This window comes from Anaerococcus sp. HMSC068A02, from assembly GCF_001811125.1.
Taxonomy (GTDB): Bacteria; Bacillota; Clostridia; order Tissierellales; family Peptoniphilaceae; genus Anaerococcus; species Anaerococcus vaginalis_C.
This window is the reverse complement of sequence record NZ_KV803771.1, coordinates 80,119-137,789: the sequence shown is the minus strand read 5'-3', so window position 1 is coordinate 137,789 and position 57,671 is coordinate 80,119. Positions and strand designations below refer to the sequence as shown.

At 28.1% G+C, this 57,671-nt stretch carries 54 protein-coding genes and 1 riboswitch (1 of these 55 running past the window's edge); of the genes, 11 read left to right on the top strand and 43 right to left on the bottom strand.

Annotation, left to right across the window (positions count from 1 at the left end; all coding sequences use genetic code 11):
* Both HMPREF2782_RS07820 and HMPREF2782_RS07815 read left to right on the top strand, forming a co-directional pair.
* Positions 1–707: the 3' portion of a MurR/RpiR family transcriptional regulator gene (locus HMPREF2782_RS07820; protein WP_019118702.1), read on the top strand. 112 nt of this gene lie to the left of the window's left edge; the window shows 707 of its 819 coding nt (coding positions 113–819); its start codon lies beyond the left edge, outside the window; it ends in the stop codon at positions 705–707.
* Positions 708–1,072: 365 nt separating this feature from the next.
* Complete coding sequence (locus HMPREF2782_RS07815; protein WP_070642061.1) at positions 1,073–1,906, top strand: KilA-N domain-containing protein; 834 nt, start codon at positions 1,073–1,075, stop codon at positions 1,904–1,906.
* 135 nt (positions 1,907–2,041) lie between these two features.
* Here HMPREF2782_RS07815 and HMPREF2782_RS07810 read toward each other — a convergent pair whose 3' ends face one another.
* The 26 genes from HMPREF2782_RS07810 to HMPREF2782_RS07685 form a co-directional block, all read right to left on the bottom strand.
* The gene (locus tag HMPREF2782_RS07810) at positions 2,042–2,272 is read right to left on the bottom strand and encodes a glutaredoxin family protein (RefSeq protein ID WP_004839446.1); all 231 of its coding nucleotides are present in this window, start codon (positions 2,270–2,272) and stop codon (positions 2,042–2,044) included.
* 74 nt (positions 2,273–2,346) lie between these two features.
* Positions 2,347–3,195: a 16S rRNA (adenine(1518)-N(6)/adenine(1519)-N(6))-dimethyltransferase RsmA gene (gene rsmA / locus HMPREF2782_RS07805; protein ID WP_070642058.1), complete on the bottom strand. Its 849-nt coding sequence runs from the start codon at positions 3,193–3,195 to the stop codon at positions 2,347–2,349.
* Entirely contained in the window at positions 3,192–3,722 is a 531-nt protein-coding gene (gene rnmV, locus HMPREF2782_RS07800) for a ribonuclease M5 (protein WP_070642055.1), read from the bottom strand. Before rnmV ends, rsmA begins: the two co-directional genes overlap by 4 nt.
* A 5-nt stretch (positions 3,723–3,727) precedes the next feature.
* On the bottom strand, positions 3,728–4,492 hold the full coding sequence (locus tag HMPREF2782_RS07795; RefSeq protein ID WP_070642052.1) for a TatD family hydrolase: 765 nt from the start codon (positions 4,490–4,492) through the stop codon (positions 3,728–3,730).
* Entirely contained in the window at positions 4,492–6,429 is a 1,938-nt protein-coding gene (metG, locus tag HMPREF2782_RS07790; RefSeq protein WP_070642048.1) for a methionine--tRNA ligase, read from the bottom strand. Before metG ends, HMPREF2782_RS07795 begins: the two co-directional genes overlap by 1 nt.
* A 320-nt stretch (positions 6,430–6,749) precedes the next feature.
* Positions 6,750–6,959 (bottom strand): TOBE domain-containing protein, encoded by a 210-nt coding sequence (locus tag HMPREF2782_RS07785; RefSeq protein ID WP_004839451.1) that lies wholly within the window; start codon positions 6,957–6,959, stop codon positions 6,750–6,752.
* Between the two features lie 138 nt (positions 6,960–7,097).
* Positions 7,098–8,363, bottom strand: a complete 1,266-nt coding sequence (gene tyrS / locus HMPREF2782_RS07780) for a tyrosine--tRNA ligase (RefSeq protein WP_070642047.1) — start codon at positions 8,361–8,363, stop codon at positions 7,098–7,100.
* Positions 8,364–8,596: 233 nt separating this feature from the next.
* Positions 8,597–9,013 (bottom strand): histidine kinase, encoded by a 417-nt coding sequence (locus HMPREF2782_RS07775; protein WP_070642045.1) that lies wholly within the window; start codon positions 9,011–9,013, stop codon positions 8,597–8,599.
* Positions 9,014–9,022: 9 nt separating this feature from the next.
* Positions 9,023–9,226, bottom strand: a complete 204-nt coding sequence (locus HMPREF2782_RS07770; protein WP_019118710.1) for a helix-turn-helix transcriptional regulator — start codon at positions 9,224–9,226, stop codon at positions 9,023–9,025.
* 333 nt (positions 9,227–9,559) lie between these two features.
* Entirely contained in the window at positions 9,560–10,714 is a 1,155-nt protein-coding gene (locus HMPREF2782_RS07765; protein ID WP_019118711.1) for an iron-containing alcohol dehydrogenase, read from the bottom strand.
* A 386-nt stretch (positions 10,715–11,100) separates the two neighbouring features.
* Positions 11,101–11,721, bottom strand: coding sequence for a CpsD/CapB family tyrosine-protein kinase (locus tag HMPREF2782_RS07760; RefSeq protein WP_083304907.1), 621 nt, complete (start codon positions 11,719–11,721; stop codon positions 11,101–11,103).
* Positions 11,722–12,405: a YveK family protein gene (locus HMPREF2782_RS07755; protein ID WP_070642041.1), complete on the bottom strand. Its 684-nt coding sequence runs from the start codon at positions 12,403–12,405 to the stop codon at positions 11,722–11,724.
* A 236-nt stretch (positions 12,406–12,641) separates the two neighbouring features.
* Entirely contained in the window at positions 12,642–14,135 is a 1,494-nt protein-coding gene (locus tag HMPREF2782_RS07750) for a lipopolysaccharide biosynthesis protein (protein ID WP_070642038.1), read from the bottom strand.
* The gene (locus tag HMPREF2782_RS07745; protein WP_070642035.1) at positions 14,125–14,943 is read right to left on the bottom strand and encodes a LicD family protein; all 819 of its coding nucleotides are present in this window, start codon (positions 14,941–14,943) and stop codon (positions 14,125–14,127) included. Before HMPREF2782_RS07745 ends, HMPREF2782_RS07750 begins: the two co-directional genes overlap by 11 nt.
* Positions 14,944–14,977: 34 nt before the next feature.
* A complete protein-coding gene (locus tag HMPREF2782_RS07740) occupies positions 14,978–16,399 on the bottom strand; it encodes an O-antigen polysaccharide polymerase Wzy family protein (RefSeq protein ID WP_070642032.1) in 1,422 nt (473 codons plus the stop codon).
* A 2-nt stretch (positions 16,400–16,401) separates the two neighbouring features.
* Positions 16,402–17,370: a glycosyltransferase family 2 protein gene (locus HMPREF2782_RS07735; RefSeq protein WP_070642030.1), complete on the bottom strand. Its 969-nt coding sequence runs from the start codon at positions 17,368–17,370 to the stop codon at positions 16,402–16,404.
* A 12-nt stretch (positions 17,371–17,382) separates the two neighbouring features.
* Positions 17,383–18,612, bottom strand: coding sequence for a glycosyltransferase (locus HMPREF2782_RS07730; protein ID WP_070642027.1), 1,230 nt, complete (start codon positions 18,610–18,612; stop codon positions 17,383–17,385).
* 19 nt (positions 18,613–18,631) lie between these two features.
* Positions 18,632–19,834: an ATP-grasp domain-containing protein gene (locus tag HMPREF2782_RS07725; RefSeq protein ID WP_070642025.1), complete on the bottom strand. Its 1,203-nt coding sequence runs from the start codon at positions 19,832–19,834 to the stop codon at positions 18,632–18,634.
* A 9-nt stretch (positions 19,835–19,843) separates the two neighbouring features.
* Complete coding sequence (locus HMPREF2782_RS07720) at positions 19,844–20,437, bottom strand: sugar transferase (RefSeq protein ID WP_186821668.1); 594 nt, start codon at positions 20,435–20,437, stop codon at positions 19,844–19,846.
* Between the two features lie 8 nt (positions 20,438–20,445).
* On the bottom strand, positions 20,446–21,645 hold the full coding sequence (locus HMPREF2782_RS07715; RefSeq protein ID WP_070642022.1) for an ATP-grasp domain-containing protein: 1,200 nt from the start codon (positions 21,643–21,645) through the stop codon (positions 20,446–20,448).
* 15 nt (positions 21,646–21,660) lie between these two features.
* A complete protein-coding gene (locus tag HMPREF2782_RS07710) occupies positions 21,661–22,875 on the bottom strand; it encodes a DegT/DnrJ/EryC1/StrS family aminotransferase (protein ID WP_186821667.1) in 1,215 nt (404 codons plus the stop codon).
* Positions 22,875–24,836, bottom strand: coding sequence for a polysaccharide biosynthesis protein (locus tag HMPREF2782_RS07705; protein WP_070642228.1), 1,962 nt, complete (start codon positions 24,834–24,836; stop codon positions 22,875–22,877). Before HMPREF2782_RS07705 ends, HMPREF2782_RS07710 begins: the two co-directional genes overlap by 1 nt.
* A 147-nt stretch (positions 24,837–24,983) precedes the next feature.
* On the bottom strand, positions 24,984–26,327 hold the full coding sequence (locus tag HMPREF2782_RS07700; RefSeq protein ID WP_083304914.1) for an LCP family protein: 1,344 nt from the start codon (positions 26,325–26,327) through the stop codon (positions 24,984–24,986).
* 533 nt (positions 26,328–26,860) lie between these two features.
* On the bottom strand, positions 26,861–28,372 hold the full coding sequence (locus HMPREF2782_RS07695) for a BCCT family transporter (protein WP_070642016.1): 1,512 nt from the start codon (positions 28,370–28,372) through the stop codon (positions 26,861–26,863).
* Positions 28,347–29,087, bottom strand: coding sequence for a sugar phosphate nucleotidyltransferase (locus tag HMPREF2782_RS07690; RefSeq protein WP_070642013.1), 741 nt, complete (start codon positions 29,085–29,087; stop codon positions 28,347–28,349). Before HMPREF2782_RS07690 ends, HMPREF2782_RS07695 begins: the two co-directional genes overlap by 26 nt.
* A gap of 19 nt (positions 29,088–29,106) precedes the next feature.
* Positions 29,107–30,855, bottom strand: a complete 1,749-nt coding sequence (locus HMPREF2782_RS07685) for an NTP transferase domain-containing protein (RefSeq protein WP_070642010.1) — start codon at positions 30,853–30,855, stop codon at positions 29,107–29,109.
* Positions 30,856–31,321: 466 nt separating this feature from the next.
* Here HMPREF2782_RS07685 and HMPREF2782_RS07680 point away from each other — a divergent pair, with 466 nt between their 5' ends.
* Positions 31,322–32,641, top strand: a complete 1,320-nt coding sequence (locus HMPREF2782_RS07680) for a C1 family peptidase (RefSeq protein WP_070642007.1) — start codon at positions 31,322–31,324, stop codon at positions 32,639–32,641.
* A 337-nt stretch (positions 32,642–32,978) separates the two neighbouring features.
* On the opposite strand, the gene HMPREF2782_RS07675 is transcribed toward HMPREF2782_RS07680, so the two are convergent.
* The 5 genes from HMPREF2782_RS07675 to HMPREF2782_RS07655 are packed head-to-tail and all read right to left on the bottom strand — an operon-like array spanning position 32,979 to position 36,477.
* The gene (locus HMPREF2782_RS07675; protein ID WP_070642004.1) at positions 32,979–33,380 is read right to left on the bottom strand and encodes a PTS sugar transporter subunit IIA; all 402 of its coding nucleotides are present in this window, start codon (positions 33,378–33,380) and stop codon (positions 32,979–32,981) included.
* 11 nt (positions 33,381–33,391) lie between these two features.
* Positions 33,392–34,210, bottom strand: a complete 819-nt coding sequence (locus HMPREF2782_RS07670; RefSeq protein WP_070642225.1) for a PTS system mannose/fructose/sorbose family transporter subunit IID — start codon at positions 34,208–34,210, stop codon at positions 33,392–33,394.
* Positions 34,203–34,973 carry a PTS mannose/fructose/sorbose/N-acetylgalactosamine transporter subunit IIC gene (locus tag HMPREF2782_RS07665; protein ID WP_070642001.1) on the bottom strand — a complete coding sequence of 257 codons (771 nt, stop codon included), beginning with the start codon at positions 34,971–34,973 and terminating at the stop codon, positions 34,203–34,205. Before HMPREF2782_RS07665 ends, HMPREF2782_RS07670 begins: the two co-directional genes overlap by 8 nt.
* Positions 34,974–34,983: 10 nt before the next feature.
* Complete coding sequence (locus HMPREF2782_RS07660) at positions 34,984–35,457, bottom strand: PTS sugar transporter subunit IIB (RefSeq protein ID WP_070641999.1); 474 nt, start codon at positions 35,455–35,457, stop codon at positions 34,984–34,986.
* Between the two features lie 9 nt (positions 35,458–35,466).
* The gene (locus HMPREF2782_RS07655) at positions 35,467–36,477 is read right to left on the bottom strand and encodes a Gfo/Idh/MocA family protein (protein WP_070641997.1); all 1,011 of its coding nucleotides are present in this window, start codon (positions 36,475–36,477) and stop codon (positions 35,467–35,469) included.
* A 158-nt stretch (positions 36,478–36,635) separates the two neighbouring features.
* Between HMPREF2782_RS07655 and HMPREF2782_RS07650 the strand changes: the two genes are divergently transcribed.
* Entirely contained in the window at positions 36,636–37,517 is an 882-nt protein-coding gene (locus HMPREF2782_RS07650; protein ID WP_019118744.1) for a MurR/RpiR family transcriptional regulator, read from the top strand.
* Positions 37,518–37,692: 175 nt separating this feature from the next.
* Here the strand turns inward: HMPREF2782_RS07650 and HMPREF2782_RS07645 are convergent, their stop codons facing one another.
* The 8 genes from HMPREF2782_RS07645 to HMPREF2782_RS07610 form a co-directional block, all read right to left on the bottom strand.
* Positions 37,693–39,087 (bottom strand): S41 family peptidase, encoded by a 1,395-nt coding sequence (locus HMPREF2782_RS07645; RefSeq protein WP_070641995.1) that lies wholly within the window; start codon positions 39,085–39,087, stop codon positions 37,693–37,695.
* The gene (locus HMPREF2782_RS07640) at positions 39,071–39,418 is read right to left on the bottom strand and encodes a hypothetical protein (RefSeq protein ID WP_004839487.1); all 348 of its coding nucleotides are present in this window, start codon (positions 39,416–39,418) and stop codon (positions 39,071–39,073) included. The genes HMPREF2782_RS07645 and HMPREF2782_RS07640 overlap by 17 nt, the downstream gene beginning before the upstream one ends.
* A gap of 17 nt (positions 39,419–39,435) precedes the next feature.
* The gene (gene tsaD, locus HMPREF2782_RS07635) at positions 39,436–40,446 is read right to left on the bottom strand and encodes a tRNA (adenosine(37)-N6)-threonylcarbamoyltransferase complex transferase subunit TsaD (protein WP_070641993.1); all 1,011 of its coding nucleotides are present in this window, start codon (positions 40,444–40,446) and stop codon (positions 39,436–39,438) included.
* Entirely contained in the window at positions 40,447–40,884 is a 438-nt protein-coding gene (rimI, locus tag HMPREF2782_RS07630; protein WP_019118748.1) for a ribosomal protein S18-alanine N-acetyltransferase, read from the bottom strand.
* Positions 40,877–41,545, bottom strand: coding sequence for a tRNA (adenosine(37)-N6)-threonylcarbamoyltransferase complex dimerization subunit type 1 TsaB (gene tsaB / locus HMPREF2782_RS07625; RefSeq protein ID WP_019118749.1), 669 nt, complete (start codon positions 41,543–41,545; stop codon positions 40,877–40,879). The genes rimI and tsaB overlap by 8 nt, the downstream gene beginning before the upstream one ends.
* A gap of 9 nt (positions 41,546–41,554) precedes the next feature.
* Complete coding sequence (tsaE, locus tag HMPREF2782_RS07620; RefSeq protein WP_070641992.1) at positions 41,555–41,980, bottom strand: tRNA (adenosine(37)-N6)-threonylcarbamoyltransferase complex ATPase subunit type 1 TsaE; 426 nt, start codon at positions 41,978–41,980, stop codon at positions 41,555–41,557.
* A 234-nt stretch (positions 41,981–42,214) separates the two neighbouring features.
* Positions 42,215–42,811: an ECF transporter S component gene (locus HMPREF2782_RS07615; protein WP_070641990.1), complete on the bottom strand. Its 597-nt coding sequence runs from the start codon at positions 42,809–42,811 to the stop codon at positions 42,215–42,217.
* A gap of 64 nt (positions 42,812–42,875) precedes the next feature.
* Positions 42,876–42,990: riboswitch (FMN riboswitch) on the bottom strand.
* A 235-nt stretch (positions 42,991–43,225) separates the two neighbouring features.
* The gene (locus HMPREF2782_RS07610) at positions 43,226–43,891 is read right to left on the bottom strand and encodes a winged helix-turn-helix domain-containing protein (RefSeq protein WP_004839493.1); all 666 of its coding nucleotides are present in this window, start codon (positions 43,889–43,891) and stop codon (positions 43,226–43,228) included.
* Positions 43,892–44,279: 388 nt separating this feature from the next.
* Here HMPREF2782_RS07610 and HMPREF2782_RS07605 point away from each other — a divergent pair, with 388 nt between their 5' ends.
* Positions 44,280–45,242, top strand: coding sequence for a hypothetical protein (locus HMPREF2782_RS07605; RefSeq protein WP_070641988.1), 963 nt, complete (start codon positions 44,280–44,282; stop codon positions 45,240–45,242).
* Positions 45,243–45,355: 113 nt separating this feature from the next.
* Here the strand turns inward: HMPREF2782_RS07605 and HMPREF2782_RS07600 are convergent, their stop codons facing one another.
* The 3 genes from HMPREF2782_RS07600 to pepF all read right to left on the bottom strand — a co-directional run bounded on the left by HMPREF2782_RS07600 (position 45,356) and on the right by pepF (position 49,286).
* Positions 45,356–46,033, bottom strand: coding sequence for a CPBP family intramembrane glutamic endopeptidase (locus HMPREF2782_RS07600; protein WP_070641986.1), 678 nt, complete (start codon positions 46,031–46,033; stop codon positions 45,356–45,358).
* A gap of 206 nt (positions 46,034–46,239) precedes the next feature.
* Complete coding sequence (locus HMPREF2782_RS07595) at positions 46,240–47,361, bottom strand: hypothetical protein (protein ID WP_070641984.1); 1,122 nt, start codon at positions 47,359–47,361, stop codon at positions 46,240–46,242.
* Between the two features lie 125 nt (positions 47,362–47,486).
* Positions 47,487–49,286, bottom strand: a complete 1,800-nt coding sequence (gene pepF, locus HMPREF2782_RS07590) for an oligoendopeptidase F (protein WP_070641983.1) — start codon at positions 49,284–49,286, stop codon at positions 47,487–47,489.
* A 69-nt stretch (positions 49,287–49,355) separates the two neighbouring features.
* On the opposite strand from pepF, the gene HMPREF2782_RS07585 reads away from it, so the two are divergent.
* Positions 49,356–50,594 (top strand): aminopeptidase, encoded by a 1,239-nt coding sequence (locus tag HMPREF2782_RS07585; RefSeq protein ID WP_070641982.1) that lies wholly within the window; start codon positions 49,356–49,358, stop codon positions 50,592–50,594.
* Positions 50,595–51,658: 1,064 nt separating this feature from the next.
* Complete coding sequence (locus HMPREF2782_RS07580; RefSeq protein ID WP_070641977.1) at positions 51,659–52,318, top strand: DUF6198 family protein; 660 nt, start codon at positions 51,659–51,661, stop codon at positions 52,316–52,318.
* Positions 52,319–52,533: 215 nt separating this feature from the next.
* Here HMPREF2782_RS07580 and HMPREF2782_RS07575 read toward each other — a convergent pair whose 3' ends face one another.
* Positions 52,534–53,457 carry an Abi family protein gene (locus HMPREF2782_RS07575; RefSeq protein ID WP_222563143.1) on the bottom strand — a complete coding sequence of 308 codons (924 nt, stop codon included), beginning with the start codon at positions 53,455–53,457 and terminating at the stop codon, positions 52,534–52,536.
* A gap of 218 nt (positions 53,458–53,675) precedes the next feature.
* Here HMPREF2782_RS07575 and HMPREF2782_RS07570 point away from each other — a divergent pair, with 218 nt between their 5' ends.
* The 4 genes from HMPREF2782_RS07570 to HMPREF2782_RS07555 all read left to right on the top strand — a co-directional run.
* The gene (locus HMPREF2782_RS07570) at positions 53,676–55,637 is read left to right on the top strand and encodes a sodium-translocating pyrophosphatase (protein ID WP_004839500.1); all 1,962 of its coding nucleotides are present in this window, start codon (positions 53,676–53,678) and stop codon (positions 55,635–55,637) included.
* Positions 55,638–56,063: 426 nt separating this feature from the next.
* The gene (locus HMPREF2782_RS07565; RefSeq protein ID WP_070641975.1) at positions 56,064–56,780 is read left to right on the top strand and encodes a TraX family protein; all 717 of its coding nucleotides are present in this window, start codon (positions 56,064–56,066) and stop codon (positions 56,778–56,780) included.
* A gap of 74 nt (positions 56,781–56,854) precedes the next feature.
* Complete coding sequence (locus HMPREF2782_RS07560) at positions 56,855–57,355, top strand: Panacea domain-containing protein (protein WP_070641973.1); 501 nt, start codon at positions 56,855–56,857, stop codon at positions 57,353–57,355.
* Positions 57,348–57,671 (top strand): type II toxin-antitoxin system PemK/MazF family toxin (locus HMPREF2782_RS07555; RefSeq protein WP_070641972.1); only part of this gene is annotated, 324 nt, incomplete at its 3' end. The genes HMPREF2782_RS07560 and HMPREF2782_RS07555, both read left to right, overlap by 8 nt.

Sequence of the window (57,671 nt, the reverse complement as noted above, 5' to 3'; positions counted from 1 at the left end):
CAATAAAAAATATCAAAAACAAACTCCACGTTTCCGAATCATCCATAACAAGATTTTCACAAAAATGTGGTTTCAAGGGATATAGAGAATTTATTTACAGGTATGAAGAAGGATTTTTAAAAGGAATTTCCAAATCTTCATTTAATGTAGAAGAAGTTTTAAACACCTACGGAAGAATTTTAAATATGTTTCCATCCCTTATCGACAACGAACAAATTGATAGAATAGCAGATTTGATTATAAAATCAAAATCAGTATTGTTTGTGGGAATAGGAAGTTCGGGACTTGTAGCAAGAGAAATGCAATCAAGACTTACAAGGCTTGGAATTTTAGTAATGGCAATAGATTATCAAGATGAAATGAGAATGAGGGCAGTTTTTCAAAAAGAAAATTCTCTGCTTATTGGCATAAGCCTTTCAGCCAACAAAGAATCCGTTCTTTTCGCCCTAAAACAAGCCAAAGAAAACGGCGCAAAAACAATTCTTGTAACATCAAATTCAAAAGATAATTTTTCATTTGTGGACGAAAAAGTAATTATTCCAACAATAGAAGATTTGAGAGGTGGAAATATAATCTCCCCACAATTTCCAGTTCTAGTCTTTATGGATTTTTGCTACAATAAAATCATAAAAAATAACCTAGAAGATGATTACAGAAAACTTCTCCACAAAAAAACAATAGATGCCTTAGAAGAAGACAAAAAGTGAGCTATAAGCTCACTTTTTTTTGTGGAATAAATTATTTTATTTACAAATAGAATGTTTGGATTAGTAAAAGATTTAGATAATGCTTGAATTTATTTAATGATTAGATAAATTTAATTTAAGAGATCTATCGACCAAGCTCGAGATGGGTGGCTGATTTTATTTACTTTTAAGCTAAAGTTTTTATTTGATTTTGTATTTATTTTTGATTAACATTTTTAGCATTGTATTTTTATTATTAAATTTTTTTATCTTCAAAGTAAATAATAGCTTTTAATAATCTAAAATTTAATATTTGATTTTATACTTAGAGCATTTATTATATAATAATTCTTGTAAAGAGTACACCAACATAAGGAGTTTAGTAAATGTCAAAATTAAAAAAAGAAGAAATCTCCGCTAAAGGATTTTCTATTCAAGTTTATACAAAAGATTTTAAAAATGATTATTTAAGTCTAACAGATATAGCAAAATATAAAAACACAGATGACCCAAGATTTGTTATTCAAAACTGGATGAGAAATAGGAACACTCTTGAATTTATAGGCTTATGGGAGGTTCTTAACAATCCGAAATTTAACCGTGTGCAATTCGACACCTTTAGAAACGAGTCAGGACTAAACAGATTTACAATGACACCAAGTAAATGGATAGAATCAACACAAGCTATTGGTATAGTTTCAAAAGCTGGTAGATATGGTGGTACTTATGCTCATTATGATATAGCAATGGAATTTGCATCTTGGCTTTCCCCAGAATTTAAACTATATATTATTCAAGATTATAAGAGATTAAAGGCAGATGAAAATTCAAATTTATCATTAACATGGAATCTACATAGAGAAATATCAAAAATAAATTATAAAATCCATACAGATGCTATAAAAGAATATTTGCTAGATGATTTGACGAATGAGCAATTATCTTTTAAATATGCAAATGAAGCTGATATGCTTAATGTGGCTCTCTTTAATAAAAGAGCAAAACAGTGGCGAGAAGAAAATCCTAATTTGAAAGGAAATATGAGGGACTATGCAAATCTAAACGAGCTTTTAGTACTTGCAAATATGGAAAGCTACAATGCAGTCCTAATAAGAAAAGGCGTTGGACAAAAAGAAAGAATGATGGAGCTTAGAAATCTAGCTAGAACTCAAATGATATCACTTGAAAATCTTAATTCAGAAATAAAAAAATTAAAATAAATCTAAGTAATTTCAAAGTAATTACATAAATAAAAAAACAACCCATCTCGAGCTTGTCGAGAGATCTCTTTTGTTAGATATTTCTGTATATTTAACTAATTTTGAGATTTCTCTTTGCTCTGATGGGTTTTTGTTTTATAATCCTAATTTTTCATCTACTACTTCTTTGTTAAAGCCTACAATGTCTTCTCCGTCTATATTTATTACCGGAACTCCTCTGTGGCCATTTTCTACTAGATAGTCGATTGCGCTTCTATCTTCGTCTACGTTTTTTTCTTCAAAATCTATATTATTTTCTTTTAAATAATTTTTTGCTGCCTTACAATGTGGGCAGGTGTTTGATGTGTAAATTGTTACTTTTTTCATATTTTCTCCAATCTTTTTTTATAAATCTATTTTTCTAACATCATTATTATACTCAAATGATAATCTCTTTCAATCTACCCTTTTATTTTTTCAAATTCATTGGCTATTTTTATAAAATCGTCAAGGGAAAGATTTTCTGCTCTGAGATTTTCTTTTAAGTCTAATTTTCCCAATATTTCTTTTAAATCTTCTTTTTCTATCACACTTGATAGGGAATTTAATATGGTTTTTCTTCTTTTATTAAAGCCTGCTCTTACTACATTAAATAGGGTATTTGTATTAACATTTTTATCATACAATCTCAAATTTAATTTTAAAACTTGGGAATCTATTTTTGGTTGGGGCATAAAAACTGATTTTGGTACCTTGAATTGACCTGTAATTTCTGCATAATATTTTATAAAAACTGAAAGTGATGAATAATCCTTGCTTTTTTCATCTGCTTTCATCCTATCTGCCACTTCTTTTTGGACCATAATTGTCATGTCCTTGCATGAAAGATTTTCTTCAAATAATTTTTCAATTATTGGAGTTGTTATATAATATGGCAAGTTTGAAACAACTTTAAAATCTTCTCCATCAAATTTTTCTTTGGCAATTTTTTCAAGGTCAGTTTTTAAAATATCTGCATTTATTATTTCTACATTTGAAAATTCGCCAAGATTGTCATTTAAAATTGGAATAAGAGTCTTATCTATTTCTATTACAACAAGTTTTTTGCAAGTTTTTGCAATCTCTTGGCTTATTGTTCCAATCCCCGGCCCAATTTCCAAAATATTTTCGCCATCTACTTCTGATAAGTCTATAATTTTATCAACAAAATTTTTGTCTACCAAAAAATTTTGTCCTAAAGATTTGCTAAATTTAAAACCGTAAAGGTCTTGGATTAATTTTATTGTTTTTGGTGAATATAATTTTTTCATAATTTTTCAACCGCACTTTCAAATTCTTCTCGACTTATGCCAAAGGAATTTAGTTTTGATAAAAGTTGCTTGGAATTAAAATATCCTATGGATAAAATATCGCCAAGTTTTTCTCTTCTGTTTCTGCTGTCATTTGTAAGGGTAAGATTATTGTCCAAAAGGTCTTTCATGGTAAATTCTTCTCTTTTTTGACAAGTTGAGGCGTGGGCGTTTTTGAGTGCATCAATTATATCTTCTTTTGAGGCGTTTTCTACTCCCAAATCTCCCTTTTTGATTGCTTTTTTCCTATCTAGATAGGCGTGCTTAGCATTTGGAATTTCTTTGGAAATTTTTGCCCTAATTTTTTTTCCTGCAAAATCCGGATCGGTAAAAATTATTATTCCACACCTTTTGTCAATTTCTTTTAATTTTTCAATCAAATCTTTTCCAAAAGCAAGACCGTTTGTCGCAATGATTTCGCAATCAACTGCTGATTTTATATTACTTATATCGTCTTTTCCTTCAACTACTATTGTTTCTTTTATCATATTACCTACTTTATATTAAAAAATTCCATAGCATTTTTGCTTGTTCTTTTTGCAAGTTTTGATAATTTAATCCCACGAAGATTTGCAATTTCTCTTGCAACTTCCACAATTTTTCTCGGATCATTTCTCTTTCCTCTGTAAGGTTCTGGAGAAAGATATGGGGAATCTGTTTCAAGCATGAGCTTATCCAAATCTACATTTATGGCTGCATTTTTTTCATTGTCAGCGTTTTTGTAAGTTACAACTCCACCAATTGAAATATAATATCCTCTTTTCATACATTCCATAAGATGGATATATGAATAAGAAAAACAGTGAATTTGAACTTTTAAATCCGGATAATCTTTTAAAATTTCCAAACAATCATCAACCGAATCTCTGGAATGAATTACGACTGGAAGCTTTAATTTTCTTGCAAGATCTAACTGCTTGATAAAAATTTCTTTTTGCTCATCCTTGTTGTCATCTTGCCAATAATAATCAAGTCCTATTTCTCCAATTGCTACAACTTTTGGATTTTTTGCCAAATCTTCTAATTTTTCTATATCTCCATCTTTAAAAGAATCTATATTTTGAGGATGAAAACCAACTTGGGCAAATAAATTGTCATATTTTTTTGAAAGATTTAAAACATCAATTGAATCTTCTAAATCGCAAGCCGGCATTATCACATATTTTACAGCAAAATTAGACAGATCCTTTATAAGAAAAGATCTGTCCTCATTAAAATCATCACTCGTTAAATGGGCGTGTGAATCTATTAATTTCATTAAGAAATCACCGTACCTGGTTTGCAGTCTTTGATTGTTGTAAGTAAAACTGCATCATCTCCTGCAGCAAGAAGCATTCCTTCTGATAAAATCCCTCTCATTTTTACAGGTTTTAAGTTTTTGATTACAGCAATATTTTTGCCAACTAATTCTTCTTTTTTGTAGAATTCTTTTATGCTTGAAACAATTGTTCTTGTTTCACTCCCAATATCAACTTTAAAAACAAGAAGTCTATCGGCATCTGGGTGGTCGTTTACTTCCAAAATTTTTCCTACAACAAGGTCAAGTTTGTCAAAATCATCAATTTTAATTTGTGATTTTGATTGGCTTTCCTCTTCTTTTTCTTCCTTTTTAACTCCAAGTCTTTTCTCAACAAGTTTATTATTTAAGGCATGAAGTTTTTCAAGTTCTTTTTCTGTATCAAGTCTGTTAAATAAATTTTCGCCTTTACTAACTTTAGTTCCTTCTTTAATCAAACCAAATTTATGAGCAGATTCAAAACCTTGATTTTCTACTCCCAATTGTTTTAAAATTTCTTCTGTTGTATTTCTCATAACAGGCTCAAGCATTTGAGCGATAATTCTTAAAGATTCGGCAAGATTATATAAAACTGTATTTAATCTGTCATATTTTTCTTCACGACCCAAAATCCATGGCTCAGTTTGGTCAACATACTTATTTGATCTTCTTACAAGATTCCACAAACATTCCAAAGCCTCATTAAACTTAAATTCATCCATTAATTTTGTAAAATCTTCATAAGTTTTTTCAGCCAAGGCAATCAATTCGCCATCAATTTCATCTTCTTCCAAGCCTTTTTTAATAATTCCATCATTGTATTTTGAAATCATTGAAACGGTTCTTGAAAGTAAGTTTCCCAAATCATTTACAAGGTCAGAATTGTACCTATCCATAAATTTCTTTGAAAGGAAGTTTCCATCAGCTCCAAAATTAAATTCACGAAGTAGGAAATATTTCAAAGAATCTGTTCCATACAATTCTACAAGTGGCTCTGGATACATAATATTTCCCTTAGATTTACTCATCTTGTCATTGTCAAACAAAATCCAACCATGAGCAAAAACTTTTTTTGGAAGTGGAATATCTAAAGCCATCAAAAGTGCTGGCCAAATTATTGTATGAAATCTTACAATATCTTTTCCAATTAAATGAACACCGGCTGGCCAATATTTATTAAATTTTTCCATATCATAACCATAACCAATAGCTGTCAAATAACAAGATAAGGCGTCAATCCAAACATAAACAACGTGTTCATTGTCAAAAGGAACATCAACACCCCAATCAAAAGTATTTCTAGATACAGAAAGATCTTCAAGTCCCTTGTCAATAAAATTATTTAACATTTCATTTTGCCTAAATTTTGGCTCAAGAAATTCTGGATGGTCTTTGAAAAGTTCCTTTAATCTGTCAGTATAATTTGAAAGTCTAAAAAAATATGATTCTTCTTTACGATGATTAACTCCTCTGCCACAATCAGGACAATTTCCATCATCAAGTTGGCTTTCAGTAAAATAAGATTCGCAAGATTCGCAATAATATCCGTCATAATGGCCCTTGTAAATATCTCCCTTATCATACAAATATTGGAAAATATTTTTTACATTTTCTTCATGTTTTGGATCAGTTGACCTAATAAATGAATCATAATCAATATCAAGTTTTTTAAGCAAAACTTTTGTTTCTCCTGCAATTCTATCAACAAATTCTTGAGGCTCAGATCCATGAGAAAGAGCTGCATTCATTATTTTTTGACCGTGTTCGTCAGTTCCAGTTGTAAGATAAGCATCAAATCCCCTGAGTGCCTTATATCTTTTCAAAACATCAGCAATAACTGAAGTATAAACATTACCAATATGAAGGTTGCTATTTGGATAATATATTGGCGTTGTTATATAATAAGCTTTTTTATCCATAAATTCTCCTTTTTAAAATTAATAAAACTAAATTTCTTTTTATATATACCTATATTATAGCGTTTTTGTCTATTTTTTCCAATTTAAAATATATAAGAAAAAATTGGCAAAATATAAAACAGAATTTAAAATTAAAATTGTAAAAAATATTTATAAGAAAATATAACTTTAAATTAGAAGAAAAAATTATTGGATTCAATTAGAAAAATATGAAATAAAAAAAGCACAAAAAAACCAGAGTAAGCTTTAATGCTCACTCTGGTAATAGGTCAAAATGCTTTTCTTATTAGAAAAGCAAATTTGTCTTTATTTATTATTTATTAGTCAACAGCTACCATAACGTTGCTTGCTTTAATTACAGCATAAGCTTCTTTGCCTTCTTCAAGACCAAGTTCTTTGATAGCGTTGTTTGTAATAGATGATGTGATTATAGTTCCGTTTCCTATATCGATTTTAACAATTCCATTAACTGCACCTTCAACAACTTCTACTACTTTTCCTTTGATTGTATTTCTAGCTGAAATTTTCATAATGTTCTCCTTAAATTTTATTTTTCTAAATTATTATACCCCAAATTTCCTGATATAAATTTTTTCAAAAAATGCTACTGCTTAATTTTATTTTAAAATAAAATATTATCTAAACTTGTATTCGTCTAAGCTCTATTCTTATTTTATTGTAACCTTGTGGAAGGTTTTTTTGCCTTTTTTTACAATTATTTTTCCATCTTCAAACAAGTCTTCATTTATTTCAAATCTTGGGTCAGTTATTTTTTCATCATTTATGCTTACTCCACCGCCCTTTACTGAATCTCTTGCTTGAGAATTTGATTTTGTTAATCCTAACTTTGTAAGTAGGGTTAATATTCCCATTGGGAGTTCTTCTTTTTCTATTTCAGTTGTTGGCATTGCTGATTCATCTCCAGCTCCAGAGAACAAAGCTTTTGATGCTTCTAGGGCTTCTTTTGCTTTTTCTTCTCCGTGAATTAATTTTGTAATTTCAAATGCCAAAACTTCTTTTGCATGATTAATTTCTTTTGCATCTTTGCCGTTTCCTAATTTTCTACATTCAGCAGTTGGAAGGAAAGTTAACATCAAAAGAAATTTTTCTACGTCCCTGTCGTCAACATTTCTCATGTATTGGAAAAGCTCATAAGCTGAAGTTTTTTCTTCATCAAGCCAAACAGCTCCCTTTTGACTTTTGCCCATTTTTACGCCATCAGCAGTTGTAAGTAATTTGAAAGTCATTCCATAAACTTTTGCGTCTTCTTTTTTTCTAATCAAATCATAACCACCGATTATATTTGACCATTGATCAGATCCACCAATTTCCAAAGTACAATTGTGTCTTCTAAATAGTTCTAGAAAATCGTAAGATTGCAAAAGCATATATGAAAATTCAAAAAATGTAAGACCCTTGTCCATCCTATTTTTGTAGGCATCTTTTTTGAGCATTTCATTTACAAGGAAATTTGATCCAACATCTCTTAGAAAATCTATAAAAGGAAGATTTAAAAGCCAATTTGCATTATTTTCAATTATAGCCTTGTCGCCAGAATCTTCTCCCTCATTTTCAAATTCCAAAAATCTTTGAAATTGTTTATAAAAACAATTTGCATTGTGGTTAATTTTCTCCTTTGTCATAACCATTCTCATATCACTTCTTCCAGAAGGATCCCCAATCATTGTAGTTCCTCCACCAAGAAGAGCGATTGGTCTGTGGCCATAATTTTGCATTCTCATCATAACCATAATTTGGATAAGATGACCTACTGTTAAAGAATCAGCAGTTGCATCAAAGCCACAATAAAAAGTTAATTTTTCATTTTTTAATTTTTCAGCCAACTCTTCTTCATCAGTTGCAGCCTCAAAATATCCACGATCTTTTAATTCATCAAATACATTATCATATTCTTTTTCGTATTGAAATTTCATTTTTTTCTCCTTTATTTTTAAGTACAAAAAAAGAGTATAAGAAGGCATCTTGATGCGGTACCACTTCTTTTTATACTCCACACTTTCACTAAGTAGAAAGCCAACTTTGGACAAAGAATTTTGTAATTTCAAAAAAATTATCCCAAATTTTTCCTACTGTAAACCCTATAAGTCCTATTTACTTAAAATTAATTATACAATATTGCTTGATTTTTTCAAATTTTTCAAAAAATTTATAATCTATACCAAGATTTTTCCTTTAAATTTTCAAAATTTTTCCTATTATCAACATTCATTTTCCCATCAAAATCAATCTCATAAGAAATATTTTTACCCAAATGAGGAAATTTTATAAAAGCTTTTCTAGATTCTTCAACGATTTCAAAAACTTCAATTTCATCCCAAGGCATAAGAATAAAATCGCCCTTAGTAGAATTTGAAATTTCCTTTTCAAAAACTCCCTTCTCATTAAAATGCAAAAGAAAGGTCCTTGAAGAATCTACTGTGTTATACAAATTACTAAAAAATAATTTCAAAAATCCCTTGCCAGTTGAATTATGTTTAATAGCAAATAAATACGAGTCAGTATTTTTGAATTTTTCATATATTTTTTCCCTAAATTCATTCACATCATTAAATAAAAATCCCATTTTCTCTCCTTATTTAAAAATAAAAACCTCTTTGATGTCCTTATCCAAAACCTTGCAAATTTTGTAGGCAGTTTCAAGACTTGGACTAATAGTATTATTTTCATAAGCCATAATCGACCTTCTTTTAAGCCCAACAAGCTTTGCCAATTTGTGCTGAGAAAGATTTTTCTCTTTCCTAAATTCCCTAATCCTATTTTCAATCTCAACTTCCATATCAAAATCCTTGGTTACATTTTTAGTACATTTTTTGTTACATTTATAGTACCATAATAATAAATTTTTGTAAAATTTAAAAAAATATAATTTTAATAGGTAAAAACTTTAATTTCATTGATAAAGTAAAATAAAATCCAAAAAACAAAAGAGATCTCTCCACGCACTCCACTTAGTTTCGTTTGGTCGAGAGATATCATTTATTAATTTTATCCAATTATTCACAAAATCCTTTAGAAAAAAATCTCTGCTCAAAACTAAAAAAAATAAAAACAGGAACTTTCGCTCCTGTTTTTGCTAATCGATTTATATTTTTTTGTAATTATTTTTAGCTTAAAAATCTATTTTTTTGCCGTAATATGCAGCCTCATAGATTTTTTTAATATCTTCTGGAGAAGTTTCTCTTGGATTTGTCAAAGTACAAGCATCTTTGAATGCATTTTCACTCATTTTATCCAAAACTTCTAAGAATTTATCTTCTTCAATTACAGTGTTTTTGCCATCTTTTATATTTGCAGTAAGTCCTACAGAAGCATTTAATTTTCTGATTTCTTCTGCAATATCATCAATTCCTAGGATTTTTTCTAATTCATCATATCTATCTGTTGATTTTCTATTGTAATCAATGATGTATGGAAGCATAATTGCATTTGCTTCTCCGTGTGTTAAGTGGAAAATTCCTCCGATTTTGTGAGCCATTGAGTGAACTATTCCAAGTGATGCATTTGAAAATGCCATTCCTGCAAGAGTTGATGCATCGTGCATTTTTTCTCTAGCATCTATATCTTCGCCATTGTCATAAGCTTTTTTAAGATTTCCAAAAACAAGCTCAATTGCTCTGATTGCAAGTGGAGATGTATAATCATCTGCTGCTGTTGAAACGAAAGCTTCAACTGCGTGAGTCATAACGTCCATTCCTGTTTGAGCTGTAATTAATGGTGGCATTTTGCTTGCAATAACCGGATCACAAATTGCTACATCTGGAACAAAATCAGGATGAACCAATGGATATTTAATTTCTTTTTCTGTATCAGTTATAACAGAAAATGCTGTGATTTCTGAAGCAGTTCCTGATGTTGATGGAATACAAGCCATTTTTGCCTTTGTTCTAAGTGGTGGGTTATCAAAAGCTGCCAATTTTTCAAAACTATATCCAGGATGTTCATAGAATATCCACATAGCTTTTGCAGCATCCATTGCAGAGCCACCACCAATTGGAATAATCCAATCAGGACCAAATTCTTCCATTTTTTTGCCACCTTCAAGACAAGTTTTTACAGAAGGATCAGGTTCAACACCATCAAGAATCATAACTTCCATACCAGCTTCTTCCAAATATTTTTTAGCTTGGTCCAAAAAACCAAATTTTTTCATAGAATGTCCACCAGTAACAAGAACAGCTTTCTTGCCCTCTAAATTTTTTAAATATTCAAGACTGTCCACACCGTGAACAATAGTTCTAGGAACTTGAAATGTTGTAATAGTCATAATTTTCTCCTTATAAATTTTCTTTGTTAATCTTTTATCACTATCATTATATGAGATTGCCCTTAAATGTCAACATTATTTTTATCTAACAGATAATTTTTGTTATATGAATAACATTATTAAAATTTATCAGAATACTTAAAAAATCTAAATTTTTCTATTCATTTAATAGGATATAATACGGCTTAAATATGATAAAAATATTTAAATCTATAGTTGTATTAAAATCTAAACTATATTAATAGAAATAGATTATTAAAATTATAATAAAAATAAACAAAAAAATAGATGTAACGCTTACAAATTATTTGTTAACATCTATTTATAGTTAGTTTGATATTATATTTAATTTTATAAATAAAGATAATACAATTACCTTATAATTTTTAATATTTATTATCAATTAAAACAGTTCCTATTATATTAGCATCAACTTTTCTGAGATTATCAACTGTTTTTAGTAACTCTTCAGTGGTTGTCGAATTTGATTTAACTGCAATTACTATTCCATCTGCCATAGTAGATACTATTGCTGCATCAGCAAAAATTCCAGCTGGAGGAGTATTAATTATAACATAATCATAAATATCACTAAGTTTTTTTAATAACAATCTCATATCTTCTGAATCTAATATTTCTGATGATTCATCTGTATTAATACCTGAAATTAAGATATTTAATTTATCACAATTATCATCTTCTATCAAGCAAGATTTTAAATCTTTTTTATTAGCTATTATATCTTCAATTATTCCCTTTTGATTCTTAAATGGTAATATTTTTGATAATTCATTTTCTTTTAAATTCAAATCTAAAAGAACAACTTTTTTTCCAATTTTAGAAAAAGATCTACTCAGATAATAAACTAACTCAATTTTTCCTTTATTTTCCTTACAAGAAGTTATTGCTATAATTTTATCAGAGTTTTTATGAGAAATATTAGTTCTAATAAATCTAATTGATTCTTTATAAAAATCTATGCTATTATTTATTTCAAGATTATTCATCTAACCTCTCCTATCTTTTCTTTCTGGTAAAGATCCTAAATATGGAATATCTAATACTTCTCTAAGATCCTTCTCTGATTTGATTATTGGATCTTTCATATATACAAGTAACAATATAATATTAATGCTTATGAAAGCTAATGCAAATATTAAAACTGTAATTTTCTTAAGACTAGGCGTTTTTGGATTTTCATCTCTTATTGCCTTATCTAAGATTTTTACAGATTCTATTTCTTCTAACTTATCAATATTATCCTTGGAAACTTTACATAATTCATTTACAATAGATGCAGCAATTTCAGCATCTTTACTAACAGCACTTATTTCAATTATCTGTGTATTAGATTTTACATCTATATTAACATTATCCTCAAATTCTTTATATCCCAAATTTATATTTAAGTTTTTTATTACTTGCTCTGCGACTGATCTTGTTTTCAAAAGTTCAGCATAATTATTAATTGCTTTTAACTCTTTTTGAGAATTATCTGCTGTAGAATTTAATTCATTTGTATCTTCTTTTATATTAACAATGATTGAACCTTTTGATTCATATTGTGGATTTACAAAGTATGATAAGGAAATATTACCTATTAAAGATAAAATAATACTAATAATCAAGGTTTTAACAAAATTATTTTTAAAAATTTCTAAAAGTTCAAATAAATCTATTTCTTCGTTCATATATTTTCCTTTCGTAATAATAATTTTATAAATTTCTTTTTTATCTAAATTTTATAATATACATAAGTAATCGTATAATATTTTACTTTATTATATAAACAAATGTCAATACATAATCCTTAAATTTACAATATATCTTATGTTTATTCTTATAGTAAAATATAAATCTAAATAATAACTCTATAAAATTAATTATATAAAAATATCAGCTCATATACGAGCCGATATAAATTTATTTAATTTTTTAACTTTATATATGATATTAGGAATTTAAACTCTCTTTTAAAGAATAAAAAAGCAGTTATAAAATATACAATCAAAACTATTAAACTGTGTATACTAGCTCCCAATATAAGATTTACAAAATTTTCTTCATTAATTCTTATTAAATTACACATTAAAATTGCTACTATTGTAGCAATGCTTATTATTATAAGTTTTTTATAATATATACGTGGCTTTCTATTTGGCAATATTTTTTTAGTATATCTTACTTGAAAAATCATTCTGTATAACATAGCTATAGCTGTTCCAATAGCAACACCTATCAATCCAATTTTATTAACTATTATTACTGAAATAACTATATTAATAAAAGCCTCTATAAAAGCAGGTACTGTTATTTCTTTAAATTTATTTGCTGTATATGCAATACTTAAATGTGGATACTTTAATAAATATAAAGCTTCAGCAAGTACTATTACATATCCAAATATTGGCTGACAATAGTTCGCATCATTTATTTTTTTTGTATAAACCATAACGAAAGGAGTAATTTGAATTGAGGCAACTGTAAACAAAAATCCAACTAAAAAGAATATAACAAACTCATACAGATCCATTTTGAAATTTATATCGTTTGAATCATTTTTAGCATAAGAATGTCCAATAGTTGGCTCTATACCTGAAGATATAGATTTTACCAGACTACCTAAACCATTTATAACAAGTGAATATACATAATAAACTGAAACTATCTTTAAATTTGTAAAGATGGTTAGTATTGTTATATCCGTACTTGTATGAATAAAATTTGCAACATTAATTGCAAATCCATTCCATCTTTCTTTAAGTAAAGTATTATCTTGTTTTTCACTCCATGATATATCGTAGTTTTTATTTACATATTTAGCATAAATTAGTGGTTGAAATACATACATGATTCCACTAATAAATTTTAAAATATGTATATTAGGGTATATCCTTGCGCTAATGTAAGTAAAAATTATGTTAAGTATAATTATTCCTACTTGAGTGAAAGATATTATATATAATTTCTTATCTGCTACCAAAAGTGTTTTTAATGTAAGCGAAAACATATACTGTATAAGCAATGTTATTGATAAAACTATAGTTAACCCTGAAGCAAATAAAAAATCAAAATCTTTATTTATAAATAATGGATATATTACAGCTAATACTAATGAATAAGCCATAAAAATATACCCTATTCTTCTGTAGAATATCTTTGATGTAACCAATATCCTACTTATCTTTGTTTTATCATTATCTAACAAAGGCTTATATAATGAAGCATATATTACTCCAGTTACACCACCTTCAATCAAAGCTATATAACTTAAAAATTGAGAAATTGAAGAAACAAGACCATTAACAGATGATCCAAAATATAATAATATTATTTTAGGAATTATAAAACCACTTATTATAGTTACTACTTGTAAAAATAAAGCAGATATTGAATTTAATAATGTAATTTTATTCTTCATTTTTCCACGCCCTCAATCCATGACTAATTCTATCTTCTTTCTTTGGAATTTTCATGTAATTTCCATAGTTAACTTTCAAGTAAGTATCATAATCACATACACCTCTTACAGTAATATCTTCGAATTTATAATCTTTAAAGTTTTCAAATAGTTTTGCTGGTATTACTTCTTTTTTTCCACTTGTTCCCCATACATTGTTTGCTATATAATTACTCTTTTTAGATTTTTCAGAAAAACTATTTAATTTCTTGGCAAAATAAGCTGAACCTTTATTAATTGCATATCTTCTTATCAGTGTATTTAATAAACATTTTTTCGCATTTATTTGCCATCCTCTTTCATAATATCTGGAAAAATAATAACATCTCCTAAGAAATTGATATATGTAAATAAAATATAATTTTTGTAATCTTTCTGGTACATAATCTACCGGAAAAATATCAATCCATAAATAATCTTTACTAAAACCACCATTTACTATTTCTATTACTTCGACTTTTTTATTAATTATCTTTAAAAATGGAATATCCGAGTTTCCTAAGCAAGCGCCTTCAGCTGATAAATTTTTCCCTATTCTATTTTTATCTTTTAAAATATTAATCAACTTATTATATTCAGATCTTTTCATACAAAGATCAATATCATCATCCCATGGTATAAATCCTTCATGGCGTACAGCACCTAGTAAAGTACCGTAAGAAATTGTATATTCTATTTGATTTTTTTTTAAGAATTGATCTATTGTATATAATAAGTTTAGCAATTCTTGATGAATTTGGCTGTCATTCAATTCAAGTTTGTTATTCATAATTTGCTCCAAAAAAGTTCATATTTTTTACATTTTAATCATATCTATATAATTTTTTTAATTTAAATTTTTTTATTGCTGCTGAATATACTATATAAGTAAATAAAACAGCTAATATTGGGAAAGGTTGTAACAATATTAAAAATACATCTGAAAAATTTCCTCTAGGGCTCCATAAAAGTTGTCTCATTATAAGGAAAATTGCCGCTTTAAAATAAATTTTTTTAGCTTTAACTCTATTAAACATAGCGAGTAACCAAGCATATAAAATGTTACCAAAAAAAACACCTACATACCCAAAATCATGATTTAGTTCAGCTATGTAAGATGTACCTGTACCTACACCATTTAAGTACTTATTTCCCATTAATGCATAAGATAAAGTATGTGATAAATTATATCCTTTTTGAGCATGTTCAACTGTATTTCCTACATATTGCTTAAAACCAAGCATCCTTCCAATTATACTTTCTGGTATAAAACTTAATGAATAATATCTATCCGAATTTAAAAGTTCTGATAAATTATAAGATCTTTTTATAACATTAATACTTACGCCTTGATCGTAGAAAAAATCAATAAAAATTTTAAATACATTGAAATTTTTTACATTTAAACCAGCTCTTAATTGTCCTACAACACCTAGTAAAATTATAAATAATGGAAAAGATAGACAAGCAGCTACTAAATATTTCTTTTCAATCCATATTTCTTCACTATTATTTTCCCTGTATACCAAATATACTATTATCCATAAAATACCAACAATAAAATTTGATCTATGACCTGTAAAAATTGTTAAGATCAAATAAATCAAATAAAATAATATTATCTTTTTGCATTGTTTTTTCTTTGGTAATGTTGCAAAAAATATAGCTACAAATATAGGTAGCATCTGCTCAAACTTATCAAATACATATATAATAATATTATTTTGCTGAATTGAAATCCCATCTCCAGTAAAAGTACTATAATAACCGTTACTTATTGCTAGATATGATTTAATTAAAGCATTGATTATACCAAGAGAATTTGATAAATAAAACAATTTTTTCGATATATCTCTAATAATATTTGTCCTTGTTGAATTTATATTATTAGTTTTATCAATATTGTTTTTATTCTCCTTACTAAAAAAAATATAAAATATAAAAATAGTAATAAGACTAATTAAAATAGCTAATTCTGCATGCATATTTGTTTTCTTTGAAAAATCTTCTACTTTATAAGAAAAAAATTTTTCTAAAAACTGTCTGCCTAATAGAAAATTAAAAAAACAAAATCCAAAAGTAAACAATGAAATTCTACATTTTAAATTTAAAAGAGAATAAATCATTAAATTAATCCAAACTAAAAATATCATGGATATCAAAAAACCTGGTTTAAATATGATAAATAAGGTTATAAAAAATATATTCAAAAAAATAATAAGAATATTTTTTAATTTTAATTGCATTTTTAATTTCTCTCTTTCAATTTGTACATTAATTTATATAGGAATTTACATTTCAAAAGAAACTTAAAAATAATTTTTTCCTTAAACGTAATATTTAATTTTGAAATATCTTTTTGATATGGCTTTAAAGTTAATTTAATTAAATTAAATACCTCATCATAATATTTAGAATTTAGAGAATGAAGAAGTGTAATGTGACAAGATTTAAATAATTTATAAATAGCTCCATTAATATTCTTTTCAGGAAAATTGAATTTTTTATAGTTTTCAAGCATTTCCTTGGTTGCATATATTAAGTCAAAATGTTTCAAAGAAAAATCACTTCGTTGAATGCTTCCATATCTTTGAAGATAAAAATAATTTGATTCTTTTAAACAAACAATTTTTTCACATTCCATTATATACTTATATGTTGTATATGAATCTTCAAATAGTTTGCCAACAGGAAATGGATACTTCTCCACTATATCTCTCTTTATCATTTTGCTTACAGCATAGCTACCAAATTTTTTTTCATAGCTCATAACTTCAAGTGCATCATATTTTTCCATAACTAAATCATTATCTAAACTATTTAATATAGTTTTACCATCAGGAAAAACCTTTACTAAAGGTATTACTACCATATCAGCTTCATATTTAATAAGTGCTTGGTAAAAATCATTTACAAAATCAGATCCTACATAATCATCTGAATCAACAAATATAATGTAGTCTGAATCAGTGTTTTTTACACCATAATTTCTTGCATCAGAAAGTCCCCCATTTTTTTTATGGTAAACTTTTATAATATCAGGATATTTCCTTGCATAATTATCGCAAATTAAACCACTATCATCAGTAGAACCATCATCCACTAATGCAATAAAAAAATTTTTATTGGATTGATTTAATAACGAATCAATGCATTTATTTAGATATTTACTTACATTATATACTGGAACAATTATACATAAAAAATTTCTTTTCAAAATATATCTCCATTAATTTATTTCAGATATAAGCTCAGATATAAATTTTTTATAATTTTTATCAGAATTATATTTATTTAGCCAAGTATTTCTTGCTGAAAATCTGTACTGTATATATTCTTCATAGCTTAATTCATAAATATAATAAATTAGTTCAGCTAACTTCTTGTTACTTATATCCTTATCAATTAGAAAACCATTTTTATTATCTACTATTTCACTAGTTCCACCTACATCTGTAGCTATACAAGGTATTCCAAAAGACATAGCTTCCATGATAGAAACTGGTATTCCTTCTGATGTACTTACATTTATAAACCAATCGTAGCAATTATCTTTATATTCCTTCATCAATATTTGATTTGAAACATTACCTTTAAAATTTACTTTTATATTATTACTCAATTTCTTTGAAAGAGATTTTATCTTATCCATCTCAGGACCATCTCCATAATGCGTCCATTCTATTTCAATAGAATTTATTAGTGATAAAGCTTCTATAATTAGATTAAGCCTTTTTACAGGAACTACATTAGAACAACTTACAAGTCTTATTTTATCACTTTTAATATAATGTTGTTCACCATAATCAATTGTCCCCAAAAACTTTGTTTCTATTTTATCTGAGTAATTAATAAACTTATTTTTCAAATAATTCGAACCATCATTTGAACAAGGATATACCTTGTCTAATAAAGATAGCAATATTTCTCTCATAGGAATATATTCAGTAGGTCTTTTTTCTTCATATAAGTCAAATCTATGAGCTCTGCAAACTATTTTTGAATTTAAATTTAATTTCTTTTTAACTAAATACGCCACATATGGTTGATACTCAAATCTATATGAGTAAAAAATGCTATTGTCTAAATCTTTCTTAGAATATTTACTTAAAATTTTATTTGCTTCGTAATGTGACCTACTAACAAAAACAAATAACTGAACAAGCCTTTTAAAATTAAACCTTTTGTTTCTAATTAGATTACCCAACTCCTTATATAAATTTTTATCAAATAAAGAAACAAATGAATATAAGAAATAAGTTAATTTAGAAGCATAGTATATGGGATATATTTCAGCTTTACAGTCTATATTTCTTATTTTTTTTGAATGATCTTTTCTAAGTTGTAGTGAAAATATAAGAACATCATCAAATTTATCATAATACTTGACTTCTGTTTCTAAATATGCTTCCCAATTTCCATAAGGAAATTCATTTGTAAAAAGGCAAAGTCTTTTCATTATTACTCCTTTTTAAACTTTATTTTAAAATTAGCTTTATATTACTTTCGATTTCTTTAAGTTTTTCTTCACACCTTTTGATATTATCAGCTTTTACAATAACTTGACCTATGCAATCATTGGAATTTTCAAATTTTCTTATTTCATCATTTTCTTCTTTAAAAAATGTAATTTCTACAATATCATCATCTTTTTCATTAGAATTTACAATTTCTTTTAGAATTCCACTTTCTTTAGTTTCGATTATCATTCTTGCAAGGCCCGCTTTATTTTCTTTTGATTTTTTTGACCAAAACTCTAATGGATTTTCTGAAATTGCCATTGATGCTATCATTTTATAATATTCTATATCATAGTTAATTTCAACTAATTCCGGAAGACAGTTTGCCCCTACTCTTCCTGTTAGCTCTATAATATACACTTCATCATTTTTTAAAATCATATCCACATTTACAGCACAATTATTTAATCTAAGTGCCTTAATAGCTTTTTTAACTTCAATTTTTGTCTTTTCAATTATATCGTCTTTTACATCTAGTGGAACATAATGACCTATTGGAACAGCTGTATGACTCATGTAGGTTTCATCACCATGTGGCATAACAAACAAAACTTCATTATTATAAACAAATGCTTGAGCTCCAAATTCATACCCTTCTATAAATTCTTCAACTATGCAGTAATCTCTTTTTGTAAGACTCATTGTTTGATTGAAACCATTTATTGCTTCTTCTTCATTTTTTGCTATATAAATTCCTTTACTACCTTGTAAGTCTGTAGCTTTCACTATTACTGGTAATTCAAGAGCTTCTAATGCATTTTTTAATTCTTTTTCATTTTTTATAACAAAGTGTCTAGCAGTATTAACATTATTTTTTTTGAAAGCTTCTTTCATTTTGTATTTATCGCCACACATTATAGCAGATTCTTCATTTAAACCAACTAGATTTTGTTTATCACATAATCTTGCAAGTGATACAATTCCTGTATCAAGACAACAAGTAGCTGCTCCATCTAATTTTAAATCTTTAGCTTTTTGTTCAACTTCATCAGGATTTGATATATCCATATGACAAATTTCATCAGCTAATTCTAAACAAGGCTTATGCGCTTTAGGCATTGTTCCTGCTATTGTGTAAATACCTAATTCTTTTGCTGCTTTATATAAACCTAACTGACCTCTACCAGCACCTAAGATTAATAATTTCTTATTTTTATACATAAAATCTCCTTAATTTGTGTATACATTTTTTTGCAATAATACTACTTGTATAGTTTTAAAAACTATTTTCAAATCTAATAAAAATGAAATTTCTTTTGCATAATTAGCATCTAATTGTAGTTTTTCTTCTTGTGATATATTATTTCTAAAATAGGCTTGTGCATACCCCGTTACTCCTGGCTTTACTTTAAGTCTATCTATTCTTTTTTGATCATATTCACTTACCGGTCTATCAATTGTTATGGGTCTTGGCCCAATCCAGCTCATATCACCTTTTAAAATATTAAATATTTGTGGTAACTCATCTATTGATGTTTTTCTTAAAATTTTTCCTATTTTTGTAACTCTTGGGTCATTTGCACTATTAAAAGTAGAATTGTCTTTGTTTCTAATGTCTGGTGCGTTCATTTTCATTGAGCGAAGTTTATACATTCCAAAAACAGATCCGTTTAAGCCCCTTCTTTTTGCTATATAAAAAATATCACCTTTATCTTCGATGTATATCAAAACTCCGAAAATTAGACAAATTATCAAAACAAATGGCAATGCAATCAATGCCAATATTAAATCTAATATTCTTTTTATAATATTTTTGTATATCATTATCTTCCTTACTTTTCTACTTCTATTTTTATCATTTCCAAAGCTTTCTCACAAGACTTCATCGCGTTAGAAATATTATCATTTTGTGATATAACATAGGCAACTCTATCATTTGAACTTTTTATTTCTCGTGATTGTTCCCCAAGTCCATGGACTATTTCTACATTTTTTATTCCACTTACTTCTTCCGCTTCTTTGACTCCAGTAATCTTTATTATTTTTCCAATATCACATTTTTTATATCTAGCTGCTGACGCTTTTTCAAATTTTTTTCTAATATTTATTTCTTGTCCAAGCGCAATATTTATTGATGCTTCTACCATATTTACTCCTGTTGAATATGGTACTAAGTGAGTTGTTATATTATCTCCACCTAGTCTTGCCCCTAACTCTACAACTTTTGGTCCATCTTTTGTTACTTTTATTTCTGTATGTGATGGTCCATTTTCTATTCCTATTGCTTTATTTGCATTTATTGCTACTTTTCTTATTTTTTCTATTGTTTCTTTATCTAATGATGATGGTTGACTGTGACCCATTTCTACAAAATATGGAGCACCAGTAGTAATTTTGTCTGTAACTTGTATTACATGACAGATTCCTTTATATGATATTGTTTCTACACTAACTTCTGGACCTTGCATAAATTCTTCTACAAGCAGACGACCTGAGTTTGAATTTTCTTTACAATATTTATATATTTTTTCAAGCTCTTTTTCATCATAATTTTCAATTAATCTTATTCCCCTACTTCCAGAATTATCAGCAGGTTTAACTATACATTTGTAATTATTATTTTTTATTTCTTCTATAGCTTTTCTATATTGGTTATAATCATCTACTGAAAAATACATGGGAATTGGTACAGATGATTTTTTTAAGGCATCTCTCATTTTTGATTTATTGGTAGCATTAATAGCAGTTTTTTCATCTATTGATATTAAATCTAATTCTTCTGCAACTTTTGCTACAGTTATCATTGGCCTATCACTTGCTATGGTTATTATCCCATCAATATTATTTTCTTTTGCAGCTTCTAAGACTTTTTTTGTATCTGTCGTACTTACTACTATTTTTTTATCTGCATATGAAAAACCTTCTGCATTAGGGTTCATGTCAACTGCAATAACATATATTCCCATCTTTTTAGCTTCAACAATAGCAGGGATTTGTAGGACACTTGCTCCTAAAATCATTAATTTTTTCATAAAACCTTCTTTACTTTATTGATACTTTTTCACAATCTCACAAAAACTTTCAATTATATAATCAACTTCCTCATCAGTAAGTTTTGTGTGAAGAGGAAGGGTTATTTCATTTTTGTAATGACTGTAGGCGTTTGGATAATCTTTTATATCAAATCCTAGATTTTTGTAGGCTGTTAGTAATGGAAGTGGCTTGTAGTGAACATTGCACGCTATTCCTTTTTCTGCCATTTCTTCTATTATTTTGTTTCTTTGTTCTGTATCTATTCCTGAAACTTGTGTTATATAGAGATGTCCTGATGATTTATGATTTTGGTCAAAGTGGTTTAAACTTTTTATTCCTAATGGTCTAAAGGCTTTGTCATATTTTTCTATGATTTCTTTTCTCCTTTTTAAAAGTGTTGGATACCTTTTTACTTGGGCAAGTCCTATTCCTGCTAATACGTCTGTCATATTGCATTTGTACCAAGGTCCTACTATATCATATTCCCATGAGCCAAGCTTTGTTTTGCTTAGGGCATCTTTTGATTGACCATGAAGGGATAATAATTGATATTTTTTGTAGAGTTTTTCGTTGTCTATTCCTTCTTTGTCTTTCCATGTTGCATATCCACCTTCTGCTGTTGTGAAATTTTTTACTGCATGGAAGGAAAAATTTGAAAAATCTGCTACTGATCCTACTTTTTTTTCTTTATACTCTGCTCCCAAAGCATGAGCTGCATCTGACATTACTATTATTCTGTTGTAGGCTTCTTGAATTTCGTTGTTTGCTTTAAATAAATTTTTCTTTTCTTCTACAATTTCAAATATTTTATCGTAATCGCAAGGAACTCCTCCCAAATCTATAGGAATTATTACTTTTGTTTTTTCGTTTATGGCTTCTTTTAATTTTTCGTAGTCCATTTCTAAATTTTCTTCTTGGGTATCTACTAAAACCAATTTTGCTCCAACGTGCTCTACTACTGAGGCTGTCGCTGTGTAAGTGTAGGCGCTTGTTATCACTTCATCGCCTTCTCCAATTCCTAAAACTCTAAGAGTCATTTCTGCCGCTGCTGTTTGAGAATTTAGGCAAACTCCTATATTTGTTCCTGTAAATTCTAGCAAATCTTTTTCTAATTTTTTGGTTTTTGGTCCTGTTGTTATCCAACCAGATTTTAAAGCATCTATTACTTCATTAATTTCTTCTTCGCTAATGTCTGGTGGTGAGAATGGTATGTTCATTTTTTTTGTCATTATTTATTACCCTTTCCTATAAACGTACTTATTAAATTATTTATCGTAACAACTATGTCTAATTCGTCTATATTTTCTTGGTTTATTACTTTATCCAATTTTTGGAAAAATTCTTCTCTTGAAAATTCTAATGGTCTTCCTACGGATATTCCTTCTACTTTTGTATCTGATAAAAGTTCTTCGTCCATTAGTCTTTCTTCGTATAATTTTTCTCCTGGTCTTAGGCCTGTGTATACTATTGGCATATCTATATCTGGTTTATATCCTGATAGTTTTATTAATTGTCTTGCCAAGTAATCTATTTTTACTGGCTCTCCCATATCTAGTACAAATATTTCTCCGCCTTGTGCCATTGAGCCTGCTTGTAATACTAATTTTACTGCTTCTTTTATGGTCATGAAATAGCGGATTATTTCTGGGTGGGTTACTGTTACTGGTCCACCTGATGCTATTTGTTCTTTGAAAAGTGGAATTACTGATCCGTTTGAACCTAGGACATTTCCAAATCTTACTGCTACAAATTCTGTTTTCGGATTTTTTTCTTGTAAGTAATCTTTTGGATTTATGGTGATTATTCTATCTCCATCGTTTATTGTTACTTTTGCAAGTTTTTCATATTCTTTGTTTGCTCTAATGTCATTTATTCCTTGGATTATTTTCTCGCAAACTCTTTTTGTTGCTCCCATTACTGATGTTGGATTTACTGCCTTGTCTGTTGAGATTAGAACAAATCTTTTTGCATCGTAGATTAATGAAAGTAGAGCTACTATGTAGGTTCCTCTTACGTTATTTTTTATTGCTTCTACTGGACTTACCTCCATTAATGGTACGTGTTTATGAGCTGCTGCGTGAAATATTATTTCTGGTTTGTATGTTTCGAATACTTTTTTTACTCTTGCATAGTCTCTTACTGATCCTATTAGGGTAATGAATTTTAAATCTTTATTATTTCTTTTTAGCTCTTGTTCAATTTCATAGGCGTTGTTTTCGTATATATCAAATATTATCAAAAGTTTTGGTCCGTATTGGGCGATTTGTCTACAAAGCTCTGATCCAATTGAACCTCCACCGCCTGTAACAAGAACAACCTTGTCATTTAGGTAATCAAAAGTTTCGTTTGAAAATATTTTTACTGGATCACGTCCTAATAAATCTTCTATTTGGACATCTTTCATTCCTGACATAGAAACACTTCCTGAAACTAATTGGTATATTCCAGGTAGAACTTTTACTTCGCACTTTGTGTCATTGCATATTTGTAAAATTTCTCTTTTTTGGTTTTCTTGGGCTGATGGAAGTGCTACTAATATTAGATCTATGTCTTCCTTATTTACTAATTCATTTATTGACTCTCTTCCCCCATAAATAACCGTTCCGTCAATGTATTGACCTTTTTTTTCTGGATTATCGTCAATAAATGCAACTACTTTTATGCTTGTATTTTCCTGTCTGTTTGATTTGTTTATATCTTCTTTTATTGTCTGACCAGCTGATCCTGCCCCAATTATTATTGCTTTTTTAAATTCTGGATTTTTGTCTAATAGATTATATTTTCCTTGTATAAACATTTTGTTGGCAAATCTTATCCCCACTGTAAAAGTGTATTGAATCAAAAATCCATATACAAAATATGACAATGGCATCCTTTGAAACAGAATTGAAATACCAAAAACATGAACTAATAATGATAAAGCAACTGCTTGAGTTATTTTTATTAATTCAGTATATGATGCATATTCCAAAATTATTCTGTATAGCTTGAAAGCTGAATATATAGCAATTGTTATAACTGTATTTATAAGAGCATAGTTTTCAAAAGCTTTTAAATATATCCTTGGTATTTGAATTAAACTTCCATCAAACCTTAAAAATAAAGCTAAAAAATATGCTAAGTTAATGATTATAATATCAAAAGCTAAGAGTATATATGTTTTTTTATTTATTATTTTTTTAGTATCCATTTTCATTCCTTTTATAGCTCTTCTTTTTTTACTTTTTAAATTTTCTTTATTTATATAAATACTCATAGGGTAAGACATCTCCGCTTACAATTTTTACTAAGAAAAAAATCTCAAGCTCTGTATACCTTACCCTTTTAATTAAAATATTTATTTATCTGTTTTATTATTTTTCAAAATCCCATCATGAACTTGGTCAATAGATTCTTCATCCGCTCTCATCATGTATAAATCACTTCCAGGCATTAGGTATGATGGTAGTCCTGGTTCGCTTGTTCCTGTTACTGCTTGGCTTTTTATTTTCCAATCCTTAGCGTCATCTATTTGACCATTTACTAATTCTATCATTTTATCATAAGGCATATTTGTATTTACTGAATCAAGTGCAACTTCTGCTATTGAGTTGAAATTTAGTAGTGTTTCAGTTGACAATAATTTTTTTATTATTCCTGTCATTACTCTTACTTGATTTTTTCCTCTATCAAAATCTCCTTCTGCAAGGTGATATCTTTCTCTTGAATATGCCAAAGCCATATCTCCATCCATGTGGATTGTTCCTTGTGGGAAATATTTGCCACCATTGGTTTCAAAAGCAACAGGATTTTCAACATCTACTCCACCCAATAAATCTATAAGTTGTATAAGAGTTGTGAAATTTACCTTTGCATAATAGTCTATATTTATATCAAGGAAATTTTCCAAAGTTTTTATAGAAGTGTCCACTCCAAATAAGCCCGCATGAGTTAATTTATCATTTGCATACTCTCCCATTCCAGCTATATTTACATAGGTATCCCTTGGAATTGTTGTTATTAAAATTTTTCCTTTTTTAGGATTTACACTTACTATTAAATTCACGTCAGATCTTGATACAGTTGCAAGATCTCCATAAGTGTCTATTCCTGAAATATATACATTAAAACTTTGATCTTTTTCAACTTCATTGTTTTGATTTAATTTTTGATCTCCCTTAACAGAATAAGATTTTAAAACTCTAGTTTTTTGGCTAAATCCTTCAATATTATCATCTAACATCTCCCTGAAGCCTTCATTTAATAAAACGGCTTGAACATTTCCATTAATTAAGCTGTTACCTAAAGTTAAATAATCTCCTAAGTCTTCAACATTTAAATCATCGCCATTTTCTTTTTTGAATTTTTCTAAAGCTTGTTTAACATTTTCTTTGTCCACTTGCTTAGCTATTGCAACTTGATTTTCATTCAAATCATCCAATGTTTCAATTGGAGATTCTTTCAAAACAACGAAAGACATTTTTGTTTTATTTACTTCTTTTTTTTGATTGATTTTTTGAACAGTTTGTATTGAAGTACTTGCGTAAGAAATAAATAAGCCTTCCACTGCACTTACAAACAAAAGTACAATTATAAAAAAGGCTTTAATCGGCTTGCCAGCCTTTTTTCTTTTGAAAATCAACAAAGAAAATCCAAAAATAAGTAAAAATATAAGTCCCAAAACTATAAACCTATATTTCACTGGCAAAATGCTATATTTATTTAAAAAATAAAAAAATATTATGTACACAATAGTTGATAAAAAAATCGAAATTTTAGATATTAAGTTTTTAAACATTTAAAAAACAGTCTCCCCTATAACTTTTTTGTAATTATTCTCACATTAGAATATACTAATTCACAATATTTGTCAATTTTTTATGCTCATTCATTGTTATACTTATCAGCTTTTTAGATATTTTAAATATTTTATTTAATTAAATTTATGGTACAACGGAGAAGTTTAATTATATAATATTTTTGATTTTTACTTAATAACTAAATTCAAGAAAATTATAAGGGATAGAAATTTTCTATCCCTTATGCTTTTAACTGCTCACTTTTATTTACTAATAAATATTTAGACAATAAATATAGATTTCAAAAAATAATTATGGTTAAAATCAAAAATATTTTTCTTCATATTTTTTATCTGAATTTAGTTGATTTTAAAATTATATTACGCCAATCTTCATTTTAACTATATTTACTTTATTTTAAACTGTAAGTTAATACTTATAAATTTTTTCTTGCATCTTTTAAAAAACTAAATGCAATTAATAGAATTACAAAACCTATTGGAAAAGCTGCTACAATACTAACCGATTGTAAATTTCGCATTGAACTCTCTGAAAATAATAATGCTATAGGCAATAGGACAAGTAAAATACACCACATTAATTGTATCCCTTTACTAGGTTGTTGATTCTCTTTTAAATTATAATAACTGTAGCATGCAGCTGTATATGCAATTGAGTCAAAAGATGTTGCGTAAAAAGCAATCATAGTAAACAAAATCAATAACATTACCAATGACGAAAATGGTAGACTTTTGATTATATATATTATTGTTTCATATATGTCATTTGATTTATTATACAATGAAATCAAATTAGCCTTACCTGAAAATTGCACTCCCATTGAGTAATTACCTAATACAATAAAGCTAATTAATGTTGAGCCAACGCCAAAAACATATCCTCCCAGTATCGTCTGTCTAATAGTTCTTCCTCTCGATATATTCCCTATAAAAAATGGAGCAGCCACACACCATACCATCCAATATGCCCAATAATATATTGTCCAATTTTGTGGAAAAGATGATTCTCTAAGAGGATCCGTAAATGTAGATAAACCTATAAAATTTTGTATCATAATACCCAACGCAGAAAAGCCATTGTCAATTATATACTGAGCTTGATTGCCAAATATAAATACCAAAGCTATTAATCCATAAAATAGATAAATACATAAATTTGCTAATTTACTGATTCCTTTAAATCCATGTAAAAGTGAATAAGTATATATAAAACACGTTATCAGTATTATAATAATATTTATAAAATTACGGCTCAAATTAGTATTAAAAATATAGTTAATAATTGTAGCCATTAGAGGCGTAGCTACACTAAATGTTGTTGCGGTTCCAGCAAGCAAAGCAAAAACAGCTAATAAATCTATAATTCTACCTATCCATCCGTCTGTTCGTTTTCCCAAAATAGGTCTGCAAGCTTCAGAATATTTTTGTCTTGATCTTTTTCTTACGTGAAGCATAAACCCAAACGCTACAGCAAGCACTAAATAAAAAGACCAAGGAATTAAACTCCAGTGAAACATAGAATACACACTTGACCATATAGGAATATTCCCTTTTTCAATAATAAATGGATCTGTCGCATACATTATCCACTCAGAAAAAGAATAAAATAAAATATCTGCAGCTAATCCACATGTAAACATCATTGAGCCCCATGCAAAAAAGGAATACTTTGGCTTTTCATTTTTATTTCCTAATACAATATCACCATACTTTGATCCAGCTATATAAAAAGACAGGCAAAATATACCTAAACCAATAATTAAATAGTAAGTTCCTAGTTTATCTCCAAAGAAAAATCTTATTTTGCTTAAAAATAAATTTGATTGTTTAGGCATCAAAATAAATAAAGTACATAGAATCAAAATAATAATTAAAGGAATAAGCGTTATAAGCCAGTCAATTTTATTCTTTTGTGAATTTTTTTTCATTTTTATTCTCCATATAGTTTTCGTAGCTAGAATCAATAGCTAAAAGTTCACTGAAATTATCAATTTCAATAATATCATTCTTATCCATAGGATAAATTCCTAATCTAAATTCATTAGGATGACAAAAAAGAGCTATATCATCCCAATAAATCTGTCTATTATTATTTTTAAATTCCATTTCCAAAAGACTCTTTAATTTTTTACCATCTTTATTATTCCATCTAGAAATACTATAAAGTTGCCATCCACATTTACCTCCAGATTTACTACATGACGTCACCACACCATCATTTACAGTCTGTAACCATTCATCCGTATATCCATCTGTCCAAACACTATTATAACCTGAACGTTCAAAATATGGATTTAAAATAGAATCATTATAAATTATTTGATCTCCATCTAAGATTATCGAATTTTCAATAAAATCTCTCGCAACATACAATGAAGAAATATTATTACAAGTTTCAAAGTAAGGATTGTATATAAGTTTTATATTTGAATACTTTTTTATTAGTTCATCAAAATTTTCTTTCAAATATCCCACAACAATATATATATCATTTATTCCATTTTTATGTAAACTATCAATTATTGTTTCAATCATTCTTTTACCATTTACTTTTATTAATGGTTTAGGAGTTGTCAATGTAACTGGTTTCATTCTATTGCCCATTCCCGCCGCCATTATTATTGCTCTTTCAACTTTAAACATACTCAATCTCCTAAAAAATTTAGATTTTTTCTAATTCTTTTTTCACAATACGATAATATTCTTTAGCATATCTATATTGCCTAATAGAATACTCTCCAAAATCTATACCTAAACTTTGTTTATATTCACACCAATTACTCCATAACAATCCACAAACTGAAATATAGCAATAAATCTTAATCCTATCATAAATATTACATTTATTCTCAAAATATAAATCAATAACTTTGTCTATTTTATTTTTATTATACATAGCATAAATGCAAAACATAGCTATATCAATATGAGGATCTTGCATTCCAGAATATTCCCAGTCAATCAATCTTATATTTCCATCTTTTGTGAATAGAAAATTATCTGAAACTGAATCTATATGTGATAAGCATTTTGTTTCGACATGTTTTTCGATATAAGATTTTAATGAGAATACACTTTCTTTTACTTTGGAGTAATCTTTATATATTGATTTTTTTTCTCTCCAAAGACTTTCATAAAAATTTATTTCATTAAATATGTCAAACTCATGACCTACAGATAAATTTAATTTGTGAAATTGTCTAAGCTTATCCATACATTTAGAGACATCAATTATATTCTTTGAATCACACACTCTTGAATCTTCTATAAACTCTGTTATCTTATAACCATTATCATAGTTCATATATACAATATCATCACAAATATTTTTTCCTTTTAGTGCTTTATAAACTTCATATTCTTCATATCTATTAATAAGTTTATCAGTTCCTTCTCCAGGTATTCGCATAATATATTTTTTATCTTTACATCTAAATAAGAAAGATCTATTTGTCATTCCTTTTTTTAACACTGATATATTATTAATTTCTTCTTCTTTTACGTTAAAAGTTTTTCTAATTATTTCGATTGCATCAGACTTTAAATTATTAGAATTTTGATCAATTTCTCTAAGTTGTTCGTATGTATTTATTTCAATATAATCATTTGAATCAACCAATCTTGCCGCAACCTTTGTTTCATTATAATTAAATAAAGAATCTTCCCAAAACATAGTATAACCATCTTTAGTTTTGCTTAATTCCTCTATATTTTTACAAACTTTACTTGCAATATTTTTAGTTAAATAAGATATTCCTATTGTATTATTACCTATTTTTTCTTTATTTATTTTTACAAGATCTCCTTTTCTGTTTATTCTTAGATCACTATTTATATTCTCTTCATTAGAGACCATATACCATGAATATATTTCTTTTTTTCTAAATGGATTATATCTACACCATATATCACACGGAACAATATAAGAATTCGAAATTTTGTCTAAAGCTAGTGATAAAGAGTATAAATTATTTTTAGTATCATAATGCTCATTAACTATTAATTCAACATTAAATTCATCAATTAAATATTCAAATCTTTCCTTTAAAAAACCTACAACTATATATATTTCATGAATACCTGCTTCATGAAGATGATTTATAATTCTTTCAATCATAACTTCACCTTTTATCTCAATTAAAGCTTTAGGGGTTTCTAAGTTAATTGGTATCATTCTCATTCCATAGCCAGCTGCCAATATAATAGCTCTTTGAGGATTATTTTCTTTTATATATTGTTTTCCTTTTTTTGATATGTTAAAATTAGAATCTATCAAAGCCTTTTTCTTTAAATTATTAAGTGACTTATTTACGAATCCTAGTGAATAACCCGTACTTTGCATAAGATCTCTTTGATTAATAAATCTGTTTTCGGATAAATATAAAAAGATATCCATTTCATTTTTGTTCATATTATTTACACCTTTCTATTTCACGAAATTGAAATTAATATATTTCGTGAACTGATAATTATTTAAAAACCCATTTTTTATGGGCATTACATTGCTTTTATTATTTATCAAGTCTAAAACTGAATTTACAAACATCTTTAATTAGATATATAAATTAATTTAACTATTTATATAATTTCCATATTATCACTAGTAACGTATTAAGCAAATTAATCAGTTTTATAAGAAAATTATAAAACAATTTATAATTTTATTCAATAGCATAAATAACTATATATAGTATAAATACATAAAATTTAGCCACTTATTTTATTTCGCTATATAAATTTCATTTTTTATATATTATATCCATTTTTTAATTTTGTCAATTTTATAAACAAATAAAATTAAAAAAGCAATATGAGAGAATATATTATCGTTTTTTGCCTTGTTGAAAGTATAATATTTCCAAAGAAAGAGGTGACCTATGATATTAGATGAAAAAATATTTAAAGAATTAGAAAAAAATTATGAAAAAGATCCTAAAAATAAAGTTATTGAAAATGCCATTTCAAATATGGGGATAATGGAGGCTTCTTTAAATAAAAATATTATCAACAAACATGATTTTATTTTTTCTAACGAAGTTGAAACTAAAGAAGTTACTAATCAAAGAAAAACTGGCAGGTGTTGGATGTTTGCAGGGCTTAATATGATTAGAATGCACATTGCCAAAAAACTTAATATGGAAAAATTTGAGCTTTCTGAGTCTTTTCTTTATTTTTATGACAATATGGAAAAGGCAAATTTGTTTTTGCAAAGAGTTATTGATACAAAAAATTTGGATATTAAAGATAGAAAAGTTGAAGATGTTTTTTATTCAACACCAGAAGACGGGGGATATTTTGAATTTTTCTATTATTTGATAAAAAAATATGGAATTGTGCCAAAAACAAATATGGGCGAACTTTTCCATACAGAGGAATCTACTTTTATGTTTTATACTTTGGAAAATGCCCTCAAAAAAATCGCTATGGATATTAGAGCGACGGATGACGAAAAAGAAATTGAAATTTTAAGAAAAAAAGGTCTATCCTATGCCTACAATATTTTTGTAAAATCCATTGGAAAACCTGTTGAAAATTTTGATTTTAAATATTATGACAAGGACAACAATTACAAAATCGAAAAAGATATGACGCCAAAGAAATTTTTTGATAAGTACGTTGGGGATTTTTTTGATGGAAAAATAAAATTATTAAATGATCCAAGACATCCTTACAATAGGATTTTGGTTGATAAAAACGCAAAAAATGCAGTAGATTTGCCAGATCTTGTTGGAATTAATGTTGACATGGATACAATGAGTAAATCCGCTCAAAAATCCATAAAAAACAATGAAACAATGTGGTTTGCTTGCGATGTTGACATAGATAAAGACAGAGAAAGCGGAGTTATGGATGAGAATTTATTTAATTTTGACCAAACTTTTACCAATTTTGACAAAATGACAAAAGCACAAAGAATTGATTCTAGATATTCTTCAGCCTGCCACGCCATGAATCTTACAGGCTTTGACAAAAAAGATAAAGACGTAAAATTTTGGAAAATTGAAAATTCATGGGGAGAAGATAATGGACACGATGGATATTTTTCTATGACTGACAAATGGTTTAGGGAAAATACTTTCGAGTTAATAGTCGACAAAAAATATTTAACCAAAAAAGTTTTGTCTGCCTTTGATAAGGAAAAAATCTATTATGATGAGTTTGACCCGATGTATAAAATGCTAAAAAATATAAAATAAAATCTTTGAAAAATAAATTTACAAAGCTGGGCTTAATACAAATAAAAAACCCAGCCTAGGCTGGGAAAATAAAGAAGAACGTTATACGGTATAAAATAAATAAGTCCGGGATTAAACAAAGTTCAACTTTATAAAATTTACAAAAGTAGTATTACTTCTTGTAAAAAATTATACCTCAGCAAATCGAAAAAGCAAACGGAAACGATTTTTCCCAAAATATTTTATAGCGTATTTTTTATAATTCGAATAATAAAAATCCTAGAAATAAAGAAATTTATACTAGGATTTTTATTTATTAAAATTTCATTCTCAATTTTTTTGATTTTAAAAAGGTAATTTATTTTTCAATCATATCATTTACAGATGCAATACTTGATTTCCCAACCTCCAAAAGTTTATTTCTATCAAACATTTCATTTCTTGTGTTTGTATATTCCAATACAGTAGCAAGATTTATTCCAGATATTATTTCTAATTTTTCTTTATAAATCTCTTCCTTTAGTAAACTTGAAACTATGTTGCTAGGAGTTCCATATAGTAAGTCACAAAAAACAACTACACCATCACCAGAATTCACTTTATCAATTTTATTTTTTAATTCTTCAATAAAACTATTTAAGTCTTGATCTGGTAGTAGTGAAATGTATGAAAAATTTTCCAGCTCTCCAGAAAACATTTTTATAGCATCATACATTCCTTCTGCAAATTTCCCATGACTTGCAATTATAATTCCTCTCATATTCTTAGATCCTAAAATATTCCAAAAAATGACAAGACAAGACTTACAGCTATTGTTGAAAAAATTAGTTTACTAATACTGAAGTTTTTCTTTCCTATCAAATAGTAAAATAAGAATAAAACAATTATTGTTAATATTCCCGGAAAAATTTTATCTAAATTTTCTTGAACGTTTATAGCAGCCTTTCCAAATCCAAAATTTAATTTACTTTGTAAATTAACCATATTAGCTGATAAAGCCCCCATCATTCCCATACCAAGAATATTTGCTCCATACAATACATATCTCATTTGCTTTGAAGATAAAACATCTTTTATGGCATCACGACCTTTTTTATAAGTTAAATTTGTTGTAATAACCAACTCTGCCATCAAAATAGCATTTCCCAAAAATAACATTGGTAGAGCAAAAAAGGAACCTTTTACAGCCATAGTACTTGCAGCTAATATGCAAAGTGTTTGAAATGTTCCAGCACTAAAGGAATCTCCGAAAGCAGCAACCGGTCCCATAAGACCAGTTTTAATAGCCACTATTGCATCACTTGAAATTTTTCCTGTTCTAGCTTTTTCTTCCTCCATAGCGATTGTCAGTCCAACAATCAATCCGCCAGCTGTAGCATTTGTATTAAATAACTTCATATGACGAACAAGCGCTTCTTTTAATTCACTTTTTTCTGTATACAATTTTTTTAATATCGGCAAAAAAGCATAGGTAAAAGCTAAAGCTTGCATTCTCTCAAAGTTAAGAGATAATTCAGTAGCAAAATACCACCTTCTCATAACCCTATTTATATCTTTTTGACTTATACTTATTTCTTTATTTTCACTCATTTTTAGCCTCCAATTTTTCATCTACTTCCTTTTTATTATAGACTAGTATAAAAGCAACACTTATTAAAATTGCACCAGCAACTAAATTATTGAGTCCTAGAGCTTTTACCAAAATAAAGCCAATTATTGTATAAGGAATTAATTTTGGCTTACCAATAGAATTCATTATAAGAGCAAATCCTACAGCAGGCATAACATTTCCTGCAACTTCTAATCCATGAAGCATCCATTCTGGTATAAAAGCTAACAAATCTAGCATTACATTTTGTCCTAATAAAACCACTAAAAAAACTGGCAAAAACAATAAAGGAAAAGCTAATAAAGCTGGATACAAAATCGCATTTTTTTCTAATTTTTTAGTATCTACTTCTTCTACCGCTTTATCTGCTCCATGTGCAAAACGTACATTAATAATTTTTCTTAAACTCATTAATTGTGCTCCAAGTAATCCCAAAGGAACTGCAAGAGCAATCGCTTGATCAACATTTAAATTTGCTGATAAAGCTAAAGGAATCATAGTGGTTGCCGCCATAGTTTGATCAGTAGGCATATTTCCACCAGGAGCAATAATTCCAGCAAAAACAGCAGAAATCCCTCCTCCCAAAATCAAACCTTGAGTCAAATTTCCGCTTATTATACCAGCGACAACTCCTACAAATATCGCATTTCCTATAAAAAATAAAGCAAAATATCCACCCAACATACTTCTTGAAATCCAATAAATTAGACCCATAGCAATAGCCATTATTAAAGCATTTTCCATACGATTCTCCTTATATTTTTTTCTTCATATTTTCTAAACTTATTTTAGAATTTTCAGGTATAGATTGAGAATAAACATCTATTTCCTTTTTTCCTAAAATATCAAGTTTTTCAATTTCTTTTTCAGATAAAGAAACTCCTTGAATAATTTGCTTTCTTTCTGATGTACTTTCAGAAGCACCAACATTTATTTCTTCCAATATTAATCCATTTTCAACAGCTTTATAGCAATTATCTACATTTTTAAAAATAAGCATTACATTATCGTCACTAGATTCTAAACATTTATTTAGATTTTTTATAGATACAATATCAACTTTTTTATCAGCTGCTGCCATTTTGTATATATCTGCCATAAACTCATCATCAACAAGTTCATCATCAGCAAGAATTATTCTGTCTACAGGATTATATTTTATACACTTAGCAACAACTTGACCGTGTATTAGTCTATAATCAATACGTGCCATTTTTATTTTTGCCATAAATACTCCTTATATTTTTTCAATTTTACCAGACTCTAAGCTTCTATGGATAGCTTCTGTTAGTTTAGCAGCTTGGAGACCATCATAAACATCAGCTACGAATTCTTTATTATTAATTAAAGCATCTACAAAAAAATTAATCGGATCTGCACCAAAACCTATAACTTTTCCATGAAAATCATTAAAGAAAAAAACATTAGGTGTATGCAATTTATTTTTATCAAAAATTTCAACACCCCTGTTTTGATTATCAATTCTAATCAATTCTTCACTCGTTATTATTGATGTTTTTCCATCATTATTTTTCGCAAAACCTTTTGGCAGAATCCACGAATTTTCTAAAGTACATATACATCCATTTTCAAACTTTATAATTGAAGTTACACTATCATAAGTATCTACTCCCATGCTAGGTAAAAGTTTTTTTGAACCAACAGCATACACATCAACCGCTTCACAATCCATATACCATCTCATCAAATCTACACAATGAACGCCCAAAAAATCTACAGGATCAGAAGAGCCTCCCCATTTAAACCATTCAGTCGGCACATCAATAATATCATCCATATTCATATAAGCTCTTATTGGATAACCTTTGCTTGATTTTAATTTATTATAAATAAATATAGCAGCAGGATCCCACCTCTTATGAAAATCTACAGCAACTCTAACTTTATTTTTCTTAGCAGCCTCATATATTTTTTTACAATCATCCACGCTTGTTGCCAGAGGCTTTTCAATAAGTAAATCTACGCCCTTTTCAATACAAGCCAAAGCAGGCTCTACATGAAGATGATCAGGCGTTACAATTGATGCAGCATCAATTTTTTCATTTTCTAACATATCTTCTACATTATTGTAAGTTTTTAAGCCATAATTTTTTTCAATGTTTTCTCTTATTTTTTCACTTTGATCACAAACAGCAATTAAATTAACATAAGGATTTTGATGATATACATCCACATGATGAATACCATAAATCCCCGCACCAATTACTGCTACATTTAGTTTCTCCATAAATTTTTCCTTTCCTTTAATATAAAAATGATTTATATTGATGTTCCATTCTTTAAAAGTATTGTAACATAATTTTATTAAAATTACAATATTTATTTTTTTTATGTAGTTTTGCTACTTATATTTATATATAGTAAGATAAAAGCAGAGGTGATATTATGTCTGATGAATTAATTTTGGATAAAATTGAAGCTATGCTACCTTATTTTACTAAATCAGAACTAAAAGTAGCAGAATATATTTTAAATTCTAATAATACAATTAACTGTAGTCTATCTACACTTGCAAAAAAAATCAAAGTTAGTGAACCAACAATAATAAGATTTTCAAGATCAATCGGGCTAAACGGATACTCAGATTTAAAATTAAAATTGTCTATAAATAATTCAATAAACGATAGTAAAGAATTAAAAAATTTAGATATAAAATTAAATAAAGGCGATGATGCTTACGAAATTTATAGATCATTATCAGAATACACAATAAAATCTATTAGAAGCACGTGGCATAATACCTTAGATAAAAAATCATTTGAAAAAGCAATAGATTTGATTTACAACACTCATAAAAATAATAAAAAAATTTTTTTAACTGGTATGGGCGTTTCATCTATATTGGCAGAATCCCTACAAATAAAATTAATGAGATTAGATATAGACTCAATATTTTATTCAGATATACATTTAAGATTAGAAGCTTGCTCAAACTTAAAAAAAGATGATTTACTAATATGCTTTACTACCCTTGGAAAATCTAAAGAAAATCATGATTTTATAAATTTAGCTAAAGAAAAAGGAGTAAAGGTAATTCTTATTACTCAATTTGGAGTAAATAAAATAAATAAGTCATCAGATATAGTTATCTATACTTCCGCAATAGAAAATAATCTAAGGCTTGCAACTCAAGCATCATTTATTGTTCAAAATTTAATTATAGAAACAATTTTTCTTTCCCTAGCTTTGAAAGATTTTGATAAGATAAGTGAATCCGTGAAAGATACAAAAGATATTTTTCATAAATATGGATATAATCTAAATTAGGCTTTTAAAAATATCAAAATAGCCAAAGATTTAATTGCCGTTAATATATAAATACAAATATATTTTTAATCATTTCTTCTTCATAAAAATCTATCTATTATTTTATATCTAAACGCAAAAACCCCTCTATCCATTTTTGGACTTTGGGGTTTACTTTATTTTATCTATTTTTTATTTATTCCTCAATTTTTTCCAATTTTTTTATTGTATCTATTGATTCGTTTAAACTTTCTGTGTTTATGTCTGGGTTTGTTTTTTCTTCTTCGTTTATCATGCCGTCTGGGGCGTAGCCTAGGGTGTTTGTATAGGTGAAAACTAAGCCGGAATTTGGGCATACGTCATTTATTAAGCCAAGTGTTACTCCATCTCCTCCGGTTTTTTTGCCTACTAATTTTGCAATTTTTGCGTTTTTGCAAAAATTTGCCATTCCTTCGGCTGCTGAATATACTCCTTCGTCAACTAATAAATACAAATCTCCTTTAAATTTATTTTTTTTCGTTGGAGTGATTTCTATTTTGTCTTTGCTATAATATGAAAAATCTTTTAAATCTTCTTTGTGTTCAAGCTCCATTTTTTCTATATTTACATTTGAAATATCTTCAAATCCAAGCTCTTCGCTTTCTAATAATAGTTTTGTTCTCATTCCATCTTTAAAAAACATATGGTTGTTTACGGAAATTTTTTTGTCTATGAGTCTTGGCAAAAGATATTCTTGCCAATATTCTATATTCCCACCGGAATTTTCTCTGATGTCTATTATTATTGTTTTTAAATCTTGATTTTCTTCTAAAAATTTGTCTAATTTTTTCATATCTTCTGAAAGTTCATATTCTGCTAGCATTTCTTTTATTTTTATTAGTCCCAAACTTGGTGCTAGCATTTTTACTTCCATATTTTCGCTGGAATTTTCTGTGTATAGGGATCTTCTCCTGATTTTTTTCCTATCAGCCTTATTTGATTGGACTCCATCAACTCCGTATCTATCTCTTACGCTTTCTTTGTTCAATGTTAAAAATTCGTAATACATTGACGAATCTGTCCAAAAATGTGAATAGTATTCTAAGGTTTCTTCTACGTAATCTTTTTGTGCAATTGTTGCGTGGTCATTGTGCAAATCTTCCATTATTTTTTGCATGGTGTTTGTAAATTCTTGGTCGTTTTTGCAAAATTTTATTTCGCTTAAATATTTTGAATAATTTGCCAAAAAGTCAACTCCGTATTGCCTTTTCAAAACTCCAAAAAATGGGTAATTATCTCTAATTTCATTAAAAAGATAATTGAAATCTTCTACCATTTCTTCTTGGCTTAATTCTTTTTTTTCTACCTTATTTTCAAAAACTAATTTACATGGCCCATCTAATTTTTTATACCATGCCATATAGGCTTCTATTGATTTAAATTCATCAATTTTATCTGGATTTATTTTTATTATTTTCTTCTCTTTTGGCTTTTTTTCTGAAATCAAACTATCTCTTCTTTTTTCTAGATAGTTTATTCTCCTTTGAGCGCATGATGAAAATAAAATAATAATCGCCAAAAATAAAATACTTATTTTACTTTTTTTCTTCATCAAGTCCTCCATTTATAACCCAATCTCTTTTTTTTATTTCGTATAAAAAGGGAAGAATGCCTATTGGATTTATTAATGAAAAAGCCATTATCATCAAAAGTTTAAAGTAAAGTCCTTTTTTTTCATTTCTCAAAATAGAAGCTGTGCTTTTGTTGTTGGTTTTTATTAAATATATTCCTCTTAAAAGCAAAAATATTCCACCAGCAATTTCAAAACCTTCTTTATAATATATGCCAAAAGCGAAAACGCAAATTGCAGACAAAAAGTAAAGAAAGTATGCTATTTTATTTTTTGTATTGTATGTTTTTAATTTTGTAATTTCTCTACTCATAAGTCTATTATATCAAATTAAAGTCCTAAATTTGGATACACTTTCAAATAATTATCAGACCTTGCTCCAGCTTTGTAATTTAAATATCCTGCCATAGCAATCATTGCCGCATTATCTGTGCACAAAATTATATCTGGATAATAAAATTTGACTCCCCTTTTTTCACATTCTTCTTTTAATCTTTCTTTTAATCTAGAATTTGCAGCAACTCCTCCTGATACTGCAAATGTATTTAATCCTGTTTCATCTATCAATCGCATAGATTTTTCCACCAAAACATCTACAACGGCTTCTTGAAAACTTGCTGCCAAGTCTGCCTTGTTTATTTCTAAATTTTTTTGGTTTTGGTGGTTCATATAATTTAAAACTGAAGTTTTTAAACCTGAAAATGAAAAATCGTAAGAATCTTTTTCAAGCATAATTCTTGGAAAATCTATGGCATCCTTTCTTCCTTCTTTTGAAAGTTTATCAATTTTTGGTCCGCCTGGATAGCCAAGTCCGATTGATCTTGCAATTTTATCGTAAGATTCGCCAGCAGCATCATCTCTTGTTGTTCCAATTATTTCATAATCTGTATAAGCCTTTACTTTTACAAGATAAGTATGACCTCCACTTACAACCAAAGAAATAAATGGTGGCTCTAGGTCTTTATTTGACAAATAATTTGCACAAATATGTCCTTGCATGTGATTTGTTCCAATCATTGGAATATTTGCTGACAAAGAAAGAGCTTTTGCCGCAGAAATTCCTACCAAAAGTGAGCCAATAAGTCCAGGGCCTTTGGTAACAGAAATCAAATCAATATCGCTATAAGATAAATTTGTATCCAAAAGCGCCTTTTCAATCAAAGGATTGATTGCTTCAAGGTGTTTTCTTGATGCGATTTCTGGCACAACTCCTCCAAATATTTTATGTATATCAATTTGTGATGATATTAAATTTATTAAAACTTCCCTGTCGTTTTTCAAAATAGCAACTGAAGAATCGTCACAAGAAGTTTCAATTCCCATTGTATAAAAATCTTTCATCTAATCCAATTCCTTTAACATTATATAAGCATCTTCGTGAACTCTGGCATAATAATTTTCCCTAAGTCTAATTTTTTCAAAACCAAATTTTTGGTAAAGATTTATAGCTGGAAAATTTTTTGTAGAAACTTCTAGCCAAATTTTTGAAACTTTTAAACTCTTTGCAAAATTTATCATGTGTTCAAGCATAAATGAACCGATATTTTGCCCACGATACAATTCATCAACTGCTATTGTATAAATTTCAATTTCATCCAAAATTTTTGAAATTATATAAAAGCCTAGAGTTTCTCCATTTTTTTCATATACAAAACACTCTTTGTGCTTATTTTTTTCAATATCATTTATAAGATCTTTTTTAGGCATGGGTCTATAAAAAGCACTAGATTCGATTTTATAAACCTTATCCGTATCTCCTACAGTCATTGTCCTAATCATTTTTCTTTTCTCTATCCCTTTCCGCTTGCGATTTTCTCAAATAATTTGGCACAAGCTTATAAAGATCATAGTCCTCATCTTTTTTCAAAAGAGCAAGCTTACACAAATTTTTTCCAATACAAGAATTATAAGAAAAATCCAAAATTCTTGCCCTAGCAAATTTGTCCTTATATTTTTCGCCAACTTCCGAAACCAAATCAAAATCTACATTTTTTTCATTACAAAGTTTCGAAAAATCATCTATATTATATAAATCTTCCTTAACAATTTCATTCATATTTTCATCATACATTGCCCCATAAACTCTTTTTCCCCTTGCATCAAGCATAGAAGCCTTAAAAGAATTCGAAGAAGAATTTAAGGCAAGAGCCTTCAAAGTTGAAACTGGAATTAATTTTTTATTTCCAACTTGGGCAAAAGTCTTTGCAATTGTCATTCCAATTCTTAAACCCGTAAAAGATCCCGGACCTTGGCTAATTGCAAAAATATCAATATCAGAAAGCTTTAGTCCCAAAAGATTTAATAAAGTTTCAATCATTGGCACAAGCGATTCCGAATGAGTTTTTTCTTGATTTACATTAAAATCCCCAATGATTTTTTCATCTTCTACAACAGTTACAGTAGAAATCATAGTTGATGTATCAATCCCTAAAACTCTCATTAAAATCTCCTAATCTAAAAATTTCACGCTAATTTCCCTAGCGTTTTCATCAATTTTTTCTATATTAACTTCAATCATATCATCTGGAAGATAGCCTTCTGCCTTTTCTGCCCATTCTAAAAATGTTACAGCATCCTCTGGGTAAAAATAATTTTCAAAATCTATGTCTAAAATTTCATCAGGACTTTCAAACCTGTAAAGATCTAGATGATAAATCGGAAAATCTTCCCCTTGCTTTTCTCCATTATAAATATTTACAAGAGCAAAAGTTGGAGATGAAGTATTAGAAATCCCAAAATATTTGCAAACAAAAGAAGTAAAAGTAGTTTTGCCACTACCCATTTCTCCAATCAAATTTACAACTTGGCCCTTTTTCAATTTTTTAGAAAAATCAAAAGCAAAATCTTCCATTTCCTTTAAAGAATTAATTCTCATAAAAACTCCTTCTAATCTATTATACTACAAAAGTTTAATTTGAAGCTTTTTGTAAGATATATTATAGTCTAAAATAAAAAAATTCCAATGATTTTTAAGGTAAAAATAAAATTCTATCTATCTCCAAAAATAATAATAGAGATCTCTTTTATTAAATTTATAAAGTAATAAATTTCAGCTTTCAAAAAAATCAAAAAAACAGACCACAAAGCCTGTTTTTTAAATTTAAAATAACTATTTTCTATCGTGCAAAATTCCCGAAACGTGTTTGTATAATAATTTTGTTACTAAAATTTCTATTGAACCTTTTATCAAATTAAATGGAACAATTGCAAAAATCATCATAGTAAAATAAGAATTTACTAAAGTATTTGTTTTGTGTGCCATAGCTACAAAGGCGCTCATTTCTACTCCCATTGCTTTTCCGTAAAGTGGAAAAATTACAAAAGCATTTGATAAGGTTGCTGCAAGTGTCATAATTAACATTCCGCAAATCATAGCTATAGTTGCATTTTTTTTAGTTTTTTTCCTTTTATATATACTTGCTGATACAAATACAAAAAGTCCTCCAACTATAAAATTGGAAATTTCTCCAACGCCACCTGTGCTTGTCTTGCTCAAATTCAAAATATTTTTGATAAGTTGAATTAAGACTCCATACAAAGGCCCCATCGAAAATCCACCAATAAGAGCTGGCACATCTGCAAGGTCAACTTTCATAAAAGGTGGTGCAACTGGAATTGGAAATTGAATAAACATAAGTATAAAACTCATGGCTGAAAGTATTCCAACTTTTACTAAATTTCTTAATTTTTTTTGATCATGACTCATAAAATCCTCCTAAAATTTGGCATAAAAAAATGCCCTTTCAGGGCTAAATAATTTCTCATAAAAAGAATATCTTCTCTCATCCAGACTATAACTGTCGGTATGGGAATTTCGCCCATTCAGTAAAAAACTCGCAGACTTTAACTGCCGGTTAGGAATCCAACCTCACCCTGAAGATATTTATATAATATCACAAAATAATTTGTGGCACAAGATAATCAATATCAATTTTATTTTTTTATTTACATTTGAAAATCTCTAAATTTTTTCAAAAAAAATAACCCATCTAACAAAGTATAAAAATTTCAAAATTTAAATTTTCTAATTTTAAAATTTTTATACCTCTCCCGCTAGTTAGATTTGGGTTATTTTAAATTATTCATATTCTATATTATAAAAATCATTGTATAAATCGGGCTAATTTCCTATTTCACAAGATTCTAAAATCCATTCGTATCCTTGTCCTCTTACTGTTTTAATTGGTTCAAGTTTTGCTTTTTTAAATTCTTTTCTGATTTTTCTAACATGCTCTCTAACTGATCTGTCTGTTGTTTCAATTCCCATTTTTGACATTTCTTTTACAATAATTTCTTTTGAAACTGGTCTGTTCATATTTTTTATTAGAATTGTACAAAGACTAATTTCAGATTTTGTAAGATCTAAAATTTCATTTCCTATCCTAAAAATCCCATTGTCCACTTCAATTGAACAAAAACCAAAAGAAATAATTTTGGAATTGTTAATTTCTTCGACCTTTTTCAAAGTATATTTTATAAATTCATCTCTTGAATAAGAATGAATTACAAAATCCTTGTCGTCGATTTTTGCTTCATAGGGACTTTTTTTGTACCTATCTGTAAGATAAATTACCGGAATATTTGTAGTTTGTTTTATGTACTGGATTAGCTCAATACACCTAGTATGAGTCATATCCACTAAAATTAAATCAAATTCCGACAAATCATCTTCAAGAATAATGTCTTCAAAATTCTCATATTTTTTTACAACAACTTCGTTCTCATCAAATTTAGAGTTGAGCAAGTTAGAAATCCCATTTTTGTATTCCATCGATGCAATTTTCATAAGATCTCCTAACTTTTAAATATTATCACGTTAATTTGTAATAATTTCACTCATTACTATTATATAGAAAATTCTTGCAAATATCAATATAAATATTCACAATTTTTATAGAATTATTTAAGCTTTGAAAATTATTTTAAAGTCGCTCATTTCAAACAATTTAAAATTTTTCAAATTTATTTTAAATTTTCCGAAATTTATTTTACCTCATTTTTCTTTTAAATTCCAATATTTATTTTATATGATTATTTGATTGTTTTAAGCAAGAATTTCTTTTAATAAATTATAAGATAAAAAAATCCAGAAAATTTTATTGAAATATGATATAATATTTTGTATAAATTATGTGGATATTTTCCCGTTATATTTTATTATTAAGGAGGAAGTTATGACAAAAAAACAGGGAAAACTTGCTGTCTATATTGGACAAATTATTACTAATTCATTATTGGTTCTTTATTTGGGAATGATTTTGGCAAAGATGAAATCATTTTCAAACATTTACGAATCAATTGAAAACGGCGCAGGCAATATTGAAGATTTTTTAAGCCAAATGGAATTTGCTATTTTTGAATATCTTGGAAAATTCAAAAATATAATTCAATACATAGGATTTATCAAATTTTTATTTTTTGTAAATCTAGTTTTGTTAATTGCTGGAATTTTTATTTTTAAAGAACAAATTAAAAAATATATTTTCTCAGCTGCTGGAACATTGGTTTTATTAATATCTTTTATTACAATTTCTCCATTGATGGAATTTGTTAAAGTAGTTAAAGCAAATATTATGGCAATCAATTTTTCAAATCCAGACTTGGGAGCAATCGAAGGAAGCTTTGCAAATATTAGTCAAGCTTTACAAAAATTAGCCACTGATTTTGACCCACAAAAAGCAAAATTTGCTAAATTTTTGGTAATTTTGGCAATAATTTTATTTGTTGTTTCAATAGTATTTTTTGCCCTAGCAATTAAAAATAAAGAATATGATAATCTTTCAGATTTAAATACAGACGCAAAAAATACACCTGAAAATTCTTTAGAAAATGACGAACAAAACCAAACAAAACCAAGTGAAGAATTAAATGAAGAAGTTAAATGTGAAAAAACAAACGAAAATATAAAAGAAGAAAAAGAAAAAGAAAAAGAAAATGAGAATAAAAAAGAAAAAATTTCTGAAAAATCTGATTTAGCCAAAGATGCAAAAGAAAAAGAAAATAAAAATAAATCCACAAAAGATAAGAAAAATCAAGAAAAAGACAAAAATACAAAAGCAAAAAATGATGACATAATAATCAAACGTGGCGCTTACGACTTTTCTTCTGGTTTCAAAAAAAATAATATCGAAGAATAAAAACTAGAAAATCCACAAGAAAATAATAAATAAAAATTTACGAAAAACGGACTGTTGCAGAATTAAAAAACATTTAATCTTGCAACAGTCCATTTTTATTTAATATTTTAAAATTAAATTGCATAATATAAAATCACACTTGACAATAAATTCCAACAAATATGCACAAAAGCAGATAACTTCAAATTATTTGTCAAAAATCTTACCATAACAAGGACAAAGCCAATTGAAAAATATACCAAAAAACTGTAAATATCAGTTGGAAGATGAGCAAGAGAAAAACAAACATTCGCCAAAATAAGGGCGAAAAAATCCTTAAAATCCTGATCACGTCTTTTGAAAATATTTCTAAAAACACCAGGAAGATATTCCCTAAAAGTATATTCTTCAACAAGAGGTCCCAAAAAAACTATATGAGCAAGAAGAGCCGGAGAAAAATTTCTACTAAGCATAGACTCAATCGCCTCTTGATTTTGAGGATTTGAAATATTATCCCCAAAAGCTAATTCAATCAAAAAAGACAAAGCATAAATTGCCACAAGAGAAATTAAAATCACTTTTAAATTTGCAAAAAATCCCCCTGACAATTCAAATTTCCTATAAAAAATAAGAAAAAATAAAAAAGCCACAAGAAGATACGCCCCAGTCATAATATAAAGCAAAGACTTGTCCACGCCCCTAATTAAAATACTATAACTTGCAGGCAAAGCTCCAAACAAAGTCAATAATAACAAAAAAACAAATTTAATTATCCCATAATTTCCCGTAAATCTTTTAGATAAATATTTCATAAAATTCCTTTCTACATATATGTATTTATATACTTACCCAAAAATAAAAGAAATTTAAAATCATATTTAGTTAATAAAAAACCTCTTTAATAAAATTTGCCTTGTTGCCAACCATCACAATGAGATCCCTCAACTTCGGTCGGGATGGGCAATAGCTGTTTTATTTAATTGCTAAAGTTTTAAAAACTTAAAATATATTTATTTTTTCAGTTTTGTATACTAATTAGTCCTTTTATACCATCAAATTCGTCTTTGCTTACAAATTTTTTTAAATTATTTTGGCTTATCATACCACTTTGATTTGGGAAATGGTAAAAAAATTCCAAATTAATTTTTTCAATATATCCTTCTATAATTTCATTATCTATCTCTTCATTATGTATTTTATGCAATGTAGCAACTAGTTTGTCTTGCCATTTGCTATAAGACCTAAATATAAATAATGGTTTTTCTATTTGTCTTACTATGTTTTTTCTATAATTTTCTAAATCATTTAAATACTTACCAATTCTATACCAAATTATATAAGCAGAAAATTCACTAAACTGTGTATTTAAAATCTCATTTGTTACAGTGCCAGCATTCTTCGCTCTAAATGGGCATAAATCTATATTTACAATTCTATCTGTAATTTCATATTTTTTATCGTTACTTTCTAACTTATCAATTACTTCATCTTTTAAAACTTTATAGTATTTATCTATATAATAATGATCTTTATCCATATTTTTTAATTCTTTTGTCAAAGTAGATTCTTCACTTATTATTATATCTACAAGCTTGTTTATATTTTCTTCTTTTTTTTCATTTTTATACCAAGTTTTATATCCATTGATAATGGTCCAAAATTCTTCATTTGCTAAATCATTTTTTCCTTCTACCATAGGAGGTTTTGTATAGTAATCTTTTATGCTACATATTTTAGTACTTTTCTTTTTAGATTTTTCACTTTTATAAATCAAATTGCTATCTTGAATTTCTACAACGTTTGGATTGAACAAGCACAAATATATTAAGCCATCTCTATAATTTCCATGAATATGTGAAGGTAAGCCATAATGAATATTTGCAATTTTGTCTTTATCTTCTTCATCTATATTTTTTTCTCCCTTTAACTTGTCAATCCAAGAAAATTTTGAATTTCCATTTTCTAAATCTATTAAAAATTCTTCTATTTTTTCTTTTAAAAATTGCCTACTATCATCCAAAGGATTTTTAGAATTTTTATTATTTTTTAAATAAGGATTTTTTTCATTTATTTTATCCTTTTTCGAAAAATCTTTTAAAGCATCTTCTATTTCATCAATTGTAACAATTTTCTTAGCCATATTCCCTCCCAAATATTTTATAATTCTTACTTTATATCTACCCAAGTTTTCACAAAAAAACTGTTGTAAAATTGTGAATAATCATCATTTTACAACAGTCTTTTTTTCTGATTTTTTAAATTATTTTATTTATACAACCCAAGCTTCTCGCAAAGCTCATCTATTTGGTCAACTATTTGTCCAATAAATTCAATGGTTTCTTCTAAGGCTTTTGTATTTGTCATATCTACTCCAGCTTTTTTTGCAAGATCCATTGGGCTTAGGGTTGAGCCTAGGTTTAAAACTTCTCTCCAATTTTTGATGTCTTCTTCATTTCCATTTATTATTTTGTCAGAAACTTTTGTTCCTATTGTAAGTCCTGCTGAATAGGTGTATGGATAAAGTCCCATGTAATAATGTGGTTGGCGCATCCATGTTAGATCAGCTCCTTCTACAAGTTTCACATCATCTCCCCAAAATTCTTTTAATTTTTTATTAAAAATTTCCTTGAAATCTCCTGCTGTAAGGCTTTCTCCCTTATCGATTCTTTCATAAACTTCTCTTTGGAAAGCTGCCTCTAGAAAATGGGTTACGAAATTGTGGTAGTAGGTTTTTGAAATCATTGTGTCAAGCACCCACAATTTTTCCCTATCATCCTTGGCATTTTTTAGTAAATATCTTTCCATAGTAATTTCATTTGCTGTTGATGGACTTTCTACAAAATACATGGAAACATCTGTGTTTATTGCATCTTGGTTTTTATTTGTATTTTCAAAATGTCCAGCATGTCCCAATTCGTGAGCAAGAGTCATAACTTGGCTCATGTCCTTGTTGTAGGTTGTCATTATATAGGAATGGCAGCCGTAAGGTGTATCGCAAAATGCTCCGGTTCTTTTTCCTTCGTTTTGTGCATAGTCAATCCATCTTTCGCTGAAGGCTTTTTTGAGCATTTCTACATAATCATCTCCCAAAACTTTAAGTCCATCGATTATATAATCTCTAGCCTCTTCGATTTCAATTTCTTTTGAAAAACCAGAATCAATTGAAAGTTTCAAATCTGCATAGGTCATCTCGTCAAGTTTGTAAACTTTTTTCAAAATATTTGCATATTTTCTCATGTGCTTTGGAAGTTTTTCCATAATTGTATCAATATGATTGTCATAAATTTCTCTTGGAATATCTTGGTAGGACAAAAGCATATCAATTACTGAATCAAATCCCCTTAAATTTGCAAGAATTTTTTCATTATTTATGTGGGTATTATAAATTGCCCCATTTCCTGATTCATAGCGAGAAAGTGCCTTATGATAATTTTTGAAAGCTTCTCTTCTAATTTCTGTATTTTTATCAGTTTCATAATATTCTTCAAAAGTATTGTGATTTAATGGAATATTTTTCCCATCAATTTCTATATCATCAACTTTTATATCCCCATAACGCAAAGACGCATATTCTCCGTAAGGTGCATCAAAAGTTGGAGACAATTTTGAAATCACTTCTTCAGCCGCCTCATCCAAAATATGATCTTTTTTGTCCAAGGCTCTTTTTAGATAATAATCATAATCTTTGTGGTTTTCTCTCACTTCATTTATGATTTTTTCATCAATTTTTGTCAAAAGCCCATCAAAAAAAGTTAAATTTGCAGAGATTTCGCTCGCCTTTGCCCCAAAATTTGCATATCTTTTTTGTGGATGTGGGTCGTTGGCATCAACTTCTGTAGAAATTCCTGCAAAAGATCCAAGCCTATGCATGGCACCGTAAATTTCAGATAAATCTTTTAAGGCCTTATATAATTTATCGGAAGAGTCTATTTCCTTGTAAGTTTTTTTGAAATTTTCACTTTTTTTGATTGTTCTATCAAGTTCCTCATAAAATTTCTCATCATTTTCAAATAAATCTTCCAATTTCCATGTTTCTTTTATATCAACTTCATTTCTTTTTAGCATTTTTTCCCTCCATTTCTAAATTTTATTATACCATCACAATATAGTATAATGAAAAAAACGGAGGGAAATATGACAGTAAACAAAAATAAATTAGAAAATTATGCAAAACTTGCAGTTGAATTTGGTGTAAATGTACAAAAAAATGAAGATGTTTTGATAAATTCTTCATTGGAAGATCCTACTCTTGCAAGACTAATTGCAAAATATGCCTACCAAAAAGGCGCAAGACTTGTAAGCATTAATTGGAAAGACGAAGAGCTAACAAAATTAAAATATACCTATGAGACCCAAGAAACTTTAAACGAAGTTCCTGATTATATTATTGAAAAAAATATCTACCAACTTGAAAAACACAGATCAAACAGGATTTCAATAATTGGCGATGACCCAGATTTATTAAAAAATTTGGACCAAAAAAAGATAGCAGAAGCTGTCAGAGAAAATTCTTTGAAATTAAAAGATTTTGTAAAATATACCATGAACGATATGGTTTCATGGCTTGTTATTGCCTATCCAACAAAAAAATGGGCAAAGAAAATTTTCCCAGACCTTGATGAAGTAAAGGCAGTAGACAAATTATGGGAAGTTATTTTTGATGTGAGCCGTGTTGATGAAGATTGGGAAAAAACCAAAAAAAATTGGAATGACCATATTTCTTTATTAAATGAAAAAGCAGAATTTTTAAATTCTCATCAATTTGATGAAGTTCATTACTCATCAAAAAACGGAACAGATTTAAAAGTAAAATTGCCAAAAAATCACATTTGGATGTCAGCTTCATCAAAAAATGAAAAAGGCGATTTATTTTTGCCAAATATCCCAACAGAAGAAGTTTTCACTTCCCCTCAATTTGACGGAGTTGATGGAAGGCTTGTTGCTGTAAAACCACTCGTTTACAACGGGGTTATAATAAACAATTTTGAATTTACATTTGAAAATGGAAAAGTTGTAGATTTTAAGGCAGAAGAAGGCTACGATACATTAAAAGAAATGCTAGAATCAGACGAAAACGCAAAATATTTGGGAGAGATTGCCCTAGTTCCATACGAATCTCCAATTTCAAAATCAAATATCCTATTTTTTAACACCCTATTTGACGAAAACGCATCATGCCACTTCGCCCTTGGAAAAGCCTACCCAACAACTATAAAAGGCGGAACAGAAGTTGAAGACAAAGACCTACACAAAATCGGTCTAAATGATTCCCTAATCCACGAAGATTTTATGGTAGGAGCAAAAGATTTAAATATAAAAGCCTACAAAGACGGGGAAGAATTTGATGTCTTTATTGATGGAAATTGGGCGTAAATATTTTATTTTTAAAAATGATTAAATATAGAATGATAGATTAGTATGTAAGTAGCTTAATTTTTTTGAGTATTAGGCAAAGTTAAAGTAAATTATATTCTAAAATTAATCCAGAGATCTCATTTTTAATGTAAGCATAAAATTATAAATAGCTTAGAATTTAAAAATTATATAATTAGAACATATTGAAATTAAAATAAAAACTTATATAATAATATTGAGCATGGTACCGAGTTATATCCATGACCAAACAAAAAGACAGGAGCAGCCACTCCTGTCTTTTTTTGTGCTAATTATCGTTTTTTATATATCTGTCTAGCCACTTGATAATAAAATGAGCTATTACATTACCTGCGACAGATATTAAAATGGTACCGAGTTTTTCCATAACTTCACCTCCCAACTGTTACCAGTTTGGGTACGATAACATCTTTATTATATCATTTTGAAAAATCTTAAACTATTAAATTGAAAATATTATAAAAACTTATATAATAATATTGAGCATGGATTCGAGAATTATACCATGGCACACAAAAAAGACAGGAGTTGCCGCTCCTGTCTTTTTTAGGCTAATTATCGTATTTTGAATATCTATCTAGCCATTTGATAACATAATGAGCTAATATGTTAGCTACGACAGATATTATTATAGATTCGAGAACATTCATGACTTCACCTCCCAACTGTTACCAGTTTGGGTACGATAACATCTTTATTATATCATTTTGTTTATTATTTTATTTTAAATTCTAAGCAAAAACCCTAAAACTTTACAATTTGCAAAAACAAGGTATTATAATATACGAAGAACTGTTGTAAAACGGTGGTTGCCGATTTTTTATCGGTAGTTTTTATCTGATTCGTGGAAGTTGAACCTTGCCAAATAAGTGCCTGATGTGGGATTTATTTGACCTTAAATTCTTCTATAAGCTCAGAGTTTTTACAAGAAAAAATAATCTAAACAAAAAAGCATCAACACCAGCCGAAGATTGCGCGATTAGTTATTACTAAGACAGCAGTCTTTTTTGTTTTGCTAATCGCCAGATTAGGAGTGAAAATTTATGCTCAGAAAATTTCTGAGAAGTTTAGAAGTTACGAAAAAAGAATTTTTGATTATTTCCCTTGGTTGTTTAGTTATGGCATTTGGAGTAATAAATGTCCACGAACAAGCACAAATTACCGAAGGTGGTGTTTTGGGACTTGGCTTATTTTTGAAAAAAGCATTAAATATGAATCTTGCCTACACCACACCAATTTTGGATGCCTTATGTTATGCACTTGGCTTTTCAATGCTTGGAAGAATATTTTTAAAAAAATCTATTGTTGCAACTATAATGTTTGCTGTATTTTATTGGATTTTTGATTTTATTGGACCAGTAATTCCAAGTCTTTACGATATGCCATTAATGGCAGCAATATTTGGTGGAATATTTATAGGATGTGGCTGTGGAATTGCAGTTACAGCCGGAGGATGTGCAGGAGGCGATGACGCCTTGGCAATGACAATTTCCAAAAAAACAAAATGGCCAATATCAAGAGCCTACTTGTTTACAGATTATGTAGTTCTTGCCCTTTCTTTAATATACATCCCAATGAACCACCTAATATATTCATTTTTGACAACAATTATCTCATCATTTTTGATAGGACAATTCGAATTAAAAATGGAAATTCCAGCCTGGCAAGTATGCCAAGGAAATTTAAATCATGCAAAATCTTAATTTAAAAAGGATATTTCAAAGTATCAAGTATTTTGAAATATCCTTTTTTGTTTGTCATATTTTTGAATTTTTTAATTGCTGAAGTTCTTATTTTTATATTGGTTTTTAATAAATACAATTTTATACTTTATAATATAATATATTTTCCAATTTTAAATAATTTATAAAAAAAAATCGAGTAGCGCATAAATGCACTACTCGCAAAACATTTGTTTTCAATTCGTAATAATATTATAGTTCCTAGCCTCTAAAATGTCAATTATTCCTTTTAAAAATCGATAAGTTTGTTTTATAACCGGAGATGATCTATATAAATAATTATTTTTAATCATCCTTTCATCAAAAAGCTTCTTGATTTCTTCTAAATTCTTATATCTTAACTCATCACTTTTAATTAACTCCTCAACCGCAATAAGTAAAGAAGCAAAATCTTGCACAGATTTATTTCTAAGCCTGTTTTGTATAGTACGTCTTTTTGTATCTATTAAAATATCTTCTAATTTTTTCGCTAAATTACTATTATAATATCCAGTCCTATCATATAAATCGTAAATCACACAATTGTTGTGAGCGGCAGCATTTCTAATATTTTTAACATTATAAAGAAGTCCAGATTCAAAATCGCAAAAAGAATTAATATTACAGTAATATTTATAGAAATTTACAAATTCTCCAAATGGTATTACTTCTAAAAATACCCAAATTGGATAAAAAGGATGATTATATTTTTGAAGTAGTTTTTTTGTATAAGGTGTTTCTCTTCTATACTCAATTTCTGATAGTATTCTAGGGTATTGATCAAAATAATCCGATACAATTTCGAATTCATTTATATTTCTTTCTTGCATATCTTTTAGAATATTAACCTTTAGTGAATGCTCTACAGCAAGACTTGCGTTTAATATCCATTTTTTAATATACATATCTATTGTTGATAAATCTTTTAAAGCTAAAAAATCAAGTCCAACATATTTATTATCATGTTTATGAAAATTTGTTTTATAAGCAGTAAGTTTTACATAATAATTATGTTTTTCTAAAAATTCTTCAGCTTCTTCTTCGCTATAAAATTTAAAAGTGATTCCTTTTTCATCTCTTAATTTCCTTATTAGTTCATTAGTTTCTAAAATATAAACCACCTCCTAATTAAAAAAATATTTTTAAATTATTATACCTTAATTATATATATTTTTTTGAAAATAAATAACTAAATATAATTTTCCCATAAATTTTCAAATTTTTTCATAAATCTCAAGAATTTTCTACTTTTTTTTCCAAGTTTCTATCAAAAGTGATTGTTTATATCAATATTATGTTATATAATAGTAAGAGTAAAATTTAATAATAGGAGGAATTTATGTTATCTGATTTACTACCTGTTATAGTGGCAGTTATCGCTATTTGTTTTATGGGACTTCAAATTAAAACAAATATACTTCCAGTTAGCGAAGGAAACGATAGAATGAGAACTATATCAGGAAATATTAAAGAAGGAGCTATGGCATTTATATCTCGTGAGTATAAATACGTTGTTATCTTTGTAATTATTGTTTCAATTCTTATAGCAATTTTTATTAACATTAATACCATGATTTGTTATATACTTGGCTCTTTATTATCAATGGCAGCAGGTTATGTAGGTATGAGAATTTCTACAGCCTCAAATGCTAGATGTACAAACGAAGCTATGGAAAGTGGACTTCCATCTGCCCTTAAAGTTGCCTTTGCTGGTGGATCTGTTATGGGATTTGCAGTAACAGGATTTGGACTTTTGGGAGTTGGAATTGTTTATTTGATCTTTAGAGACCCAACAATCCTTATGGGATATTCTTTTGGAGCAAGTTCAGTTGCACTTTTCGCAAGAGTTGGTGGAGGAATCTACACAAAAGCTGCAGACGTTGGAGCTGACCTTGTAGGAAAAGTTGAAAAAGGAATTCCAGAAGACGATCCAAGAAACCCAGCAGTTATCGCCGATAACGTAGGAGATAACGTAGGAGACGTTGCAGGAATGGGAGCTGACCTTTTCGAATCTTATGCAGGAGCAATCCTTTCATCAATGGTTCTAGGTTTTTCAATCTTTGGAGATGCAGGAATTAGATTCCCACTTGTACTTTCATCAATAGGAATACTTGCATCAGTTCTTGCAGCATTCTTATTCCTAAGAAAGAAACAAAAATCCCCACAATCAGCATTAATGATGACAATTTATCTATCAGGAGCAATTGTTCTTGTAGCATCATTTATCCTTTCACCAATATTTTTTGGAAATATGAAAGCAGCAATTTGTATAATTGTGGGAATACTTGTAGGAATTGCAATAGGATTTTTATCAGAAGTATTTACATCTGAAAAATACAGCCAAGTAAAAAGAATAGCAGAAGAAAGTCAAACAGGAGCAGCTACAAATATAATCGCAGGATTATCAAGTGGTATGCTTTCAACAGTTGGACCAATTGTTCTTATAGCAATAGGAATTTTAGTTTCATTCCACACAATGCAAATGTACGGAATTGCCCTTGCAGCAGTAGGAATGTTATCAATCACAGCAACAACAGTAACAGTTGACGCTTACGGCCCAATCTCAGACAATGCCGGTGGAATCGCAGAAATGAGTGGACTAGACGAATCAGTTCGTGAAATCACAGACAGCCTTGATTCAGTAGGAAACACAACAGCAGCAATCGGTAAAGGATTTGCAATTGGATCTGCAGCATTAACAGCACTTTCACTATTCGTAACCTACACAGACACATTAAACCTTGACAACCTATCATTACTAGATTCAAAAGTAGTAGCAGGAATGTTTGTAGGAGGAATGTTACCATTTTTATTCTCAGCTTTGACAATGAATTCAGTAGGAAAAGCTGCAACAGAAATGATTAACGAAGTAAGAAAACAATTTAGAGAAAAACCAGGTATCCTAGAAGGAACAGAAAATCCAGATTACGCATCATGCGTAGACATCTCAACAAGAGCATCCCTAAAAGAAATGGTAATACCAGGAGCATTAGCAATAGTAGTACCATTATTTATAGGAAAAGCATTTGGACCTGAAACCCTAGGAGGACTATTAGCAGGAGCCCTAGTAACAGGCGTATTAATGGCAATATTTATGTCAAACGCAGGTGGAGCTTGGGATAATGCAAAGAAATTTATAGAAACTGGAGCAGAAGGCGGCAAAAACTCACCAGCCCACCACGCTGCAGTAGTAGGTGATACAGTAGGAGATCCATTCAAAGATACATCCGGCCCATCACTAAATATCCTAGTAAAACTTATTACAGTAGTATCTGTTGTATGCGCAGGATTATTTATCTAATATAAAAATAAAAGCTGTTACAAAATATATTTATTTTGTAACAGCTTATTTTTTTCCATTTTTTTATTAAATCTAATGGGGATTTTATAATTACTTAATATTCTAAAAAACAAAACTAACTATTACCCATATCAATCGAATATAATGAATAGAGATAGCTCTTGAATTAAATTTATATTACAATTTATTCTTTCTTTTAAAATCTTTTTTATTAGCTTTAAGTGCAAACTAATCCCTTTTTTGAAATTTTAATTTAAGACTTTGATAATTAATATTTATATTTTCCATTACAAATCACAAGTTTATATATTTGAATCTTCAACATAAGCAATAAAAATACTATATTTATTTACAAGAAAAAATATAGTATAATATAAAAAACTTAATTACTAAAATATACAATTAAAAAATAGAAAGGAATAGAAGATGGAAAAATTTAAACAAATACAAAAAAAATTTCAATTAAATGGTGCCCAGATGAAATATATTGCTTTTATTTCAATGTTTATTGACCATTTTAACAAGGCAATTATTACACCAAAACTTAATTACCAACAACCCCTAGTTACAATATCAATGATTTTCGATATACTAGGCAGGATCGCCTTTCCGATTTTTGCCTTTATGATTGTAGAAGGCTTTTACAAAACAAAATCAAGATTCAAATATCTAAGAAATCTTTTGATTTTCGCCGTAATTTCAGAGATACCTTACGATATGTTCCAATCAAAAGTTTTTATAAACAACAGATCACAAAACATAATGTGGTCGCTTGCCCTTGGACTTTTGACCTTGATGGTGGTTGATAAATTAAAAGAAAAAATCAAAAACAAATACTTTTGGATTTTTCTTTCAATACTAATCGTTGCAATAAGCGCAATATCAGCAACCCTCCTATCATTTGACTACGATTATTATTCCATAATAATAATTTTTATCCTCTACCTTTTCTACGACAAAAGATTAGTTGGAAGTCTGTTGGCATACCTTGTAATAATAAAAGAAATCTACTCAATACTAGGATTTGCAACCATTAACTTTTACAATGGAGAAAAAGGAAAGCAAAATAAATGGTTCAATTATTTGTTCTATCCGGTGCATTTATTGATACTTGGAATTTGTAGGTTTTTGTTTGGGTTGTAGATTTCCTTAATAATGTATAAACAATTGTATATACTTCATTTATTGGGTATAATTCAATTAATAGGAGGTGCAATATGGCTAATATGTATGATGTTGCTAGATATATAATCTTAGCGTATGAAAGACAAACAGGTACTAGATATGAAAACAGCGAACTGAAATTACAAAAATTAATGTACCTCACACAAAGAGAATCTCTTGCACTTACAGGAAAAGCAATGTTTAAAGAAAATTTTGAAGGGTGGAAATATGGTCCAGTCCTAACAGAATTAAGACATTTTCTTGAAGAAGATTATGTGCCAATTGTAAATGAGGATAAACTTGATCTTACAGAAGATGATAAATATGTAATAAATAATGTAATAAGCCAATATGGGATGTATGAACCATGGTATCTTGCCGAATTAACACATAAAGAAAGTTCATGGCAAAAAAGTAGACAAGGTTTAAAAGAAGGCGAATACGGAGATAAAATAATAGAAATAGATGATATAAAAGAAGACGCCAAAAAAATAAGACCTTACGATTATATTTTTGATATGTATGTAGACGAATTTGAGGACTGTGATGAATAATAAGGTCGGTTGTATTTTTACAGTTAGGTTTAGATATTATGACTTGAGAGAAAATAAAACAAAAACCAAAAAGCGACCATTTTTAATTATAAAAGAAGAAAATTCAACCTATCCAATAGACCTTACAGTTCTACCAGTATCAAGCGTTACAAATAGAAACAGACTAAATTTGTACTATGATATAGAAATAAATAAAAATACCTATCCAAGTTTGAATTTAAATAGAGATATATCCTATATAAGAACAAATAAAGTTCAAACTATAAATGAAAAAGATCTAATATCAAAAGATGTTGACGCAAAAGTAAACGGAGCC

Excerpts from the sequence above, each read along its gene's own strand:
- tsaD (WP_070641993.1), bottom strand. The coding sequence starts at position 40,446 with ATGAAAGATTTTTATACAATGGGAATTGAAACTTCTTGTGACGATTCT.
- HMPREF2782_RS07645 (WP_070641995.1), bottom strand. The coding sequence starts at position 39,087 with ATGAAGAAAAAAAGTAAAATAAGTATTTTATTTTTGGCGATTATTATT.
- HMPREF2782_RS07670 (WP_070642225.1), bottom strand. The coding sequence starts at position 34,210 with ATGAGTGAAAATAAAGAAATAAGTATAAGTCAAAAAGATATAAATAGG.
- HMPREF2782_RS07770 (WP_019118710.1), bottom strand. The coding sequence starts at position 9,226 with ATGGAAGTTGAGATTGAAAATAGGATTAGGGAATTTAGGAAAGAGAAA.
- HMPREF2782_RS07715 (WP_070642022.1), bottom strand. The coding sequence starts at position 21,645 with ATGAAAAAATTAATGATTTTAGGAGCAAGTGTCCTACAAATCCCTGCT.
- HMPREF2782_RS07765 (WP_019118711.1), bottom strand. The coding sequence starts at position 10,714 with ATGACTATTACAACATTTCAAGTTCCTAGAACTATTGTTCACGGTGTG.
- HMPREF2782_RS07785 (WP_004839451.1), bottom strand. The coding sequence starts at position 6,959 with ATGAAAATTTCAGCTAGAAATACAATCAAAGGAAAAGTAGTAGAAGTT.
- pepF (WP_070641983.1), bottom strand. The coding sequence starts at position 49,286 with ATGCTAAAAAGAAATGAAGTTGATATAAAAGAAACATGGAAATTGGAA.
- HMPREF2782_RS07710 (WP_186821667.1), bottom strand. The coding sequence starts at position 22,875 with ATGACAAAAAAAATGAACATACCATTCTCACCACCAGACATTAGCGAA.
- HMPREF2782_RS07610 (WP_004839493.1), bottom strand. The coding sequence starts at position 43,891 with ATGAAAATTGCATCGATGGAATACAAAAATGGGATTTCTAACTTGCTC.
- HMPREF2782_RS07755 (WP_070642041.1), bottom strand. The coding sequence starts at position 12,405 with ATGAACGAAGAAATAGATTTATTTGAACTTTTAGAAATTTTTAAAAAT.
- HMPREF2782_RS07560 (WP_070641973.1), top strand. The coding sequence starts at position 56,855 with ATGGCTAATATGTATGATGTTGCTAGATATATAATCTTAGCGTATGAA.
- tsaB (WP_019118749.1), bottom strand. The coding sequence starts at position 41,545 with ATGAGAGTTTTAGGGATTGATACATCAACTATGATTTCTACTGTAACT.
- HMPREF2782_RS07795 (WP_070642052.1), bottom strand. The coding sequence starts at position 4,492 with ATGAAATTAATAGATTCACACGCCCATTTAACGAGTGATGATTTTAAT.
- HMPREF2782_RS07615 (WP_070641990.1), bottom strand. The coding sequence starts at position 42,811 with ATGAGTCATGATCAAAAAAAATTAAGAAATTTAGTAAAAGTTGGAATA.
- rnmV (WP_070642055.1), bottom strand. The coding sequence starts at position 3,722 with ATGATAAAAGAAACAATAGTAGTTGAAGGAAAAGACGATATAAGTAAT.
- tyrS (WP_070642047.1), bottom strand. The coding sequence starts at position 8,363 with ATGAAATTTCAATACGAAAAAGAATATGATAATGTATTTGATGAATTA.
- HMPREF2782_RS07660 (WP_070641999.1), bottom strand. The coding sequence starts at position 35,457 with ATGGCAAAAATAAAAATGGCACGTATTGATTATAGACTAATACACGGT.
- rimI (WP_019118748.1), bottom strand. The coding sequence starts at position 40,884 with ATGATTAGGACAATGACTGTAGGAGATACGGATAAGGTTTATAAAATC.
- HMPREF2782_RS07650 (WP_019118744.1), top strand. The coding sequence starts at position 36,636 with ATGTCTGATGAATTAATTTTGGATAAAATTGAAGCTATGCTACCTTAT.
- HMPREF2782_RS07760 (WP_083304907.1), bottom strand. The coding sequence starts at position 11,721 with ATGAATAATCTTGAAATAAATAATAGCATAGATTTTTATAAAGAATCA.
- HMPREF2782_RS07775 (WP_070642045.1), bottom strand. The coding sequence starts at position 9,013 with ATGGGATTTTTATTTAATGATGTGAATGAATTTAGGGAAAAAATATAT.
- HMPREF2782_RS07815 (WP_070642061.1), top strand. The coding sequence starts at position 1,073 with ATGTCAAAATTAAAAAAAGAAGAAATCTCCGCTAAAGGATTTTCTATT.
- HMPREF2782_RS07665 (WP_070642001.1), bottom strand. The coding sequence starts at position 34,973 with ATGGAAAATGCTTTAATAATGGCTATTGCTATGGGTCTAATTTATTGG.
- HMPREF2782_RS07750 (WP_070642038.1), bottom strand. The coding sequence starts at position 14,135 with ATGAAGAATAAAATTACATTATTAAATTCAATATCTGCTTTATTTTTA.
- metG (WP_070642048.1), bottom strand. The coding sequence starts at position 6,429 with ATGGATAAAAAAGCTTATTATATAACAACGCCAATATATTATCCAAAT.
- HMPREF2782_RS07730 (WP_070642027.1), bottom strand. The coding sequence starts at position 18,612 with ATGAAAAGACTTTGCCTTTTTACAAATGAATTTCCTTATGGAAATTGG.
- HMPREF2782_RS07570 (WP_004839500.1), top strand. The coding sequence starts at position 53,676 with ATGTTATCTGATTTACTACCTGTTATAGTGGCAGTTATCGCTATTTGT.
- HMPREF2782_RS07740 (WP_070642032.1), bottom strand. The coding sequence starts at position 16,399 with ATGCAATTAAAATTAAAAAATATTCTTATTATTTTTTTGAATATATTT.
- HMPREF2782_RS07705 (WP_070642228.1), bottom strand. The coding sequence starts at position 24,836 with ATGGATACTAAAAAAATAATAAATAAAAAAACATATATACTCTTAGCT.
- HMPREF2782_RS07600 (WP_070641986.1), bottom strand. The coding sequence starts at position 46,033 with ATGAAATATTTATCTAAAAGATTTACGGGAAATTATGGGATAATTAAA.
- HMPREF2782_RS07580 (WP_070641977.1), top strand. The coding sequence starts at position 51,659 with ATGCTCAGAAAATTTCTGAGAAGTTTAGAAGTTACGAAAAAAGAATTT.
- HMPREF2782_RS07725 (WP_070642025.1), bottom strand. The coding sequence starts at position 19,834 with ATGTATAAAAATAAGAAATTATTAATCTTAGGTGCTGGTAGAGGTCAG.
- HMPREF2782_RS07680 (WP_070642007.1), top strand. The coding sequence starts at position 31,322 with ATGATATTAGATGAAAAAATATTTAAAGAATTAGAAAAAAATTATGAA.
- HMPREF2782_RS07675 (WP_070642004.1), bottom strand. The coding sequence starts at position 33,380 with ATGAGAGGAATTATAATTGCAAGTCATGGGAAATTTGCAGAAGGAATG.
- HMPREF2782_RS07585 (WP_070641982.1), top strand. The coding sequence starts at position 49,356 with ATGACAGTAAACAAAAATAAATTAGAAAATTATGCAAAACTTGCAGTT.
- HMPREF2782_RS07640 (WP_004839487.1), bottom strand. The coding sequence starts at position 39,418 with ATGAGTAGAGAAATTACAAAATTAAAAACATACAATACAAAAAATAAA.
- HMPREF2782_RS07745 (WP_070642035.1), bottom strand. The coding sequence starts at position 14,943 with ATGAATAACAAACTTGAATTGAATGACAGCCAAATTCATCAAGAATTG.
- HMPREF2782_RS07695 (WP_070642016.1), bottom strand. The coding sequence starts at position 28,372 with ATGAAAAAAAATTCACAAAAGAATAAAATTGACTGGCTTATAACGCTT.
- HMPREF2782_RS07565 (WP_070641975.1), top strand. The coding sequence starts at position 56,064 with ATGGAAAAATTTAAACAAATACAAAAAAAATTTCAATTAAATGGTGCC.
- HMPREF2782_RS07810 (WP_004839446.1), bottom strand. The coding sequence starts at position 2,272 with ATGAAAAAAGTAACAATTTACACATCAAACACCTGCCCACATTGTAAG.
- rsmA (WP_070642058.1), bottom strand. The coding sequence starts at position 3,195 with ATGAAAAAATTATATTCACCAAAAACAATAAAATTAATCCAAGACCTT.
- HMPREF2782_RS07605 (WP_070641988.1), top strand. The coding sequence starts at position 44,280 with ATGACAAAAAAACAGGGAAAACTTGCTGTCTATATTGGACAAATTATT.
- HMPREF2782_RS07690 (WP_070642013.1), bottom strand. The coding sequence starts at position 29,087 with ATGTTTAAAGTTGAAAGAGCAATAATAATGGCGGCGGGAATGGGCAAT.
- HMPREF2782_RS07595 (WP_070641984.1), bottom strand. The coding sequence starts at position 47,361 with ATGGCTAAGAAAATTGTTACAATTGATGAAATAGAAGATGCTTTAAAA.
- tsaE (WP_070641992.1), bottom strand. The coding sequence starts at position 41,980 with ATGAGAATTAATTCTTTAAAGGAAATGGAAGATTTTGCTTTTGATTTT.
- HMPREF2782_RS07655 (WP_070641997.1), bottom strand. The coding sequence starts at position 36,477 with ATGGAGAAACTAAATGTAGCAGTAATTGGTGCGGGGATTTATGGTATT.
- HMPREF2782_RS07685 (WP_070642010.1), bottom strand. The coding sequence starts at position 30,855 with ATGAACAAAAATGAAATGGATATCTTTTTATATTTATCCGAAAACAGA.
- HMPREF2782_RS07720 (WP_186821668.1), bottom strand. The coding sequence starts at position 20,437 with ATGATATACAAAAATATTATAAAAAGAATATTAGATTTAATATTGGCA.